49 protein-coding genes, 1 other RNA gene and 1 pseudogene (2 of these 51 cut by a window edge) are annotated in these 57671 nt (G+C 38.4%); 21 read left to right on the forward strand and 30 right to left on the reverse strand.

All coding sequences use genetic code 11. From position 1 onward, the window contains the following. A protein-coding gene (locus J7R07_RS00250) for an asparaginase (protein WP_208434957.1) crosses the window boundary here: on the reverse strand, positions 1–451 show its start. Its footprint begins 539 nt before the window's first position; 451 of the gene's 990 nt are visible here — the first part of the coding sequence; the start codon lies at positions 449–451; its stop codon lies beyond the left edge, outside the window. A 218-nt stretch (positions 452–669) separates the two neighbouring features. Here J7R07_RS00250 and hslV point away from each other — a divergent pair, with 218 nt between their 5' ends. Both hslV and hslU read left to right on the forward strand, forming a co-directional pair. Continuing rightward, complete coding sequence (hslV, locus tag J7R07_RS00255) at positions 670–1251, forward strand: ATP-dependent protease subunit HslV (protein ID WP_208434958.1); 582 nt, start codon at positions 670–672, stop codon at positions 1249–1251. Continuing rightward, entirely contained in the window at positions 1252–2562 is a 1311-nt protein-coding gene (hslU, locus tag J7R07_RS00260) for an ATP-dependent protease ATPase subunit HslU (RefSeq protein ID WP_208434959.1), read from the forward strand. Between the two features lie 18 nt (positions 2563–2580). Here hslU and J7R07_RS00265 read toward each other — a convergent pair whose 3' ends face one another. The 3 genes from J7R07_RS00265 to rpsO all read right to left on the reverse strand — a co-directional run bounded on the left by J7R07_RS00265 (position 2581) and on the right by rpsO (position 6379). Further along, entirely contained in the window at positions 2581–3579 is a 999-nt protein-coding gene (locus tag J7R07_RS00265) for a class I SAM-dependent methyltransferase (protein ID WP_208434960.1), read from the reverse strand. 72 nt (positions 3580–3651) lie between these two features. Further along, positions 3652–5853, reverse strand: a complete 2202-nt coding sequence (pnp, locus tag J7R07_RS00270; protein WP_208434961.1) for a polyribonucleotide nucleotidyltransferase — start codon at positions 5851–5853, stop codon at positions 3652–3654. A 256-nt stretch (positions 5854–6109) separates the two neighbouring features. Then, positions 6110–6379, reverse strand: a complete 270-nt coding sequence (gene rpsO / locus J7R07_RS00275; protein ID WP_208434962.1) for a 30S ribosomal protein S15 — start codon at positions 6377–6379, stop codon at positions 6110–6112. A gap of 322 nt (positions 6380–6701) precedes the next feature. Here rpsO and J7R07_RS00280 point away from each other — a divergent pair, with 322 nt between their 5' ends. Further along, the gene (locus J7R07_RS00280) at positions 6702–8330 is read left to right on the forward strand and encodes an MFS transporter (protein ID WP_208434963.1); all 1629 of its coding nucleotides are present in this window, start codon (positions 6702–6704) and stop codon (positions 8328–8330) included. A 468-nt stretch (positions 8331–8798) separates the two neighbouring features. On the opposite strand, the gene truB is transcribed toward J7R07_RS00280, so the two are convergent. The 24 genes and pseudogenes from truB to J7R07_RS00400 form a co-directional block, all read right to left on the reverse strand. Continuing rightward, positions 8799–9758, reverse strand: coding sequence for a tRNA pseudouridine(55) synthase TruB (gene truB / locus J7R07_RS00285; RefSeq protein WP_208434964.1), 960 nt, complete (start codon positions 9756–9758; stop codon positions 8799–8801). 4 nt (positions 9759–9762) lie between these two features. Next, entirely contained in the window at positions 9763–10176 is a 414-nt protein-coding gene (gene rbfA / locus J7R07_RS00290; protein WP_208434965.1) for a 30S ribosome-binding factor RbfA, read from the reverse strand. Positions 10177–10305: 129 nt separating this feature from the next. Further along, entirely contained in the window at positions 10306–12828 is a 2523-nt protein-coding gene (infB, locus tag J7R07_RS00295) for a translation initiation factor IF-2 (protein WP_208434966.1), read from the reverse strand. Next, the gene (locus J7R07_RS00300; protein WP_208434967.1) at positions 12825–13460 is read right to left on the reverse strand and encodes an RNA-binding protein; all 636 of its coding nucleotides are present in this window, start codon (positions 13458–13460) and stop codon (positions 12825–12827) included. The genes infB and J7R07_RS00300 overlap by 4 nt, the downstream gene beginning before the upstream one ends. Next, complete coding sequence (gene nusA / locus J7R07_RS00305) at positions 13461–15092, reverse strand: transcription termination factor NusA (RefSeq protein ID WP_208434968.1); 1632 nt, start codon at positions 15090–15092, stop codon at positions 13461–13463. A 67-nt stretch (positions 15093–15159) separates the two neighbouring features. Then, positions 15160–15765, reverse strand: coding sequence for a ribosome maturation factor RimP (gene rimP / locus J7R07_RS00310; protein ID WP_208434969.1), 606 nt, complete (start codon positions 15763–15765; stop codon positions 15160–15162). Positions 15766–15917: 152 nt separating this feature from the next. Further along, a complete protein-coding gene (locus tag J7R07_RS00315) occupies positions 15918–16619 on the reverse strand; it encodes a tRNA (guanine(46)-N(7))-methyltransferase TrmB (RefSeq protein WP_208434970.1) in 702 nt (233 codons plus the stop codon). Continuing rightward, the gene (metK, locus tag J7R07_RS00320; protein WP_208434971.1) at positions 16616–17884 is read right to left on the reverse strand and encodes a methionine adenosyltransferase; all 1269 of its coding nucleotides are present in this window, start codon (positions 17882–17884) and stop codon (positions 16616–16618) included. The genes J7R07_RS00315 and metK overlap by 4 nt, the downstream gene beginning before the upstream one ends. A 127-nt stretch (positions 17885–18011) precedes the next feature. Next, complete coding sequence (locus J7R07_RS00325; protein ID WP_208434972.1) at positions 18012–18425, reverse strand: helix-turn-helix domain-containing protein; 414 nt, start codon at positions 18423–18425, stop codon at positions 18012–18014. A 145-nt stretch (positions 18426–18570) separates the two neighbouring features. Next, positions 18571–20205, reverse strand: a complete 1635-nt coding sequence (gene lnt / locus J7R07_RS00330; RefSeq protein WP_208434973.1) for an apolipoprotein N-acyltransferase — start codon at positions 20203–20205, stop codon at positions 18571–18573. Next, positions 20168–21187: a hemolysin family protein gene (locus J7R07_RS00335; protein WP_208434974.1), complete on the reverse strand. Its 1020-nt coding sequence runs from the start codon at positions 21185–21187 to the stop codon at positions 20168–20170. The genes lnt and J7R07_RS00335 overlap by 38 nt, the downstream gene beginning before the upstream one ends. A 97-nt stretch (positions 21188–21284) precedes the next feature. Next, positions 21285–21761 (reverse strand): rRNA maturation RNase YbeY, encoded by a 477-nt coding sequence (gene ybeY / locus J7R07_RS00340; protein ID WP_208434975.1) that lies wholly within the window; start codon positions 21759–21761, stop codon positions 21285–21287. 12 nt (positions 21762–21773) lie between these two features. Beyond that, complete coding sequence (locus J7R07_RS00345) at positions 21774–22883, reverse strand: PhoH family protein (RefSeq protein WP_208434976.1); 1110 nt, start codon at positions 22881–22883, stop codon at positions 21774–21776. 163 nt (positions 22884–23046) lie between these two features. Then, the gene (gene miaB, locus J7R07_RS00350; RefSeq protein WP_208434977.1) at positions 23047–24423 is read right to left on the reverse strand and encodes a tRNA (N6-isopentenyl adenosine(37)-C2)-methylthiotransferase MiaB; all 1377 of its coding nucleotides are present in this window, start codon (positions 24421–24423) and stop codon (positions 23047–23049) included. Between the two features lie 31 nt (positions 24424–24454). Beyond that, the gene (gene rimI / locus J7R07_RS00355; protein ID WP_208434978.1) at positions 24455–24946 is read right to left on the reverse strand and encodes a ribosomal protein S18-alanine N-acetyltransferase; all 492 of its coding nucleotides are present in this window, start codon (positions 24944–24946) and stop codon (positions 24455–24457) included. Next, entirely contained in the window at positions 24939–25631 is a 693-nt protein-coding gene (gene tsaB / locus J7R07_RS00360) for a tRNA (adenosine(37)-N6)-threonylcarbamoyltransferase complex dimerization subunit type 1 TsaB (protein WP_208434979.1), read from the reverse strand. The genes rimI and tsaB overlap by 8 nt, the downstream gene beginning before the upstream one ends. Before the next feature lie 556 nt (positions 25632–26187). Continuing rightward, positions 26188–27231 carry a YeiH family protein gene (locus tag J7R07_RS00365; RefSeq protein ID WP_208434980.1) on the reverse strand — a complete coding sequence of 348 codons (1044 nt, stop codon included), beginning with the start codon at positions 27229–27231 and terminating at the stop codon, positions 26188–26190. Positions 27232–27292: 61 nt separating this feature from the next. Then, complete coding sequence (gene recR, locus J7R07_RS00370) at positions 27293–27898, reverse strand: recombination mediator RecR (protein WP_208434981.1); 606 nt, start codon at positions 27896–27898, stop codon at positions 27293–27295. A gap of 33 nt (positions 27899–27931) precedes the next feature. After that, entirely contained in the window at positions 27932–28249 is a 318-nt protein-coding gene (locus tag J7R07_RS00375; RefSeq protein WP_208434982.1) for a YbaB/EbfC family nucleoid-associated protein, read from the reverse strand. A 14-nt stretch (positions 28250–28263) separates the two neighbouring features. Then, complete coding sequence (locus tag J7R07_RS00380) at positions 28264–30201, reverse strand: DNA polymerase III subunit gamma/tau (protein ID WP_208434983.1); 1938 nt, start codon at positions 30199–30201, stop codon at positions 28264–28266. 229 nt (positions 30202–30430) lie between these two features. After that, positions 30431–30528: signal recognition particle sRNA small type (gene ffs / locus J7R07_RS00385), an RNA gene on the reverse strand. A 920-nt stretch (positions 30529–31448) separates the two neighbouring features. Beyond that, a pseudogene (locus J7R07_RS00390) lies at positions 31449–31859 on the reverse strand (hypothetical protein). Positions 31860–32408: 549 nt separating this feature from the next. Next, complete coding sequence (locus tag J7R07_RS00395) at positions 32409–33272, reverse strand: prephenate dehydratase (RefSeq protein ID WP_208434984.1); 864 nt, start codon at positions 33270–33272, stop codon at positions 32409–32411. Further along, on the reverse strand, positions 33269–34000 hold the full coding sequence (locus J7R07_RS00400; protein WP_208434985.1) for a 3-deoxy-manno-octulosonate cytidylyltransferase: 732 nt from the start codon (positions 33998–34000) through the stop codon (positions 33269–33271). The genes J7R07_RS00395 and J7R07_RS00400 overlap by 4 nt, the downstream gene beginning before the upstream one ends. A 104-nt stretch (positions 34001–34104) precedes the next feature. Between J7R07_RS00400 and J7R07_RS00405 the strand changes: the two genes are divergently transcribed. Next, positions 34105–34665, forward strand: coding sequence for a c-type cytochrome (locus J7R07_RS00405; RefSeq protein ID WP_208434986.1), 561 nt, complete (start codon positions 34105–34107; stop codon positions 34663–34665). Positions 34666–35068: 403 nt separating this feature from the next. On the opposite strand, the gene J7R07_RS00410 is transcribed toward J7R07_RS00405, so the two are convergent. Next, positions 35069–35857 carry a molybdopterin-synthase adenylyltransferase MoeB gene (locus tag J7R07_RS00410; RefSeq protein ID WP_208434987.1) on the reverse strand — a complete coding sequence of 263 codons (789 nt, stop codon included), beginning with the start codon at positions 35855–35857 and terminating at the stop codon, positions 35069–35071. Between the two features lie 91 nt (positions 35858–35948). Here J7R07_RS00410 and gshB point away from each other — a divergent pair, with 91 nt between their 5' ends. The 17 genes from gshB to J7R07_RS00495 all read left to right on the forward strand — a co-directional run bounded on the left by gshB (position 35949) and on the right by J7R07_RS00495 (position 57511). Next, entirely contained in the window at positions 35949–36887 is a 939-nt protein-coding gene (gshB, locus tag J7R07_RS00415; RefSeq protein ID WP_208434988.1) for a glutathione synthase, read from the forward strand. Between the two features lie 151 nt (positions 36888–37038). Beyond that, positions 37039–38085 carry a PstS family phosphate ABC transporter substrate-binding protein gene (locus J7R07_RS00420; protein WP_208434989.1) on the forward strand — a complete coding sequence of 349 codons (1047 nt, stop codon included), beginning with the start codon at positions 37039–37041 and terminating at the stop codon, positions 38083–38085. 61 nt (positions 38086–38146) lie between these two features. Beyond that, on the forward strand, positions 38147–39607 hold the full coding sequence (gene pstC, locus J7R07_RS00425) for a phosphate ABC transporter permease subunit PstC (protein ID WP_208434990.1): 1461 nt from the start codon (positions 38147–38149) through the stop codon (positions 39605–39607). Beyond that, entirely contained in the window at positions 39604–40896 is a 1293-nt protein-coding gene (gene pstA, locus J7R07_RS00430; RefSeq protein ID WP_208434991.1) for a phosphate ABC transporter permease PstA, read from the forward strand. The genes pstC and pstA overlap by 4 nt, the downstream gene beginning before the upstream one ends. 78 nt (positions 40897–40974) lie before the next feature. After that, on the forward strand, positions 40975–41733 hold the full coding sequence (gene pstB, locus J7R07_RS00435; protein ID WP_208434992.1) for a phosphate ABC transporter ATP-binding protein PstB: 759 nt from the start codon (positions 40975–40977) through the stop codon (positions 41731–41733). 21 nt (positions 41734–41754) lie between these two features. Beyond that, positions 41755–42477 carry a phosphate signaling complex protein PhoU gene (gene phoU, locus J7R07_RS00440; RefSeq protein WP_208434993.1) on the forward strand — a complete coding sequence of 241 codons (723 nt, stop codon included), beginning with the start codon at positions 41755–41757 and terminating at the stop codon, positions 42475–42477. Positions 42478–43028: 551 nt separating this feature from the next. Beyond that, positions 43029–43880, forward strand: coding sequence for a cell wall hydrolase (locus tag J7R07_RS00445; protein ID WP_208434994.1), 852 nt, complete (start codon positions 43029–43031; stop codon positions 43878–43880). Between the two features lie 30 nt (positions 43881–43910). Continuing rightward, positions 43911–45158 (forward strand): aminopeptidase, encoded by a 1248-nt coding sequence (locus J7R07_RS00450; RefSeq protein ID WP_208434995.1) that lies wholly within the window; start codon positions 43911–43913, stop codon positions 45156–45158. 55 nt (positions 45159–45213) lie between these two features. Then, entirely contained in the window at positions 45214–46089 is an 876-nt protein-coding gene (gene mutM, locus J7R07_RS00455; protein ID WP_208434996.1) for a bifunctional DNA-formamidopyrimidine glycosylase/DNA-(apurinic or apyrimidinic site) lyase, read from the forward strand. A gap of 75 nt (positions 46090–46164) precedes the next feature. Next, a complete protein-coding gene (locus J7R07_RS00460) occupies positions 46165–47559 on the forward strand; it encodes a dipeptidase (RefSeq protein WP_208434997.1) in 1395 nt (464 codons plus the stop codon). Beyond that, the gene (locus J7R07_RS00465) at positions 47552–48172 is read left to right on the forward strand and encodes a ribonuclease D (protein ID WP_208434998.1); all 621 of its coding nucleotides are present in this window, start codon (positions 47552–47554) and stop codon (positions 48170–48172) included. Before J7R07_RS00460 ends, J7R07_RS00465 begins: the two co-directional genes overlap by 8 nt. A gap of 1148 nt (positions 48173–49320) precedes the next feature. Further along, positions 49321–50154, forward strand: coding sequence for an outer membrane protein (locus J7R07_RS00470; protein ID WP_208434999.1), 834 nt, complete (start codon positions 49321–49323; stop codon positions 50152–50154). A 339-nt stretch (positions 50155–50493) separates the two neighbouring features. Then, on the forward strand, positions 50494–51393 hold the full coding sequence (locus J7R07_RS00475; RefSeq protein ID WP_208435000.1) for an outer membrane protein: 900 nt from the start codon (positions 50494–50496) through the stop codon (positions 51391–51393). Positions 51394–51552: 159 nt separating this feature from the next. Next, entirely contained in the window at positions 51553–52389 is an 837-nt protein-coding gene (locus J7R07_RS00480; RefSeq protein WP_208435001.1) for a porin, read from the forward strand. A 154-nt stretch (positions 52390–52543) separates the two neighbouring features. Further along, the gene (locus J7R07_RS00485; RefSeq protein WP_208435002.1) at positions 52544–53614 is read left to right on the forward strand and encodes an outer membrane protein; all 1071 of its coding nucleotides are present in this window, start codon (positions 52544–52546) and stop codon (positions 53612–53614) included. Positions 53615–53869: 255 nt separating this feature from the next. After that, positions 53870–56785, forward strand: a complete 2916-nt coding sequence (ileS, locus tag J7R07_RS00490; protein WP_208435003.1) for an isoleucine--tRNA ligase — start codon at positions 53870–53872, stop codon at positions 56783–56785. A gap of 198 nt (positions 56786–56983) precedes the next feature. Continuing rightward, positions 56984–57511: a hypothetical protein gene (locus tag J7R07_RS00495; RefSeq protein WP_208435004.1), complete on the forward strand. Its 528-nt coding sequence runs from the start codon at positions 56984–56986 to the stop codon at positions 57509–57511. A 118-nt stretch (positions 57512–57629) separates the two neighbouring features. Here J7R07_RS00495 and J7R07_RS00500 read toward each other — a convergent pair whose 3' ends face one another. Next, a protein-coding gene (locus J7R07_RS00500; RefSeq protein WP_208435005.1) for a nucleoside deaminase crosses the window boundary here: on the reverse strand, positions 57630–57671 show its 3' portion. It continues 405 nt past the right edge of the window; 42 of the gene's 447 nt are visible here — the last part of the coding sequence; its start codon lies off the right edge, out of view; the stop codon is at positions 57630–57632.

Raw genomic sequence — 57671 nt, forward strand, 5'->3', positions numbered from 1 at the left:
TATCATTAATGACGACGAGAACACCTCTGTTTCGACTTTGTGGATGAGCAGCGACGCGTGTTGCTGCTAAAATATTCGCTGGTCCATCAGCACCTGCTTCGCAAGGTATACGCATAGCACCAGTTATAATGAGCGGTTCCGCTTTATCCCAATAAAGGGAAAGAAAAAAAGCTGTTTCTTCCAGTGTATCAGTACCTTGGGTCAAAACAATGCCTTCTGCACCAGCTTTAATTTGTTGCGTTGCCCATTCTATTATTTCAAAAAGAATTTTAAAAGACAAAGAACCACTCGGTAATTGTGTGAGCGTTTGCGCGTGAATATTAGCAACTTTGTTTAAATCAGGAACACTTTTAATGAGGACATCTGAAGTTAATGTTGGTTGCATTTGGCCAAAATTGTCAGCGGCCATTGCAATTGTTCCTCCCAATGTTCCTATTGCTATTTTTTTCATAATTTTTCCTTTAAGAAACGCCAACTGTTTACTAAAACTCTTTAGCAACAATTTGCGTTGATAACAATGCATTCATTTTTTATTTCAACAAATTGAATTGTGCTGAATCATTGTGTTTTGCAATATATGTTCTTAAATAAAGATAATAATAATTGGATTTTACATTTAATGAAAAGAAATCATATTAAAAATAGAGGTCAATATTAAGGAGCTTCCTTATGGCGGAACATAAGCCAGACATAATATATGGTACAACTATTATTACTATACGAAAAGACGGAAAAGTTGTGATGGCCGGCGATGGCCAGGTTTCACTTGGACAGACGATTATGAAGGGCAATGCACGCAAGGTTCGTCGTCTTGGAAAGAGCGGAGCAGTTATTGCTGGTTTTGCAGGTGCTACAGCAGATGCTTTCACTTTATTAGAGAGGTTGGAAACTAAGCTTGAGCAATATCCTGATCAGCTCATGCGTGCATGTGTAGAGCTTGCAAAAGACTGGCGAACAGACCGCTATTTGCGTCGTCTTGAAGCAATGATGCTCGTCGCTGATAAGAAAATAACGTTAGCTTTAACAGGACTTGGTGATGTTTTAGAACCCGAAGATGGGGTTATGGCAATTGGTTCTGGAAGCAATTTTGCTCTTTCAGCTGCCCGGGCTCTCATGGATATGGATTTGGATGCTGAAACTATTGCTCGTAAAGCTATGAGTATTGCCGCTAAAATTTGTGTTTACACCAATGATCATTTTACAATTGAAACATTGGATGCAGAATTATCTTCTTTAGAGAAAGCTATTTGAATGTGTGTTGTATTTTCCCCTCGTGAAACTGTTTCTGAACTTGATCGTTTTATTATTGGCCAAAATGACGCCAAGCGTTCTGTTGCTATTGCACTGCGTAATCGGTGGCGTAGACAACAGCTTGATGGACCAATGCGTGAAGAGGTTATGCCAAAAAATATTTTGATGATAGGGCCAACAGGTGTCGGTAAAACGGGTATAGCGCGCCGATTAGCAAAACTTGCTGGAGCGCCTTTTGTTAAAGTAGAAGCGACTAAATTTACTGAAGTTGGTTATGTAGGACGTGATGTTGAGCAAATTATTCGTGACCTTGTTGAAATTGCTATTTCTCTTGTGCGTGAAAAAAAACGCGATGAAGTAAAAGTCAAAGCGCATATGAATGCTGAAGAGCGTGTTTTAGATGCTCTTGTTGGGAAGACAGCAAGCCCTGCTACCCGTGATAGTTTTCGCAAAAAGTTGCGTGAAGGTGAACTAGATGAGAAAGAGATTGAAGTTGAAGTCGCTGATAATAACAGCAATAGCACTTCGACCTTTGATATTCCTGGCATACCTGGTGCACAAATGGGCATTATGAATTTATCAGATATTTTTGGTAAAATGGGAAGTCGTACAAAGATCCGTAAAGCAATAGTAAAGGATGCTTTTAAGCTCCTCATTGATGATGAATCTGAAAAGCTTCTTGATCAAGATCAAATTATTCAAGAAGCACTTCGTGTTACTGAAAATGATGGCATTGTTTTTATCGATGAAATTGATAAAATTGCAACCAGGGATGGTGGTGCAGGTGCTGCTGTTTCGCGTGAAGGCGTTCAACGGGATCTTTTACCTTTAGTTGAAGGAACAACAATTGCCACAAAATATGGTCAAATTAAAACAGATCATATTCTTTTTATTGCGTCAGGTGCGTTTCATGTTTCCAAGCCATCGGATTTATTACCAGAACTTCAAGGGCGTCTGCCCATTCGTGTAGAGCTCAATGCTCTAACAAGGGAAGATTTACGACGTATTCTAACCGAACCTGAAGCGAGTCTTATTAAGCAATATATCGCTTTAATGGCAACGGAAGAAGTTCATTTAGAAATTACCGATGATGCGATTGATGCTTTAGCAGATATTGCTGTGGACTTAAATGCAAGAATTGAAAATATAGGGGCACGACGTTTGCAAACGGTAATGGAACGTGTTTTGGATGAGATTTCTTTTACAGCGCCAGATAAAGCTGGAACATCGTTTAAAGTTGATGCTGCTTATGTCAGACAATCGATAGGTGAACTTGCTGCTGATATCGATCTTTCACGTTTCATTCTTTAGGGTGATCGCTTGTTTTGTCTATCGACGTGCCTCGATAACTTTGAAGCCATGGGGTTTTTCATGTATTAATACTGTGCGGAAAATATTTTTTAACAATGTTTCATAAGGTAGGTGGCGGTTCGCAACAAGAAGCAAATTGCCGCCGGGCTTTAGGTATTTTGCAGCATTTATAATAAAATGTTGGCCTAAGGAAACATCTGTCGTTTGTTGCGTGTGAAACGGTGGGTTTGAAATGATTGTATCGTACAAATCCGTGATTGGCTCGTGCACAAGATCATGCCAATAAAAATGAATCGGGCAAGAAGTTGTTATATGTTCAAGGTGTTGTTTGGCTGCTCTCAAAGCATTGTAGTCGGCTTCATAGAGGTCAAGGGTCGTTAATTTTTCACTTTTTTCAAGCGCTACATAAGAAAGAAAACCCCAGCCAGCACCAAAATCAGCAGTTTTTCCAAAAATGGCTTTGTGCATATGCAGAGCCAGCACAGCAGATCCCGGATCAATACGACCATGAGAAAACATGCCAGAAGTGGTCTGAAATTTATTTTCAAAAGTAAGCGGTGGTGAACGCAATTGCGCAATCTTTTGTTTTTCTACTTGCTGTGGAACTTGAAGCCAGAATACCAATCCGTGATTTTTAGACAGTTTGTCGGTGATGGGAACGAGAGTTTTTACCCATTTCATCATTGAAGCAACACCGGCAGTTTTATTTCCACCGATCACAATCCATCCACCAGGTTTAACACATTCCAATAAATCAAGAAAACAATTTTGGTTAAAACCACGATATTTGCTTAAACATAAAAGTGCACCGTCATAAGTGAGAGTTTTGTCTATCTGAGGAGAGCAGTGAAATTGAGCATTAGAAAATTTTAAAAAATCTGGTCGCCAGGGTGTTATAACTTTTAAGTTTTGCATCCATTCTGGAGTAGGGATTTCCATTAAACCAAAACTTAACCAAGATTGGTTTGGATTGGGAAGAGGAAGGTTCTGGTTTGTAAAAGGTAAAAATAGTAACACATGTGGCTCGTTCAAAGAAAAAATGCCATTCTGATATGAGTATGGCATTTTAGTTTATGACAAGAGAAAAGATTACTCTTCTTTTTTCTTACGACGACGCTTGTTTTCGGATTTATTTTTTTCATCCATGCATTTTTCTTGTTCTTCTTGTATTGGCTTATCACCTGTAATCTCTTCTCCGGTCTGTTGGTCAACGATTTTCATGGATAACCGAACTTTACCACGCTCATCAAAGCCCATTAATTTAACCCACACTTTATCACCTTCTTTAACAACATCTGTTGTTTTTGTAACGCGTTCTGATGCGAGTTGAGAGATATGAACGAGTCCATCACGTGAGCCAAAGAAATTTACAAATGCACCAAATTCTGCAGTTTTTACAACTGTTCCTTGGTAGATAGCACCAACTTCAGGCTCATCAACAATGGAGTGAATCCAGCGTTTTGCGGCTTCAATAGTTTTAGCATCGGCAGAAGCAATTTTAATTGTTCCATCATCTTCAATATTGATTTTTGCTCCAGTTTGTTCAACGATTTCTCGAATAACTTTACCACCAGAGCCGATAACATCGCGAATTTTATCAACGGCGATGTTCATAATTTCGATTCGTGGAGAAAATTCACTAAGTTCAGCCCGTGCACTAGTTAAAGCTTTAGCCATCTCGTTAAGGATATGAATTCGTCCCCCCTTGGCTTGTTCAAGTGCGATTTTCATAATTTCTTCGGTAATACCATCAATTTTGATATCCATTTGTAAGGCAGTAATACCATTTTCTGTACCCGCTACTTTGAAATCCATATCTCCAAGATGGTCTTCATCTCCTAAAATATCAGAAAGTACAGCAAAGCGTTCCCCTTCTTTAATTAATCCCATAGCAATACCCGCAACAGGGCGTACCAAAGGAACGCCGGCATCCATAAGAGCAAGTGAAGTTCCGCAAACAGTTGCCATGGAAGACGATCCATTAGATTCAGTAATTTCTGAAACAGCGCGGATGGTATAAGGAAAAGATTCCTTAGTTGGCAACATAGGATGAATTGCACGCCACGCCAATTTGCCATGTCCAATTTCACGGCGACCAGGAGAACCAAGACGTCCTACTTCCCCTACTGAAAAAGGTGGGAAATTATAATGGAGGAGAAATGTTTCCTTATACATGCCTGTTAAGGAATCAATATACTGTTCATCTTCACCCGTTCCCAGTGTTGCAACAACCAATGCTTGTGTTTCTCCACGGGTAAAGAGTGCAGATCCATGTGTCCGAGATAAAAGACCAACTTCTGATTGGATAGGACGTACTGTTGAAAGATCACGTCCATCGATACGCTTTTGTGTATCAAGAATGTTCCAACGAACAATTTTTGCTTGCAACTGTTTGAAAGCGGTTGCAATCTGATCTGCACTAAATTTACAGTTTTCTTCTGTTTCTGGTATAAATTTATTGATGACTTCGGTTTTAAGTGCATCAATCGCGGCGTACCGTTCCTGTTTATCAGTAATCGTATAAGCCTTTCGTATATCCTGTTCAGCTATTTCCAGCATAGCTTTTTCGAGATCAGAGAGATTTGCAGGAATAAAATCACGTGGATCTTTTGCAGCAACTTCGGCAAGTTTGATGATAGCATCAATCACAGGTTGCAAGCCTTTGTGCCCAAACATAACAGCACCTAACATGATGTCTTCTGGTAATTCTTGTGCTTCTGATTCAACCATCAGTACAGCACTTTCTGTTCCAGCAACAACAAGATCCAGTTTTGATTCAGGCATTTCATCGATATGAGGATTGAGTATGTATTGTCCGTTACAGTAGCCGACACGAGCACCAGCAATAGGACCCATAAAAGGAACACCTGACAGAGTTAAGGCAGCAGAAGAAGCAATCATTGCAAGGATATCAGGGTTATTTTCAAGATCATGCTGTATAACGGAAACAATCACTTGTGTATCATTTTTATAACCATCAACGAAGAGAGGACGAATTGGACGATCAATCAAACGTGAAACCAATGTTTCATTTTCGGTTGGTCGATTTTCACGTTTTAAATAACCACCAGGTATTTTACCAACAGCATAGAGCTTTTCTTGATAATTAACGGTGAGTGGAAAAAAATCTTGGTCTGGTTTTGGACTTTTTGCTGATACAACGGTTGCTAAGACAATGGTTTCTCCGTAGGTAGCAATTACCGCACCATCAGCTTGACGCGCTATTTTCCCTGTTTCGATGGTGAGTAGCCGCCCGGCCCATTCAATTTCTATCTTGTGCGTTTTGAACATTTTTTATCCTTAATGACCAGTGTTCATATTTAGTGCTCACATTCTGAGTTTGCGTAGCATATTTTAAAACTATGGGCAGGACAACAAGACACTTCTGTTTTTTGCGATAAAAAAAGAATAAACCGCAATTCAAACGCGAAGCAACTCGTAATCCTACCCCTTGGTGGTTATTCATCGGCTCTTAAAGTTTTTAGCTAAAAGCAACAAGCTGAAAAAATGGGTATTTTTTGGAAACAGCAATGCGCCCATTTTTCTTTTAACGACGCAAGCCTAATTTCTTGATAAGTGTTTGATAACGATTTTGGTCAACTCCTTTAAGGTAATCAAGCAAACGACGGCGTTGAGACACCATCTTCAAAAGACCTCGACGAGAATGGTTATCCTTTTTATGAGATTTAAAATGGTTAGTTAAATTAGCAATACGTTCAGAAAGTACAGCAACCTGTACTTCTGGTGATCCTGTATCACCAACTTTATTTGCGTACTCTGCAACAAGAGCTTGTTTACGTTCAGCTGTAATCGACATCGTATTATCCTTTCAAAAAACGAAGAAACAAAAGTCACCCATAGCCGAGATGTCGTCCAGCAAGGGTCTGTGAGAAAGCAAGGAGAGTGAAAAACTCTCATCTACCATAGCACTTATATAGGAAAGGAGGTTAAAATACTAGTCCTTAAAAGCAAGCTTAAAGATCTTCCTTAAATAAAGGATTTTATTTTGAAATATTGATTTTAACAGGGTTTTATGAGGAGTTTTTAAGGAATTATGAATCCTTTTGAGACAAAGATTACTGCTTTAAAGAGTGTGTGTATGATAACAAAATCGATAAATACCGATTTGGAGGCAAAAGATGCAGAGTATTTCAACGTTCGAACTTTTTCGTAATTCGGTATTTCGGAATTTATGGTTGACAACGCTCATTTCTAATTTAGGGGGATTTATACAGGTTGTAGGCGTAGGGTGGTTAATGGCGTTGATTAGTTCTTCGCATTCTATGGTTGGACTTGTCCAAAGTGCTACAACATTACCACTTGTTATGTTTTCTTTGATGGCAGGGGCTTTAGCTGATAATTTTAATCGTCGCCAAATTATGTTGTGTGCGCAGATCATGATGATGGTTATATCCATGAGCTTGGCTATTTTGTCCTCTATGGGTTTTCTAACACCGTCACTTTTATTATGCTTTACGTTTTTGATTGGTTGTGGAACGGCTTTTTATAATCCTTCCTGGCAGGCAACAATCGGAGACATTGTGAGTAGGGACAATATTCCTGCTGCTGTTAGTTTGAACAGTGTAGGTTTTAATTTAATGCGTAGTGTAGGCCCTGCTATTGGGGGTGCTATCATTGCAACGTTAGATGCAGCTGCAGCTTTTTTGTTTAATGCGATAAGTTATATTCCTTTAATTGGTGCTTTATTTTTTTGGAAACCGAACTATGAAAATAACATTTTACCGCGGGAAAGGCTTTTAGGAGCTGTCTCAGATGGTTTGCGTTATGTTGCAATGTCGCCTAATCTTCTTAGTATTATGGTAAGGGCGTTTCTTTTTGGTATTGGAGCAATTTCGATTTTAGCACTTTTGCCAATTGTTGCGCATAAGGTTCTTGGGGGGAGTGCATTTCTTTATGGTACATTACTTGGTTGTTTTGGTTTAGGAGCCATGACAGCTGGTATTATTAATTCATTTGTACGGCATTATTTTCGTTTAGAAACAATTATTGCAAGTGCATTTCTTGGTTTTGCCTTTTCTTGCTTTTTTTTAGCAATGAGTCGTTCACTCATTGTAAGCCATATTGCTTTATTTCCTGCGGGCTTATGTTGGGTTTTAGCGTTATCGCTGTTTAATACATCTGTACAGCTTTCTACACCACGCTGGGTTGTTGCACGTGCTTTAGCACTTTATCAAACAGCATCTTATGGTGGGATGGCTATTGGAAGTGCACTTTGGGGCATTTTGGCTGATGGTTATTCTCCAACAGTTGCTTTGAATATTTGTGCTCTATTTTTAGTTTTTGGAGCCTTAGCGGGGGTAAGGTTTAAAATTCAGGAAATTCCTCAGATGGACTTAGATCCGCTTGACCATTTCAGAGAACCAGAGCTTTTACTCGATCTAAAAGCACAAAGTGGTCCGATCATGATAATGATTGATTATCAAATTCATGAAAGTGATCTTGAAGAGTTTCTAAAAGTAATGACGCGTCGTCGCCATATTCGCTTACGTGATGGTGCGCGTCAATGGGTTCTTTTGCGTGATCTTGAAAGACCTGAATATTGGACAGAAGCGTATCATATGCCAACATGGGTAGATTATTTGCGCCATAATCACCGTCGTACAAAAGCAGATGCAGAGGTAAATAAGCTTTTGCGTCACTTAAATCGTATGCAAAATGGTATAAGAGTCCACCGTATGATTGAGCGACAAACAATACCGCATGCCAGAGAGATGCATTTAAAACCCTCTGCAGACCAATTACCTTGAGGGTAAAAAGACCAAAACAGTTTTCTTATAAACTATTCAATATGTACAATGCTGTTTTATGGATAAGTTTATTGGCAGGCACAGAGCAGCAGAAGTTTAGATGTTTCGATAAGCGCTTATGCTCTTAATAAGTTGAGAAAAAATTTTCTACTAAGCAAAAAGTTGGAAGTTATAAGCATTACAATTTTTTTTAAGTTGAAACTTGTTTTTATTCTAGAAAATCTTCTTAACATAATCGTATATACATGTGTATCCGGTAATGATTAAAGAAATGATTGAGAACGACAAAGCAAGATTCTTGTGCTTTATGGTGCAAGTTAAGATTAGCTTATGAACGCAGCGCTGATGTAAGTTCTGATATGAACGACCGTAAAAAGATAACGCGAGAGCAATGAAAAGAATCTCTTTCTTTTTATTAAGATGAGAAAATCTTTTTTTCTAAACGATGATTGTGAAAAAGAACGAAAATTAAATTATAAATATCCGCTTTGGCTTGAATAAGATTTTTTCAAGAATACCTATAGCAAGCAGTTTGTCTTGGTAGATAACACAAACCTCATCTTCATCAAGAGGTCCATTGTGATTACACAAAGGTACGGAATTACCCATCATGACTCGCTTTGCTTGCGTTTCACTAAGGGTATAATGAGGGAGACAATCCAGCGCAGCACCTGTTTCAATTAAAAATGTATCAAGTGCTGAAAAATTTCTTTTGGGAGGAGTATCATTTTCATTTGTGATATTTTTATCCAGCCCTACCTTTTTGAGCGTGTCCCACGTGATGAGATCATCTTCACAAAAAGGAGATACTGCGAGACGTCTTAAATCAGCAATATGCCCATAACAACCAAGGTCACGTCCCATATCGCGCGCTAAAGAACGCACATAAGTTCCTTTTCCGCAAGTTATTTCAAAGACAGAGTGCTCTTTGGTAGGAGTTTCTATTAACTTGAAAGTTTCTATTTCCACTTCACGGGGTGGAATTTCAATGACTTCTCCTTCACGCGCTAGATCATAAGCCCGATTACCGGCAATTTTAATTGCCGAAAATTGTGGAGGTGTTTGGAAGATAACACCTGTATATTTTGGAAGAAGGGCACGTATTTCTTCTTGTGTTGGACGTTTGAGAGATGTTTTTGTTATTTCACCCTCTAGATCGTCTGTTAAGCGCTCTTCTCCCCAAACAATGTGAAAACGGTAGGTTTTCGAGCCTTGCATAACATAGGGAACAGTTTTGGTTGCTTCGCCCAATGCAATTGGCAGGAGACCAGAAGCAAGAGGATCAAGCGTCCCTGCATGTCCTGCTTTTTGTGCATGAAAAAGCCATTTAATTTGTGAGACCGCCTCTGTTGATCTCATTCCTTTTGGTTTATCAAATATTACCCAGCCAGAAACAGAACGGCCTTTTTTTTTACGTTGCCGCGCCATATTTTTAATCCTCAACTTCATCATTATGATGAAGATCACGTGCTACCTCAGGTGAACGGAGCAAGGCATCAATTTTTGAAAAATTATCAAAACTACTATCAAGCCGAAAACGCAGTTCAGGCATATATTTCATTTGTCGCAACGTATGACTAATTTCTCCACGGATAAAACGGCTATATTTATTGAGGATATCAACGACATCAACATCAACATGAGACGTGTTCTTAACAGTACTGAGAGGAGAAACAAAGCAAGTAGCAATTTTTAAATCTGGTGACATGCGTACTTCAGAGACAGAAATCACCATATTTTTCAAGACTTCATCGAGTAAAATACCATGCTGCAGTGTATGCGCTACTGCGTGACGTACCTGTTCTCCTACTCTTAGTTGCCGTTGTGATGGCCCTGCATTTTTCATCAAAGTTTCATCCTTATTACAATCCCTCTTCTTTTGATCATCTTGAAAGATAAAATAAAGAACAAAGGTATTGCACAGAAATCCAAAGACTCTTCTCATTTCCCAACAGAATAAAGCCATTAGATTAGTTTATAATGTGCGATTAATATGTTCTATACGGAAAGTTTCAATGATGTCTCCTGGACGTATGTCTTCATAGTTTTCGAATGCCATTCCACATTCTTGACCACTTTGTACTTCATTGATCTCATCCTTAAAGCGCTTGAGTGTTTTAAGTTTTCCTTCGTGAATAACAATATTATCGCGGATAAGGCGAACACCAGCTCCCCGTTCTATTTTACCTTCTATAACGCGACAACCAGCAACTTTTCCGGTTTTTGTAATGTTAAAGACTTCTAAAATTTCAGCATTACCGAGGAAAGTCTCACGCTGTTCTGGTGAGAGGAGTCCTGACATGGCAGCTTTGATATCGTTAACAAGATCATAGATAATATTATAATAACGAATTTCAATTCCTTGTGTTTTAGCACAATCACGCGCTTGTTTATTGGCACGGACATTAAAGCCAATGACGGCAGAGTTTGAAGCTTCAGCAAGAGAAATATCACTTTCAGTGATACCTCCAGCACCAGAATGCACAATACGTGCACGCACTTCTTCATTTCCTAGCTTTTCTAATGCTGAAGTGATTGCTTCAATTGATCCCTGTACATCTCCTTTAATGATAAGAGGAAATTCTTTAACACCAGTTGTTTGTAATTTGCTCATCATCTGTTCAAGAGAACCGCGAGAACCGGTTTGTCGGGCAACAGCTTTATCACGCGCTAATCGTTGACGGTATTCAGCAATTTCACGTGCTTTCGCTTCATGCGTGACAACAGCAAAACGATCACCTGCTTGTGGTGTTCCTTGCATACCTAAAATCTCAATAGGTGTGGAAGGAATTGCTTCTTTGATATGACGACCGTGGTCGTCAATCAAAGCGCGCACGCGTCCCCATTCATTGCCAGCAACAATAATATCAGAAGGATGCAGTGTACCTTTTTGAACAAGAACTGTTGCAACAGATCCACGTCCTCGATCCAGTTTTGCTTCAATAACAACACCTTCTGCCGTTCGCTGGGGATCAGCTTTTAGATCAAGAATTTCAGCTTGAAGGAGAATAGCTTCAAGAAGTTTATCGAGATTTTGACCGGTTTTAGCAGAGACTTCAACTTCCAAGGTTTCCCCACCCATGGTTTCAACAAACACTTCATGTTGTAAGAGCTCTGTACGCACTTTTTGCGCATTAGCAGATGGTTTATCAATTTTATTGATCGCAACAATAATTGGTACACCAGCAGCTTTGGCATGATTAATTGATTCAACCGTTTGTGGCATGACACTATCATCAGCGGCCACGACCAAAACGGCAATATCCGTAACACGAGCACCACGAGCACGCATAGCTGTGAAAGCAGCATGTCCAGGTGTGTCAATAAAGGTAATCTTTTGACCATTTTGCTCTACTTGATAAGCACCAATATGTTGTGTAATACCACCGGCTTCACCAGAAACGACATTCGCTTTTCGAATGGCATCAAGAAGAGAAGTTTTTCCATGGTCAACATGGCCCATAATCGTTACAACAGGTGGGCGTGTCTGCATTTTTTGAGGACTATCCGCTATATTAAAAATGCCTTCTTCTACGTCAGATTCTAAAACACGTTTAACAGTATGACCAAATTCAACGGCAATGAGTTCAGCAACATCTGCATCGATAATATCGCCGGGTTTCATCATTTGGCCTTGTTTCATCAGAAACTTAATCACATCAACGGAGCGTTCTGTCATACGCTGCGCGAGTTCTTGAATTGTAATGGTTTCAGGAAGAATAACTTCGCGAGAAATTTTTTCTCTTGGCTCTTGGTTTTGTGCACGTTTAAATTTCTCTTGCCTGCGGCGCATTGCAGCCATTGAGCGCCCGCGCGGAGTACCTTCCTCGTCCAAAGCACTATTGAGGGTTATTTTTCCACGACGCCGTTCATCAGCACCTTTTACAACTTTTGGTGCGCGCATTTCTGATTTTGCGAGGTTAGCGCGTCGGCTATGTCGATCATCGTCTTTATTTTCATCTATTTTGCGTTTTTCAATCACAGTTGTATTTTTAGGCGTGATAGGAATATCTATCGGTTCTATAATGGGGGGAGTAGAGCTCAGAAGTGGAGTCTCTACCGGTAGAATTTCCTCTTCTTGCTGTATTTCTATCTCTTGAATCGGCTGCCACAAAATTTCTTCACGTTCTTTTGCCTGCTTTTCTTCCTCTTCGGCTTGTTCACGCGTAATTTTTTCTTGGATATGTGCCTCTTCTAATGCACGAAGCCTTGCTTCCATTTCAGCCGAAGAAAGGTTGCTTTTAGCGACAGGCTTACTCTGATTTGCTTCTTCAAATCGTGGTTTAGAACGTTGGGGGGCCACATGCGGTTTGGTAATTGGCTGTTGTATTTCAACTTTTTCATCAGGTCGCGTAATTTTGCGTCGTTTGGTTTCGACAACCACAGCCTTTGTACGGCCATGGCTAAAATTTTGTTTGACCGTGCTTGTTTCCAGGATTGACCGCTTTAAGGTTAATGTCCTTTTGGCTGTTATTTTGTCGTTATCATTTTCACTCATTGTACTTCCTTCACGGCTTGAGCCGTCATCTCACCAGGCTTGCTGTGCTTGTCATCACGATAGGCGAGCAGTTTATGTATCGTTTTGAGGAATCCTTCAGCCGCCTTAGTGTCTAATAAGGCTGCGTGCATGACAGGATTAGCGCCAAAAGCCACCCGCATTTCATCACTTGTAAATAAAGATATGGTTTTTATGTTCCTATTTTTTTGTTGTTGTATTTTATGGATGGCTTGTGCAATTTTTCGCTTTCCATCTTCTGTCGTTTCTTTGGCATGAAGTACGAGGATAACTTGACCAGAGCGGATAGCAGCATCAACCTTTGTTGCCCCCGTAACAATAGCACCTGCTTTGCGTGCTATAGAAAGGCTTGAAAGGGCAGTTTTTAGCAAAAGTGCATCAACAATATGCGCAAGATTTGGTGCAACCTCAACATCTGTTTTAAAACTTTTTTGAAAAGCGTTCTGTTTAATTGCTGCTTCAATAGCAGAATGATAAGCAGAAATCCAAACACCACGGCCAGGCAAATTGGCTTTAAGATCAGGAACAATTTGATTATTGGGACCAATAACAAAACGGATCAGCGTTTTTGCTGAAGCATTTTTTCTTGTCACAATGCAGGTCCGTTCATTCATTTAAAGGGTATCCACATTCAGATTATCTATTTTTTCACCTTTTGCAGAGTTTTCATTTTCTACAGAATTTTCTGTAACAAGATCAGCTTGATTTATCCAGCCGGCTTGCACACGTGCTGCTAAAACCATCGCTTCTGCATCAGCGCGTGTGATCTCAAATGGAGTTAGAACACCAGGAAAATTCTGTGTTTGTCCTTCTTTACGCTCCCTCCATCCTGCCAAATCATCGACTGCATAACCTGCAAAGTCTTCCATTGTTTTTACACCATCTTCACCAACAGCAACCAACATAGCACTTGTCATGCCAGGAAGTGTTCGCAATTCATCAGAAACACCAAGTTTCTTACGTTTTTCATCAAGTTCTTTTTCTTTATGTTCGAGATATTCGCGTGCACGACTTTGGATCTCAGTAGCAGTTTCATGATCAAAACCATCAATAGAAGCAATTTCTTCGAGATCAATATAGGCAATTTCCTCAATAGAAGAAAAGCCTTCTGATGCCATAACTTGCCCGATCATTTCATCAACATCTAAGGATTCCATAAATAGTTTACTGCGTTCAGTAAATTCTTTCTGACGGTTTTCAGATTCTTCCTGTTCCGTTAAGATATCAATATTCCATCCTGTTAATTGTGAGGCTAAACGGACATTTTGTCCACGCCGACCAATAGCAAGGCTGAGTTGATCATCAGGCACAATAACTTCAATACGTTCTGCATCCTCATCGAGTACAACTTTAGAAACTTCAGCGGGTTGCAGTGCATTGACGATAAATGTCGCAGCATCAGGGGACCAAGGAATAATATCAATTTTTTCGCCTTGTAATTCCGCGACAACAGCCTGCACGCGGCTTCCTCGCATTCCAACACACGCCCCAACAGGATCAATGGAACCATCGCGCGAGACAACAGCAATTTTAGCACGTGAGCCTGGATCACGGGCGACGGATTTAATTTCTATAATGCCATCGTAAATTTCTGGTACTTCCATAGTAAAAAGTTTTACCATAAATTGAGGATGTGTACGTGAAAGGAAAATTTGTGGACCACGCGATTCACGGTGTACATCATTGACAAAGGCACGAATACGATCTCCATAGCGGAAGGATTCACGTGGAATTAATTCATCACGACGCACGATAGCTTCACCACGTCCTAAATCAACAATAACATTACCATATTCTACACGTTTTACTGTGCCAGAAATAATTTCACCGATTTTATTTTTAAATTCTTCATATTGTTGGTCACGTTCTGCATCACGTACCTTTTGTACAATAACCTGTTTAGCAGATTGCGCTGCGATACGTCCAAAGTCCATAGGTGGTAAAAGATCAGCAAAAAAATCACCAATTTTTGCGTCTACTTGATATTTGAGTGCATCAGACAAAGCAATTTCGCTTGTATAATCTTCAACGACGTCAACAATTTTAAGCAGGCGTTGCAATTTAATTTCACCTGTTTTCGAATTGATTTCAGCACGGATATTAGTTTCTTGACCATAACGAGAACGCGCCGCTTTCTGAATAGCATCAGCCATCGCAGAAATAACAATTTCACGGTCAATTGACTTTTCACGTGCAACAGCATCTGCAATTTGCAGAATTTCAAGCCTGTTAGCGCTTGTAGCCATCAATTTTCTCCTTCTTTGTGCCACACAACGAGCATTTCCAGCGATATTAATTCTTGTAATTTGACGTCTATTTTGAGACGTTAAAGTTATCTTCGGGAATGAATTGTTGACTTAAATCTTTAGTTTTTTTCAATGCGTCGCGAATAAGCTCATCGGTCAGTACCAAATGCGCATTTATGATATCACAAAAGGAAATAGAGGTATACATCGCTTCTCCAGAAGCAGCTTTATCAGTGTTTAAAGTAAATCCATCCTGTGTGATATTGGTAAGTGTTCCACGAAATTTTCTGCGCCCATCAATTGTTATTCTGGTTTCAATTTTTGCAATATGTCCTTGCCAATGAAAAAAGTCAGATTTTCTTACCAGTGGACGGTCAATTCCAGGGGATGAAATTTCTAAATGATATTTGCGTTCAATAATATTTTGCACATCAAGAAGGGGAGAAATAGTTCGACTAACAGTTTCGCAATCTTCTACGGTCATAGAGCCATCAGCGCGTTCAACCATAATCTGAAGCGTTAAACCATTTAAACCAAGAAGTTTTACGCGCACTAAACGAAAACCTAAAGGTTTGAGCAATGGTATAATAAGAACAGCAATGCGTGCTTCAATACCATCTTCTTCAAACAGACGTACTTCATCAAGATCGCTTATTTTTTCAGTTTCGTTCATATATTCTATCCAAATCATTTTCATAAGTTTTATGACATCAAAAAGGAGCGAGCCCAAACAGCCCACTCCTCATCATAAGACTAAGAATTTATTTATTGATACTCTCAAATTCAAAAATTTTCAAGTTGTTTATAAGAAGAGCGTTGTATCACTTATTTCTTGATAAAGGTAAGATAGGTAGGTGTTCGTCCTTCGCGTAGAGCTTTTGCTTCATAGCGGGTACTTACCCATAGCGAATAAGGTTTTTTCCAATCCTTGGAGCTTTCTGCTTCCCATTCAAAGCTATTATGCTGTGTACAATGGTAGAGCGTCCAGTTTACATAATTGTCTATATCGCTGGTAAAGCGGAATTTTTTCCCTGTTTTAAGAATGCGCGCAAAACGGTTAAGATTTTTTATGTTGATAAAGCGTCGTTTCCAATGTTTCTTTTTAGGCCATGGATCAGGGTAAAAAAGGTCTATTCCATCAAGTGATGCACTTGGGAGCCAATCAAGGAGGTGTGTTGCATCATCATCGTAAAGGCGAAGTTGATTTTGATACTGTTTATGTTGTTCAAGAGACATCAGCATTTTTGCCATGCCATTAATAAAGGGTTCGATACCAATAAAACCAGTTTTTGGAAAATATTCCATTTCATAAAGCAGATGTTCACCCCCACCAAAACCAATTTCAAGCCGAACTTCTCTTATTTTACTGGGAAATAAGGTTGTTAAATCTGAGGGGGCGGGGGTATTTAAATCAATGTTAAAAGTTGGAAGAAGCATTTTTATACGCGCGAGCTGATTGTTTCGCAGTCGTTTTCCTTGTCGGCGACCAAAAAAAGCTTCACATCTACGTGTATTATAGTCAATCATGGCACTTTAATCATTGTTTGAAGTGTTTTAATAAGGTCAGTTTTTTCCCATGAGAACGAACCATCACGCTTTGGTGTGCGTCCAAAATGACCATAGGCAGCTGTTTTTGTATAAATAGGTTTATTGAGACCAAGGTGTTTTCGAATACCAGTTGGCGAAAGGTCCATTATTTTGCGTATAGCTACTTCAAGAATTTTTTCATCCACTTTTCCTGTTCCATGGAGATTAAGATAAATGGATAAGGGTTGTGCAATGCCAATTGCATAGGAGAGTTGAATAGTGCATCTTTCCGCTAAACCAGCTGCAACAATATTTTTAGCGAGATAGCGTGCAGCATAAGCTGCAGAACGATCAACTTTTGTCGTATCTTTGCCTGAAAAAGCACCTCCACCATGAGGAGCTGCACCTCCATAAGTATCAACAATAATTTTGCGTCCAGTCAGTCCGGCATCGCTTTGAGGGCCACCAATGACAAATTTTCCTGTGGGATTAATATACCAACTGCATTGAGCAGAAATGGGAATATCATGTAGCGCTTGACGAATATAAGGTTCAACTACTGTTCGTACTTTATTAGAGTCCCAACTTTCATCTAAATGTTGTGTTGAAAGAACAATGGACGTTACCTCTATAGGCTTTCCATTTTTATATCGTATTGTTATTTGGCTTTTGGCATCTGGTCCCAATTTTCCAGCTTCTCCTTCTCCTTTATGGCGCGCCACCGCAAGAAGTTTAAGAATTTTATGCGCATAATAAATTGGTGCAGGCATGAAATCTGGTGTTTCGCGGCAAGCATATCCGAACATGATGCCCTGATCACCCGCTCCTTCTTCACCATGTCGATCCTTAGCGTTATCAACCCCCCGTGCAATATCCGTTGATTGAGGGCGTAAAAGAACATCAATTTTGACAGTTTTCCAGTGGAAGCCTACTTGTTCATAACCAATTGCACGAATAGCACGTCGTGCTACTGCACGAAAACGCGTAGGATTAATAAGTGGAGCACCAGTTTCATCGTAAATAAAATCTCTATTTTTATCTCTTTTTAAGAGCGTATCGGGAACACGTACCTCACCAGCAATAACAACACGATTTACACTGACGAGAGTTTCACAAGCGATTCTTACGAGCCATGGATCCATACCGGTTTTTTGAGCTTCTTTATAAATCATATCAACGATTTCATCAGAAATACGATCACAAATTTTGTCAGGATGACCCTCCGATACCGACTCACTAGTAAAAAGATAATCTTTATGCGGCATAGGAACTCCTTCAAAAAAACACGAATACTTATTAATTGTCTATTAAAGCTATCCCTCTTTGCCAATCCTGCAGCAAATCGTCAATGCTGATTTATAAGATGAGTGAAAGAAAAAATGTAATTTTTATTTATAGCTTGGTTGTCATATCTTCTTCAGAAAGTGCTTTTGCTAAGTCAATGATTTTTCGACGTACTTTAGCATCAGATATATTCGTAAAAGCACGCATCAGCTGGATCCCCTCATTACTAGAGCAAAAATCCATAAAATCACTGTCGCTTTCAGCAAAACCTTCTATTTGCTGTGTATTAATGCCTTTGTCAAAAAAATAAGAAACAGGAACATCCATAATCTCTGCAATTGCTTGAAGACGACTCGCACCAATACGATTTGTACCTTTTTCATATTTTTGAATTTGTTGGAAAGTGATACCTAGCTTTTCACCCAATTTTTCTTGGGTAAGTCCTAAAATGTTACGACGTAAACGAATACGGGTTCCAACATAGATATCTATAGGATCAGGTTTTTTTCTAGTCTCGGTCATAATGCAACTCTTTATTTCCAGCACTCTACTCTTAAACCAACATCAGATTGATATGAGGGTTGGTTTATCATATAATTCAAATAATATGTAACACCTTTTCCCAATATTACTGGTACACAACGTAATACCACATATGGGCGCCTGATTATTTAAGCTGTTTTGTAGAACCAAAACTAACACGGCACAATAGCATAAGAATGAGCAAGATAAAAGTAGAGAAAATTCTGTATCCATTGCTTCCTATAGGGGTAATGGGTGATGGAATCGGTGAATCAATAATGCCAACAGTATTCGGTTGGAGAGCTACAATGATTCGTCCATAAGAATCAATAATAGCCGATATCCCATTATTGGCTGCTCGTATAAGGGGAATTCCCAATTCAACGGCACGGAGCTGTGCCTGTTGAAGATGTTGGTATGGGCCTGGTGTTACGCCAAACCATGCATCATTGGTAACATTAATAATTGCTTGAGGAGAGGGGCCTTTAAAAGTCATTTCATTGGGAAATATTGCTTCATAACAAATTAGTGGAAGATAAGAGAACCCGTTTGGCATCATAACAGTTTTGCGCACACTGGCAGCACTATATCCACCAATATTATCTGCAAGGGTATGCAATCCAATTTTTTCTAATAGATTTTGATAGGGAAGATATTCACCAAAAGGAACCAGGTGAAGTTTATCAGAAGTAGTTAAAATGTTACCTTTATTATTAATAACTGCAATTGTATTAAAATATTGTATTTGCGCGTTGAGGGGATCATTATCAGCACGTATAGCACCAATGATGGCCCATTGTCTGGGTTTTAGAAGAGAAGCAATGTGCATTGTGGTTGTAGAGTTATCAGAGAGAAGGTAAGGAACGGAGGCTTCGGGCCATACTATAAAATCTGGTTCTGGATTATGATCGGCTGTTGGTGTTGCGCTCAAGTGCATATGAGCTGCAAATATAGTTTCTCGTGTCGTATTACTTAATTTTATGTTTTGCTGGATAGAAGGCTGAACAATGCGTACCCAGTAACTATTTTTTTTTACATCTGTTGTGTTGGCTACAACATTGAGACGGTAAAATCCAAAACCACTGTGGATTAATATAAGTGATACGCAAAGAAAAAGTGCGGCTTTCTTTTTTTCATCTGTTAATAAAACAGTAGGTAAACTGTAAACTAAAACAGCAAGAATATTCATTCCATAAAGTCCCACGATTGCATCGGATTGCATGAACAGCGGGATTGGCATAGCCGTATAACCAAGAGCATTCCAAGGAAAACCTGTGAATAAAAATGCACGCAACCACTCTGCCAATCCCAGCGAAAAAGCTAATACAAAGAAGCGTGCTATTCCTTTTGTCCATAATAAACCGACAATGAAACCAGCTAAAAACCAATAAAGAGAAAGGCAAAGAGGAAGACCAAAAATAGCAAATGGCACTGCCCAACCAAAAGAAACAGGGTCTGTTAATAAAGCATTACACATCCACCAAAGGCTGCAGATAAAATAACTAAAGCCAAAGATTCCACAACTTAGAGCGTAGGTAAGAAAGCGTTTTTTATTGTTTTGGATGATGTGGATTGAGTCAAGGAGAATAATAAAAATGGGAAAAGTTAAAAAACAGAGAGGTGTTAAATAAAAGGGTGGCAGTGCAAAAGATGTTAATGCACCACACAGAAACACCCACATCTGCCGTTTCCAACCAGTCACAGAAGATAAAAAAAGTACGAGATTATTTAAAAATGCTTTATTATTTTTCAAAGGAGGCATTTTTTTTAAAACTCTCATTTTCAGGGATACGGAAAATGCGTAAGCGCTTAATCCGGCGTTTATCAGCTTCTAAAATGCGAAATCGGTAACCAGGTACAGCTTCAACGACTTCACCTTTTGCAGGAATGCGGTCAAGAATGGAAACAATCAGACCACCAATAGTATCGACTTCATCACCATGTTCCCCTACAATAAAATCAGGACCAAGAGCTTTTTCCACATCCTCTAGTTCGGTTCTTGCGTCAACAAGCCATTTATTGTTAGGCTCGCGCACGATAGCATTGTCGACATTATCATGTTCGTCTTCAATATCACCAACGACTAATTCGACAATATCTTCCATTGAAACGAGACCGTCTGTACCTCCATGCTCATCAATAACCAAAGCCATCTGTGTTCGTGTGGTTTGCATACGTGTTAATAATTGACTTGCCAACATGGAACTTGGAACGAAAAGAACTGTTCGAAGCAGATCTAATTCACCGATTGGGGTGTGTAAATGGGCATGATTTAACTGAATCGAATCAGATTTTTGTCCGGTTTGGACTGAATTGATAATAAAGCGAGTCACATAATTAAGGATATCGCGGATATGAATCATTCCTCGCGGATCATCTAAAGTTTCAGCATAAACGGGTATGCGAGAATGGCCAATTTTTGCAAAACATTGAAGAGCCTCTCCAAGTGAAGTGTTTATTTCTAATGCCTTGATTTCAGAACGTGGAATCATAACATCATCAATGCGTGCTTCACGCAAGCGTAAGATATTATGCAGCATAGTACGTTCTTCAGGTGAGAAAAGAGCTGTATCTTTTTCATTGTCAGCGGTAAGTGCAACGGTAAGATCATCGCGCAGTGATGTAGAATTACGTCCACGTAAAAATGAAAACAAATGATTCATCAGGGAGTATTTTTCCGTATGATTCGCTTGGTAAGAAGGGGAAGCGTCGATATTAGAAGATGTTTGATTATTATTGGGTGCATTTATTTTATTTGCCATGATCTTGAAATTTTCAAACTTTCTTTTTTAATGGAGGCATAAGAAATTCTAAATTGCATGATGGTGATATTAATTTAAAAATTAATCCTTATCATTTTTACGGCAACTCAGTATAGGGATCTTTTATGGAAAGCTTTTGAAGGATTTCTCTTTCAAGTTTTTCCATCTGGTGAGCTTCTCCATCTGTTTCATGATTATAGCCAAGAAGGTGAAGAACACCATGAACAATCATATGTGTCAAATGATCTTGAAATAATTTTCCCTCTCTCTTTGCTTCAAATAGAACAGTTTCTCGTGCAATAACAATATCACCGAGCATGAGTTCAGGGTCCTGTCCGATTTTAAGTGGAAAAGCAGGAAAGGACAATACATTGGTGGGCTTATTTTTACCACGCCATTGCGCATTGATCTGTGCCATATGTTCATCATCGGTAAAAAGTAGGCTGATTTCGCTTACAATATTTTCTAATGAAAGATGGTGCATTGTTGTTGTTAATACTTTTTCAGTGATATTATAAAGCGTTTTCTCATCATCCCACCCAGAGCTCCCAATAGTTATATCAATAGTAATCATGACAGATTGAACTCATTTTTTTGATACAGTGTTTGAAGATGGGATATCTTTAATCTGTATGCCAAAATCTTGATCATAAGCGTGGACGATAGCGGTAACAAGAGGGTGGCGCACAACATCTTTTTCATCAAAACGAATGATTGCAATATTTTCTACATGGGAGAGAATACGTATTGCTTCGCTTAAACCTGATTTTTGTCCAGTAGGTAAATCGATTTGGCTTACATCACCGGTGACGATCATGCGTGTTCCTTCCCCAAGACGGGTGAGGAACATTTTCATTTGCATGGGGGTAGTATTTTGTGCTTCATCCAGAATAACAGCCGCATGGGCAAGTGTCCGCCCACGCATGAAAGCAAGAGGAGCAATTTCTATGACACCAGAAGCGAAAATGCGCTCTACTTTTTCAACGGGGATCATATCATAAAGGGCATCATAAAGTGGGCGTAAATACGGGTCGACTTTTTCTTTAAGATCACCTGGAAGAAAGCCAAGATGTTCTCCAGCTTCAACGGCAGGACGTGAGAGGATAATTCGCTCAATGATGCCACGTTCTAAAAGCATTGTAGCATGAGCAACAGCAAGATATGTTTTTCCTGTTCCTGCTGGTCCTACACCAAAAACAAGTTCATTATGATCCATTGCTCGTATATAAGCATCTTGTGTTGGGGTTCGGGCATGGATTGTTTTTTTATAAGTACTTAATCGTGCAGGGGTACGTTTTTTTACAGGTTGGGTTGTTGTTGGAGATTCTTGCTGTTCCTGTAGCAAATCTGTCATAGCAATCGCTCCTTCTGTGTCTGATAAAGTGAGCTCTTGATGTGTTTTGGCGCGTTCATAAAGCTGTTGTAATACATACTGTGCGCGTTTTATAGCAACAACATTTCCTTGAATTAAAACTTCATTACCACGTAGATGAATGCTAAGACCGAGTTTTCGTTCAATATAAGTAAGGTTTTCATCAAGTTTACCAAACACCGTTTTTGCGTATTTATTATTTTCAAAAATTAAAACAACACCGTTAGTATCCGATGCGTTTGCTTTTCCCAAGATACCAGTATTTTCAGGATAAGCATTTATTTTCTCTTTAACGCGCTTTATTTTTTCGGTTGAAGATTTCAACCTATTCTCCCATACTTAGATTAAGTGTTGCATACTTTCTTTGATAAACTTTATAAAAAGCAATATATTTTTTATAAAGTGTAGGCTTTAGATGTAATCATTTTCTTCAAAAATAAAAGGGTCTTCTCAAATCTTTGTTATAAACAAGGCATGAATAATATATTTATACATTTGCCATTTCACCAACAAAACTGTTTGAACTTACATTCTTAATATGAATTGCTAACACGGTGCCCGTAGAGGCTTCTGTGTCTACGACAACAGGTAAAAGCCAAGGTGAACGACCTACCATTTGTCCCGAGTGACGTCCAGCCTTTTCGATAAGAACATCTGTTGTTTGACCAATCTTAGAACGCAAAAACGCGTTTTGCTGCTCAAGAAGAAGAACTTGTAAATGTTGGAGCCGGGCATCTTTTATAGTTTCATCAACATGATTCTTCATTGTTGCACTAACGGTTCCAGGGCGAGGTGAATACTTGAAAGAGTAGGCTGAACTATATTGCACTTGTTTGACAAGTTTAATAGTTTCTTCAAAGTCTTCATCTGTTTCTCCTGGAAATCCTACAATAAAGTCGCCTGAAAAAGCAATATCAGGTCGTGCGTTGCGAATTTTTTCGATAAGCTGAAGATAGTGGATGCTTTTGTGCTGGCGGTTCATTGCTTTTAAAATGCGATCTGATCCTGATTGAACAGGCAGATGTAGGTAGGGCATTAAGATATCAAGATCCCGGTGTGCGGCAATAAGGCTCTCATCCATGTCTCGCGGGTGGCTTGTTGTGTAACGTAGACGCTTTAAACCATCCAATTTGGCAAGATGATAGAGAAGATCGCCAAGACGCCAAGCTTTACCATTTGCACTTTCTCCATGCCAACCATTTACATTTTGTCCAAGCAGTGTAATTTCTTTGACGCCAGCTTCAATGAGTTGACGTGCTTCTTCGGTAATTTGCTCAACAGATCGCGATATTTCGGCACCACGTGTGTAAGGAACGACACAAAAAGTACAAAATTTATCACAACCTTCTTGCACTGTTAAAAACGCACTAACACCTCTTTTTCTGACAGCACGTTTATTATGTGGCGGTAAATGAGCAAATTTATCTTCAACAGCATAGTCTGTTTCGATAATTTTTTTTCCCTGCTTAGCCTTTTCTAATAAATCTGGTAAGCGGTGATACATTTGCGGACCAATGACGAGATCCACTGTTGGAGCACGGCGTAAGATTTCACTTCCCTCAGCTTGTGCAACACAACCAGTCACACCGACCATTAAGGGTTTGTCAGGTGCACGTTCTTGACGCATGATCCGCAAGCGACCAAGATCAGAATAAAGTTTTTCTGCTGCTTTTTCACGAATATGGCAGGTATTAACAAGAATAAGGTCGGCGTCATCTGGTGTTTGTGTTGTAACATAACCTTGTGAACTGAGACTATCACTCATTCGTTGGCTATCATAAACATTCATTTGACACCCATAGGTTTTGATAAAAACCTTTTTAGGAGTAACAGGAGGCTTATTTTTAGGATTTACTTTATTCATAGTACATGTCTAAATGTTTTTAACATAAATCTCAATCTGTTTGCTTAAAAGTTTTTTGCATAATAATTGCGTCTCCTCGTCTATTTTTTGCTTGGTAGTAGGCAAGGCGTTTAGAAATTTTTTGAAATGCAAAACGTTGATAAAGATTCAAAGCAGAAAGATTTGCTTCTTCTACCTCGAGGAAGAGTTTTACAGCGCGTTCATGATGCAGATGACGAAGTGTACTGTCAAGAAGTAAGGTACCAATTCCTTGTCGACGGAAATGAGGATGAACAGCAATTGTGATAATCTCTGCTTCATCAAGAACGAGGCGGCAGAGACAAAAGCCTAAAATTTGCTCAGGTCGACCAATAAGAGAGGCTTTGTATCCGAAGATAGAGTGATCTATTAAGAAATGATCAAAAGCTTGCTTTCCCCAAGCAGGAATAAAACAATGCTGATGAATTTTTTGGAGGGAAACACTATCATCAGCTTGTAATGGTGCAATCCAAAAATGCTTTTTTTTCAGTGAAAATCTAGACATACTTTTTTCGTGGTAGAGCAAAACCGGTTTGTTGTTTTGCGTCAGCATTGCGTAAATAGAGTGGACGAGGCGGATCTTGTGGTTTTTTGTTTGCAGCAACATAGGCATAGCTTACAATATCAGCGGCTTCATAGAGGGTTTGCTCTCGTATGATTTTTTTATTTACTTTATTATCTTTCATGTGCAGTGCAATAGTATCAGCTGCTGAACCAATTAATGTTGTTTGTTGCGGTAAATCTTCGATGACATTTTCAATTGTTTTTAATCCCGGTTCTCCTAAAGGTGTGAGATCTGCATTGAAGTTCTGATGATAGAACATGTCTCTTCCAGCTTCGATGACAACGGTGATTGTTGATACAGCATTTTTATTGGTGATTGTCTGTGCAGCTAATGCTTCAAGGGCACTTACTCCAACAGCTGGTATTTCGAGCGCTAATGCTAAAGCGCGCGCTGTTGAAACCCCCACACGTACACCGGTGAATGATCCTGGTCCAATGTTGACAGCGATACGATCAACTTGGTTAAGGGTAATATTAGTTTGCTCAATTATTTGTACAATGGACCCAATAAGTTTTTCAGCATGCCCTGTGCGCATGCACTCATTGATACGTGCAACAACGGATTTATGACGAGTGAGTGCAACGGCGCAATAAATTGAGGCAGTATCTATAGCAAGGACAAGCATAAAAATATTTTAGTTGAATAATACAATAAACAAAAAGACTGCTGTGTTTTTTGTTTTTTCTATTTCGTTATTACATTTACAATATTTTAAGAAGGCTCTTCGTGTCAATAAGCAACAATATCTTTTTTATTGAATGTGATGGATATTGATTTGATTCTTATTCTACTCTGTTATCATAATGTAGTTCGTAAAAGCAATTTGAAGGGGAGAAAACTTAAAGTCACATTTGTTATTTTTTAATAAGAGCATATTCTGTAATGCAAAAACTTTCTTTTAATTAGAGCAGATAAAATAAAAAAACAACATTGTTTTTTAAGAATGGTATGTTTTTGTAATCATATTATTCAGGTGCGAGCAATCGTATATTGAAAAATAGGATAATGAGCAGTTTAATAGCTTGTTACGAGCATCAAAATTTATTCGATTTTTGTATACAATGATAAGAAGATTTTTGGAATTTTACCTGATTGTATGAACGAGCTGCTTCAATATCGGCAAGTCTTTGTGTTGAATCTATACTGCGTTGAAAAAACAAAAATATTGGAGAACGTATATTTCAAAATGTTATATGGCTTAAATCATTTAATTGGATCATGATCAAGCTACAAATACCAAGGATCATTATGGAAAAGATTGAAGCCAAAATGACGCACCATCCTGCTTTTTTTAATGCGCTGATATCAACGCTTAAACCTAATGCTGCCATTGAAATGACAGTAAATAACTGAGCAATAAATTTGATGGGAGTAAGAGTTGTCTCAGGAATAAGGCTACTTGAGCGGGCAAGCATCATAATAATAAAACCAATGATAAACCATGGGATGAGGGTGTGTATACGAAAGCGTGTTTGTGAAGATTGACGATAAATGATTGAGAGGATAAAAATAATAGGGCCTAACATTAAAACCCGTACCAATTTGATAATTGTTGCAATTTGAACACTCGTAAAAGAAACAGATGCTGTTGCTGCTAAAACTTGCGGTACAGCATAGACGACCATGCCAGCAAATGCACCATATTGGCCAAATGATAAATTTAAAAGTGGATGTAAAAAGGGTAGAAGCAGGATTATAAGGACCCCTAAAAGAGCGGTAAAAGCAATTGATATGGCGACATCTTCATTTTTCGCATTGATAACAGGTGCGGTTGCAACAATAGCGGAATTGCCACAAATGGCATTACCACAAGCGACCAGCACTGCTAAGTTTGTAGAAAGCCCCAAAAGTCGTCCAAGAAAAAAGCTCATAAGAAGCGTTATGAATATAACGAATACAATGCTAGCAAGCAAACTCCAACCGGCTGAAAAAACCGCCTGTATGCTAATGCTTGCTCCCAAAAGAACAATAGCAATTTCAAGAAGTGTTTTCGCACAAAAAGTGATACCTTTTTGAAAATATGTTGGCAGAGTAAAACAACTACGGAGAATGGATCCTAAGAGGATTGCTAAAACAAGGCTTTCAAGCCAGGTTTCTGCAAAAAGCTGTTTTTCTATGATTTCTAAACCATAGGCTGAAGCGGATATGAAAAGGCATACTAGAATGCCCGGAGCAGAATCTTTTAGACCAAAGATATGCAGAAAAGAGAATTTTTTCGTGAGCATTTTAATATTTCCCCTATAAAAAATAATAGTATCTCAAAAGAGATAACATCTAAAAAAAGTTCTAAAGATTGGTTCTTGCTTGTAAGGCTGCTGCTAAGGTGCCCTCATCAAGATAATCGAGTTCACCTCCTACAGGCACTCCATGAGCAAGGCGGGTAACTTTAACTGAAAAATTGGAAAGTTGATCAGTGATGTAGTGCGCTGTTGTTTGTCCTTCGACAGTAGCATTGACAGCGAGAATAACCTCTGTAATTGCGTTTTGTATAACGCGCTGTATTAAGGGGGCGATGTTGAGTTCGTCAGGACCTATGCCATCTAAGGGAGAAAGCCGCCCGCCTAATACATGATAACGTGCTGCCAAAGTTTTTGCACGTTCAAGCGCCCACAGATCAGCAATATCCTCAACAACAATAATTGTTGTATTATCGCGACGTGGATCTGTACAAATCGAACAAGGATCAATTGTATCTACATTTCCACAAACGGAACAAACGCAGACTTTGTCTACAGCTACTTGTATTGCTGCCCCTAAAGGCTCCAACAATGTCTCCTTTTTTTTTATAAGGTGAAGTGCAGCACGACGCGCTGAGCGCGGACCAAGACCAGGTATCCGTGCTAAAAGCTGAATAAGACGTTCAATTTCAGGTCCTGCAACGCATTTAGACATATTCTTATCACATGGGATTAAATAAAATCTGGTTCATGAAAGTGGAAGTTTAAAACTTGATGGCAGGGATATTCCTGCTGCTATACCTTTAGTTTTTTCTTCTATAGCGACTTCAAGTTTTGCTCTGGCGTCATTATAGGCTGCCATAATCAAGTCTTCAAGCATTTCGGCTTCTTCAGGTGTGAGCAATGAAGGATCAATTTGCATTGCTGTCATAATATTTCGGCCATTTAAGGTGATGTTGACAAGACCACCACCTGCAGTACCAATTGCTTGAAGTTTTGCTATTTCCTCTTGAATTTGCTGCATTTTTTCTTGCATTTCTCGGGCTTTTTTCATCATATTACGCATAGGGGTAGGTATCCTTATTCATCATTAATATCACTTTCATTTTTACAAATATCAGAATTTTTAAAGCTATTAGGAGGTAAATCAAGATCGTTCTCTTGTTTATTCAGGCGGATATCGACAATTTTTGCTTCTGGGAAATGGTTGAGTATTTTCGCGATATCAGGATCTGCTTGTGCATGAGCAAAAAGAGTCCTTTGGGCAGCAACACTCTCTTCTTGTAAGGTTGTTCCTCCTCCTTCATTGACAAAGGTTATAGCCCAACGTTTTTTAGTCCATTGAAAAAGCATTTTTTCTATATCACGAGCAAGTGAACGCGGAGCATCTTCAGAAAGTCTCAAGGTAATATGTCCCGGTTTAAAAGAAATAGGATGAACAAATTCTTTAACAAGAAGTTTGAAAGGAATCTCATTATACTGTTCAGCTAATTTAACAATATCATGCAAGGAATTGATAACGACGGTTTGCGGTTCAGCAATTTCTTCTGCTATTTTCGTGGAGGAATGTGGTAAATTTGGAGTGTTTTCAGAAAACTCAACAGGCTTTGAAGTTTCAAGAGTTTCTATTATTTCAGGGGTGTTATGACTTTCGAAAGTTTGAATTTTTACTGAATCTTCTGATTTTAAGGCATATTCTAATTGGTTGTCCAAGGGAGCTTTTAAGTCTGTTTGACTGGTTGGTGTGTTTGAAATATTCAAGGAAGAATGGGTATATACAGCGTTTTCTTTTGTCGTATTATTTTTTATGGATTCTGGATGAGAAGAAGTTGGAATGATTGTGAGAGATGTTTTTTCTTGAGTAAGATTTTTTAAAGCTTCATCAAGAGTTGGCAGATCGGCCGTGTGAGCAAGACGAATGAGTAACATTTCGGCAGCTTGAAGTGGATGTGAGGCTTGATTAACTTCTTGTAAGCCTTTGAGTAACATTTGCCAGTTTCGAGATAACACAGGGATGGAAAGCTTTTTTGAAAAATCCAAGCTTCTTAAACGTTCATCTTCAGTAAGTGAGAGATCTTCAGCTACTTCTGGAGTAAAACGCAGACGTGTAACTAGATGATTGAAATCGGCCAACTCTGTCAATATAGTGAGAGGATCAGCGCCTGCATTATATTGGCTGCGTAATTCATGCAATGCATTTACAACGTTGCCTTTCATGATGAATTCAAAGAGATCGATAATACGCGCTTTATCAGCTAATCCTAACATCACGCGCACTGCAACAGCACTGACATTACCATGGCTATGAGTAATCGCTTGATCAAAGATGGACAATGCATCACGTACAGAGCCTTCCGCAGCGCGGGCAATCATGGAAAGCGCTTGATCTTCCACTTCCACGTTTTCACGTTTTGCGATTTGACGTAAATGCGAAATCAAAACTGCTGATTCAATACGCCGTAAATCAAAGCGCTGGCAACGTGAAAGAATAGTGATAGGAACTTTGCGAATTTCAGTCGTTGCAAAAATAAATTTTACATGGGCTGGTGGTTCCTCAAGCGTTTTCAATAGTCCATTAAATGCTTGCGTTGAGAGCATATGCACTTCATCAATAATATAAACTTTATAACGTGCGGAAACAGGACGGTAACGTATTTGTTCAATAATTTCACGAATATCATCAATACCGGTATGCGAGGCCGCATCCATTTCTATAACATCGATATGGCGTCCTTCAATAATTTGTGTGCAATGTTCACCAAGCGTATTCAATACAGTCGTTGGTTGGTCAACATTCTTTGTTTTGTAATTGAGTGCACGCGCTAAAATACGCGCTGTTGTGGTTTTACCCACTCCACGAATTCCTGTTAGCATCCACGCTTGTGCAATACGACCTGTTTCAAAGGCATTCGTGAGAGTACGTACCATTGCCTCTTGACCAATCAGGTCAGAGAAATTTTGAGGTCGATATTTGCGCGCAAGAACACGATAGGTCGTTTCTATCGGCATATTTTCCATCAATGATTCCAACTTTGAAACTCTTTATACGTACATTTTGGTAACATGAAAGTACAGATTAATACTGAAGTCTAATATAAAAGTATTTTCTTTCAATCAATTTATTTTTGAAAAAATAAGACAAACTTGCCTAAAGACAGCCAACCCTCTTTACTCTCTACATGAATACTGCTCTAAAAGCGAAGGATTATTTACTAAAAAACGGCAAAAATACGATATCTTCAGTAAAACAGGAGGCTGGTACGATGACCCGTACCAGAACTCGTTGGGGCTGCTTCTTTCCAGACCTGACCCGGTTGGCGAGCAGTGCGTCCACCACCAACCTCCCGCATTCATATTGTCGATTTAAAATAAAAAATCAAGCTAAGAAACAAAAAAATATAGCACGGATAACGAAGAATTTTTCTCTTGCACTTCATTCTTGTACTGTAGACGACAAGAGAGGAAGGAGATTGACCAATTTTCATTGAAGGTGCCACCAGATTGATTTGGTATGAATAAAATAGTTGTTTTATTCGACATGAAGGAGGTGCACATTGACTAAGGTTTATTGAGAGATTTTTGGATAGGCACATTTATCTTTCTTTGAATCTTTTCAATGAATTATGAAAATTTTACGTCAGAAAAAAAGTATATGAAGTATACAAGTAATTCAATTTGCTGAACTTGGTAATTTTAAGAGAAAGTAATATTGTACAATAGTACACGCAGTCTGTATGATGGTGCTTTAAATGGTTGATGAATTCTTAAACAGCGAGCGAAAAAGTAAAATGAGTTTCTCTTATACTCAGTTTAAATGACTATAGATTAAAATGCAGTGCACTTAGGCGTTTCAGCATGGCTAAAAGAACAAAATAGGATTTCTCCTATATGTTACGAGATCTGTTATTTGACATCGTTGCTCTATGGAGTGGCAAGATGTAAGAACGTGTACAGGTTCAAGGCAGGATTTTTATCTCTTTGCTTATATATGATATAATTTGTGGGAATTTTTAGATCATCTCACTGCACAGATGGATACGAGCATCTTATTAAAAAAGTTGCTTTGATAATGAAAATACAAACAGTTTAATTGTCTACAGAAATTTCTCATATTTAGTTTTTGAACAATTTGATTTTTCCATACAAGTATAAGAGCTCAAAGCAAAAAAAAATCAGGCATTAATAATTCATCATATCCGATTTTGAAAAGAGCTTTATCTCAGCAATTGCACAATTCTATGCAAACTTAAATGCTGTCGGAAATATTATGAATCGTAATCTCCTGTATCACAATCTATACCGATGAGTTTTTCTTAGTAATATTTTTAAAAATATAATTCCCTGATGAAGGGAATCTTATATCGAGAGATTTTATACCTTTAAGTGTAAAGATCTTCCATTTTTTATCATGTGTTATTTTTTTCTCATCGTCAGCAACAATTTTTAATTTGTCTAAGTCAGAGGGGGAAAGAGTATGATAAGGTAAAGGATATCTTCTTGGGTTTAAATACTTTGCAAGAATATTCAACACCTTGATGTATTGTATCAAATGTACCAATTGTAACATTTTCACCCGGCGCAAAATTTCACCTTTTCTCACCAAATCCAGAAAATGCAACACTTAAAGTAAGTGAGAATACTAGTGGCTAATAATCCTTGGTGAAGATTTTTTTCATTACTTTTCCCTTTTTATCCTAAAATACGGATAAGCATAAATTAGTTTCCGTAAATATGAAAGATCAAATTTAATTTAAAAAACAGGGGACAACTGTATTTTGCAGCTTTAAAAATTCATTTTAAATATTTCTTGAATTCAAGATGATTAAAGCATTACTGTTTGATGTATTCTGAGAGTAGTTTAAATTATTTTATACTATAAATCGGAATATTTATAATCATCCCTTCACAGTAAATTACCATAAAAGATTATATATTTTTAACTTGTATGAGAGAAATGAGTATAGCCAAAGAAAATTATGTTTTGGTACTTGTGTTGTTGTTTATCTTTTCTGAATGCAGATCCTTTGATTATGGAATTTCTGGAAGAATATTATAAGGATAATTTAAGTATTCCATTTACAGGTGTTCTTGCTCATTTTTTCTTCAGTATCATTATAAAGCTATGTTAGCAAAAAAAGAAGCTGGCTTTTCCAAAGCGCTCTACATCATAGGATTTTCAAGATATCCTTTGATATCTACAAAAAATGATATAATTGAAGTGTCCTTCATACATGTGGTGTTCGATCATTTTTAGCAGGATAAATACCGATAATGCGCAATTCAGCAGAAAAGAAAGATAATTCTTCCAAAGCAAGTTTCATCATGGAATCTTCAGGATGTCCCTCGATATCGACAAAAAATTGTGTTGCATTAAAATTTCCACCAATTTGGTAGCTTTCTAATTTTGTCATGTTTATGCCGTTTGTAGCAAATCCTCCCAGAGCTTTGTAAAGAGCAGCTGGTACATTGCGTACGCGAAAAAGAAGGCTTGTGATAATTTTTTCGCCGTTTTTGGGTTTTGGCACATGTTGTTTAGAACGCGAAAGAATGACAAAACGGGTAATATTATGAGGACTATCTTCAACATTTTTTTCAAGAATATCAAGCCCATAGAGTTCAGCTGCGATCAGAGGAGCTAAGGCTGCTTGTGAACGCTTTGCATTTTTTTTAATAAATTTTGCAGCTCCAGCTGTATCAGCAGAAGTGACAGGTATCCAGCCATTTTTACGTATGATTTTACGGCATTGTGCCAGAGCGTGCGTATGGCTATGGACGGTTTTAATTTCATTATACCTAACACCGGGTAGAACCATGAGTTGAAAATGGATAGGCAAAAAATATTCACCAATAATATAAAGGGAAGATTGCGGTAAAAGATGATGAATATCTGCAACACGGCCCGCAAGAGTGTTTTCAATAGGAATCATGGCAAGATCAGCTTGCCCGCTTTCTACTAAGTTGAGAGCATCTTCAAAAGTAGTAGAGGGTACAGCATCCATATTGGGAAACATATTAGAACAGGCAATATGAGAATTTGCACCATATTCTCCTTGGAAAGAGATTTTATTGGTTTTTTTAAGTGTTTTCATACTAAAATTTTACGTACTCTTTCAAGATCACGTTGCGTATCAACGCTTAAGGGAATAGTGTCGATTATTTCTACATCAATACGCATATTATGTTCTAATGCGCGTAATTGTTCAAGCTTTTCACGTTGTTCGAGTGGAGAAGGTTTAAGTGCCACGAATTTCTCAAGTGCTTCGCGTCGATAGGCATATATTCCAATATGATGGAAAAAGAGACCATCCCCATAAGGTGCTGTTGCACGGGTAAAATAAAGAGCCCGAAGGCGATTTTGAGAAAGCGGTGTACCAATAATTTTGACAACATTAGGATCTATTTTCTCGCTTTCCTCAGTGATTTTAGCACCCAATGTTGCAATATCAGTGAAGCTATTTTCCAAAGGGCGTAAAGCACTGATGATTTCATGAGGCATTATTGTTGGTAGGTCACCTTGTACATTCAAAATAGCATTGTAGCGTTGTTTAGGATCAATACGCATTAAAGCTTCATGAATGCGATCAGATCCAGATTGATGATGATCAGATGTCATAATACATTCATGTCCGTAAGCTGTAACGGCTTTGGCAACATCATTATGATCTGTCGCAACGAGAGTACGTCCTATTGCAGCTTTTTTTGCTTGTTCAGCAACATGAACAATCATCGGTTTTCCAGAAATCTCAGCGAGCACTTTTTGAGGTAGGCGGGTTGAGCCCATACGGGCAGGAATAAGAATAATCGGTTCAAGTATCATTACAAAGTTCCAAATACCGTGTGTAGTGCATTTATAATGTTGTATATTATAAGGAAAAAGCTTAAACTGGAAATGTTAATGAAAAGATGAACGTTTAAGTTTTTATGAATCGCTCGACAATCGTCTATTTTATTTTTGCTTGTCTCTTTGTGCTGATTATTTTGGTAGGAATTTCCACACTCAGCGATATAATCTATGATCATTCTCCATCGGTTCAATATTCTCATACAGTTACAAAAAATGATATGTTCAAGGAAAAACGGAAGATATCTGATAATTCTTTGTCACTAAAAGATCGTCTTCAAAAAGGCAATCTTGAAAATGGACGCAAAATTTTTCACCAATGTGCTATATGCCATACCTCTGGACGCAACAAATCCAATCGTGTTGGTCCACCACTTTGGGACATAATGAATCGTCCTTTGGCGGCGGCACCAGGTTTTTCTTACTCACGGGTTTTGCGGGCAAATTCTGATAAAAAGTGGGATTTTGTTACTTTAGATCGTTATTTACAATCACCACGACAAGCGTTTCCAGGAACCATTATGTCTTTCCGCGGGATAAAAAATGATCAAGATCGTGCTGATCTGTTACTTTATTTACGCAGTTTATCGGATGATCCTATTCCGTTGTTAACGGATAATAAAAAAGAACAGTCGGATTAAAATATGCCAGGAAGGCTTATTAGGGGAGAAGAGGTATGTTTTGTTTTTATTTATAATTTTATTTTCAAAGTTTTATCAAAGAAGTTGTTGTGGACGTATCGTTTAAATTGCTTTAAATATGGCTATGCTGAAAGATAGCCATAAAGAATGGTAGATTATATTTTCAGAGTTTTTTTGAACACGCTTTATCGTATTTTATGAATAAAATCTTTTCTTGATATAGGTGTGTAGACACAGATCATCCGTCTTTTGCATCATTTACAAAAAATATCATTTGGATTATTTATTTAACAGTCATGATTGAAAAGTTATTAAAACATTTGCACATGAAGTACTTGTTATGCGCAAGGAAGAATACTTGACCATAGTTCTATTGATTGTGTTTTTTTTATCCTCAAAGTTTTTACAGGCAAAAATTGATGTCTGCTGCATTCGTACTGGAATCTGACCGTTTATAGGTAATGATATTAAATTGTGCTGCCAATCCATTATAAAGAAGAAGTTTCCCCACCAACGGTTCACCAATATTTGTAATCAGTTTAATGGCTTCCATTGCTTGTAGTGTTCCGATGACTCCGGGTAAAATACCGATGATTCCAGCTTCAGCACATGTTGGGAGAATGCCAGGGGCTGGTGGATTGGGGAAGAGGTCACGATAGTGAGGGTTATTATCTTTATAGGGCATGAGCACCGTCAATGAACCGTTAAAGCGTCCTACAGCGCCACTTATGAGAGGTTTTTTGCATTGTGCAGCGTGGTCAGCAAGCAGGTAACGTGTGGCAAAATTATCACTGCCATCAATAATGATATGGTAGACATTAAGGAGTTTATCCACATTACTTTTATCCAAACGTATATTATGCTCTTCAACTGTAATATGGGGATTTATTGCTTCTATGGAAGTTTTGGCGCTCTCTGTTTTGAATTGATGAATCGTGTTGGTTCTATGAATAACTTGGCGTTGTAAATTAGAAAGTGCAACGATATCGTCATCAACAATTCCAAGGGTACCAACACCTGCGGCAGCCAAATAGGTGAGAACAGGAGAACCAAGGCCACCTGCGCCAACAACAAGAACGCGTGCGGTTTTGAGCTTTTGTTGCCCCACTCCACCAATTTCAGGTAGAATAATGTGGCGTGCATAGCGTTGGATTTCTTCATGAGTTAATTTTGTATCTGCTTCTTGTTTCATGGGTTTTCTCTTGTCATAATCCTTTTATTGTTTACTAAGTTTATGGTGAATAGACTAGTCTGCTTTTAATTAATATAGGGAGGTTTTATTTATGAAGATTGCCATTCAAATGGATCATATTTCAACAGTTCGGATTCAGGGAGATACAACATTTGCACTTGCTTTAGCAGCGCAAGAACGTGGACACTCTCTTTTTCATTATACACCAGATCGTTTAACTATGCGCGATGGTTGTGTAATTGCGCGATTAGAACCATTGACTGTTCATGATGAAGAGAGGAACCATTATGTGTTAGGGAAGCCTTTCCGAGCAGAATTGAGAGATATGGATGTTGTTCTTTTACGTCAAGATCCGCCCTTTGATCTCAACTACATTACCACAACGCATTTGTTAGAACGTGTTCATCCCAAGACACGTGTTGTGAATGATCCAACATGGGTGCGCAATAGTCCAGAAAAAATTTTTGTGACTGAATTTCCTGATTTGATGCCAGAGACGTTAATTACGAAAGATATTGAAGAAATAATGGCTTTTAGAGCTACATTGGGCGATATTATTGTAAAGCCTCTTTATGGCAATGGGGGAACAGGTGTTTTTCATTTGAAACAGGATGATCACAATTTAGCATCGCTTTTGGAAATGTTCGCAAAAATTTATAGTGAACCTTTTATTGTTCAGCGTTATTTAGATGCAGTGCGAAAAGGGGATAAACGGATTATTTTGCTTGATGGTATTCCTGTTGGTGCAATTAATCGGATTGCCGCCGAAACAGATGTTCGCTCTAATCTGCACGTTGGAGGTCGTGCGGAAAATATTGATTTAACAAAACGTGATTATGAGATTTGCGAACGCATTGGTCCACTTTTAAAAGAACGCGGTCTTCTTCTTGTGGGAATTGATGTGATTGGAGATTATATGACAGAAATTAATGTAACGTCTCCTACGGGTATTCGTGAAATCAAACGCTTTGGTGGTGCAGATGTTGCTCATCTTTTCTGGGATGTTGTTGAGTTCAAATGTGCTCATTAAATTTATTCAGACAAACAACTAAGACATAATTTTGTTAGAAAAATTATCAATGACACTTTTACTATTTATCATGCTGTAAATGTGAATTACAATCCAGATGATTGTATGATACGAATTAGAAATCTTGCCTCAAGTTCTAAGGAGTTTATGGATGGGTAGATTCTTATCAGTTGTAGTGGGACTGTTTTTTGCAATACTGTTATCCGTTAATATTAGCAACGCACGCAATCGAATACAGATCGCAGGTTCAGCTACGGTTTTACCTTATCAAAAAATTGTTGCTGAGGTATTTGGAGAAACTTATCCCCACTTTAAAGTTCCAGTTATCGAATCAGGTGGAACAGGAGCCGGTATTAAAGAATTTTGCCATGGTATTGGGGAGAATACGATTGATATTGTTAATGCTTCGCGGGCAATGAAGCCTACTGAATTGCAGTCTTGCTTTGATGCTGGTGTAAAAGATGTTGAAGAAATACGTATCGGGTATGATGGTATTGTTTTTGCAACAGATATAAATGGTCCTAGTTGGAAGTTGCAACCAGTAGATATTTATAAGGCACTTGCTGCTCAGATTATTATAGACGGAAAATTGCATCCCAACAACGTTTCAAAATGGAGTGCAATCAACAGTGCTTTTCCTGATTGGACGATAGCAGCTTATATTCCCGGAGAGAAGCATGGAACGCGTGAAGTTTTTGAAGAAAAATTGTTAGTGGCGGGTTGTAAGGATAGTGGAGCCATTGAGGCGATGAAGATTTTAGGAATGGATGATAAGGCAATACACGCTGCTTGTATTGCTGTGCGGAGAGATGGTAAAGCCATTGATATTGATGGTGATTATTCTGAAACATTTGCACGTTTAACCTCTAATAAAACAGGGATTGGTATTTTTGGTTTGTCTTTTTATCAAAATAATGCTGATAAGTTAAAGGCTGCGGATATTAACGGTTCTACACCAACTGTTGAAACAATTTCTAGTGGTGAATATCCAGTTTCTCGTTCACTTTTTTTCTATGTTAAGAAAGCGCATTTAGATACTATTCCAGGTTTGCGGGAATATATTAATTTTTTTCTTTCTGATCAAATGATTGGTCCAGATAGCCCACTGGCTGAATATGGTTTGGTTGTTGCTTCTGAAAAGGAGCGCCAAGCGCAGCGTTCTGCTTTTTCTGCTGGTAAAGTGATGACTTTGAAATAACTTGCTAGATTTGCAGTGTAGGAGTTTTCTGTGTTACTTTTTTGTAAAAATTGAAAAACAAATGCGCATTTCCGTTATTATTTTTCTGTTATTGATTTTTGGTTTTGTTGGTTTTTGTATTTCTTATATGCGGGCTCGCTCTCTTGAGTACGCACAATACAAAATGCATTCTCGTGGGTCTTATTATGGCTGGTGGACGTTTTTGTTGACTGTTATTCCAGCCGTTATTTTTTTAATTTTTTGGGAGAGTGGAAGTGCAATTTATTTAGAATATAGCGCTGCTCAAGAAGTTGAGGTGTATAGTGCGCATGTTGCAGAGCGCATAAATCATGACTTTGTTTTAGGGACTATTCGAAGTTTGGTCAAAATGATTCATCGTTTTAAAGAGAATCTTGTTAGTGCTTCGTATGAAGAAGTGCGAGCGCAGTTATTCGCAAAAGGATTTGTTTTGCCTCATGAAGCATCAAATGATGTGTTAAGGATAGCGCAGTCATGGGTTCATTCTTCTGAGAAATTACAATTTATTGGTCATAGTTTCCTTTTTATTATTGCATTTTGTGGTTTCATCTGTGGCATTGTGCAAGTTTCTCCGCATCAGCGTGCACGCAATAAGGTTGAATATTTCATTGTTAGTGGTTTGGTTTGCGCATCTATCGTTGCGGTTTTGACGACAGCAGCCATTGCATTTTCAATGTTTTTTCAAACGATAAGTTTTTTTCAGTCTGTTTCCTTTTCAAACTTCTTTTTTGGAACAGTTTGGAATCCACGTTTTTCAGCGAGTGGTTCAGGAGGTGAAGTTGGGCAATTTGGTTTAATCCCGCTCCTTGCTGGCACGCTTTATATTGCATTTGTTGCAATGCTTTTTGCTGTTCCTATTGGATTATTTTCGGCTATTTATATGGCCGAATATGCTTCTACGCGCTTACGATCGATTGTGAAGCCATTGTTAGAAGTGCTTGCTGGTATTCCAACCATTGTTTACGGTTTTTTTGCTTTGAAGGTTGTAGGGCCATTTTTACGTGATCTCTCTGTTTCTCTTTCTGGTGGTGTTGGATTTATTATGGCCCAAAGTGTTTTAACAGCTGGAGTTGTGATGGGAATTATGTTGATTCCTTTTGTTTCCTCTTTATCAGATGATGTTATAACAGCTGTTCCGCGTATTTTACGCGAAGGATCTTATGGTTTGGGAGCAACGCAATCTGAGACGATTAAGAAAGTGGTTATACCGGCAGCGCTTCCAGGGATTATGGGAGCGATTTTATTGACAGCATCACGTGCAATTGGAGAAACAATGATTGTGGTTCTGGCAGCGGGTGTTGCAGCGAACTTAACACTTAATCCATTTGAAGCAATGACCACGATGACAGTGAAGATTGTTAATCAATTGACAGGTGACTTTGAGTTTAATTCTCCCCAAACGCTCGTTGCTTTTGCTTTAGGGATGACACTTTTTGTTATGACCCTTTTGATGAATATTCTTGCTCTTTATATCGTGCGGAAATATCAGGAACAATATGAATGAATAAAGATCATCTTTTTCTTCGTCGCAATATTGGCCTCAAACGCCGATATTGGGCTGAACGTCGTTTCCGAGGGTACGGTTTGATTTCTATTTTTATTGGTTTATTTTTTTTATTTGCGCTTTTATGGTCTATCATTAGTCAGGGTTATACAGCTTTTTTTCAAAGTGAAATGACATTATCGATTTATTTGGATGAGCAGGTCATTGATCCAAATGGTCAGCGAGAAACGAATCCACAGATACTCATAACTGCTAATTATCCACTTCTTGTACGGAATGCTTTGGCAAAAAAGCTTGATATAAATCAAAATGATCGGGCATCATTACGGGATATTAACCGTATGTTTTCAAATGGTGTACGCGTTCAACTGCGTGAAATGGTAACAAAGAATCCAAAGCTGATTGGAACAACGCAAAAAATCAAAGTTTTAGCAGCGGCGGATATTGATTCTGCTTATAAGGGGCAGATTGATTTATCTGTAGCAGAACAAAGCCGCAAAGTCTCCAATCGCCAAGTAGAATGGATGAAACGTTTGGTGCATGATGGTACGCTTTACAAAACATTTAATTTTGGTTTTTTTACATTTGGTGCTTCAAGTCGTGCTGAAACTGCGGGATTAGGGGTTGCAATAATCGGCTCTCTTTACATGATAGCCATAGTTTTAGTGATTTCACTTCCAATAGGGATAGCCACAGCTCTTTATTTGGAAGAATATGCACGCAAAAATAAATTTACAGATTTTATTGAGGTTAATATCAATAACCTTGCAGCTGTGCCTTCAATTGTTTTTGGTCTTTTGGGGCTTGCTGTTTTTGTTAATTTTTTCGGGTTACCACGGTCAGCCTCTTTTGTTGGTGGGCTTGTCTTGGCTCTTATGACACTTCCCACAATTATCATTGCAACCCGTTCTGCTTTGCGGGCTGTTCCTCTCTCTATTCGCGCAGCCGCTTTAGGATTGGGAGCGTCGAAAACACAAATGGTTTTTCATCATGTGGTTCCTTTAGCTGCGCCTGGTATTTTGACGGGCACGATTATTGGTGTAGCTCAGGCACTGGGTGAAACCGCACCTTTGCTTTTGATTGGCATGGTTGCTTTTGTTGTGAATATTCCTGCGACACCCATGGAACCGGCAACGGCTTTGCCTGTTCAAATTTTCATGTGGGCGGGTGAAGCAGAGCGCGCTTTTGTTGAAAAGACATCAGGTGCTATTATTGTATTAATGATTTTTCTTGCGGTCATGAATATTTCTGCTGTTTTTTTACGTCGAAGATTTGAACGGCGTCAGTGATTTCGATAGAATAGTAACTTCGATCAAGCAGCAACTCTGATAAGGTTTATGTTTTTTAAAGTAAGGTGAGTTTTTGTAATGAAAATTAAAATGCGTGGTCAGGATGTAAAGGTTTTTTATGGGGAAAAAGAAGCACTTCATGGTATTACTCTTGATATTCCTGAACATCAAGTGACTGCTTTAATAGGTCCTTCAGGTTGTGGAAAATCGACTTTTTTGCGTTGTTTTAATCGTATGAATGATATGATTGAAGGTACTAAAATAACAGGTCTTATTACTTTAGATGGTGAGAATATTTATGACTCACGGATTGATGTTGTAGAATTGCGCGCTCGTGTTGGAATGGTTTTTCAAAAGCCTAGTCCTTTTCCAAAGTCTATATTTGAGAATGTTGCCTATGGGCCACGCATTCACGGTTTAGTTAAGTCGCGTGCCGAATTGCATAATGTGGTTGAAAAGAGTTTAAGGCAGGCAGGGTTATTTGAAGAAGTAAAAGACCGTCTTCATGAGGCCGGCACAAGTTTATCAGGAGGACAGCAACAGCGTTTGTGTATTGCGCGTGCCATTGCAGTTAGTCCTGAAGTTATTTTGATGGATGAGCCTTGTTCAGCTCTTGATCCTATTGCGACAGCACGTATTGAAGAACTGATCGACGCATTGCGACAAAATTATACAATTGTTATTGTGACACACTCCATGCAGCAGGCAGCACGTGTTTCTCAGTATACGGCTATGTTTCATTTGGGGCATTTGGTAGAAGTTGGTGCGACTGAAATGATCTTCACTTCACCAAAAGAACAACGTACGCAAGATTATATTACGGGACGTTTTGGATAAGTGAATTGAGGAGTATAATATATGTCTATGAACCACACTGTCCGTTCTTATGATGCAGAACTAAAGTATTTGAAAGCAAGAATTACAGAAATGGGTAGCCATGCAGAAAAAATGATTGAGCGTTCTGTTGCATCGATTGTGTATAGTGATCTTCAGCTTGCAACGACAGTTATTGCCGATGATTTGTTTTTAGATGAAGCAGAGCGTGACATTGATGAAAAAGCGATTACCATTATTTGCAAGCGCCAACCGATGGCTGTTGATTTGCGTGAAATTATTGGCGCCATTCGTATTTCTTCTGATCTTGAGCGGATTGGAGATATGGCCAAAAATGTTGCGAAGCGGGCGGTAGCACTTTCAGAAATACGCCAACCTGCTACTTTTTATCATGGGCTTGAAACGATTACAGCTTTGGCACTCAATCAGTTAAAAGAAGTATTGGATGCTTACACGAGCCGTTTATTAGAGCATGTTGATGCAGTACGTGAGCGGGATGGTAAAATTGATGCGCTGTATACTTCTCTTTTTCGTGAGCTTTTGACATATATGATGGAAGATATGCGCAATATTACGGTTTGTACACACTTACTTTTTTGTTTAAAAAATATTGAACGAATTGGTGATCATGTCACTAATATTGCGGAAATGCTGCATTATATCATCACGGGTTACCACATGTCTTCCGAGCGTCCTCGTGATGATCTTACCTATAAAGTTGGTGTGGGGGAGAAGAAAATAGATTAAAATTTTTCTCTCGATATATAAAATGAGTTTGTTATTAAAAAAAATATCATTGGGCATTGTCTCATAGTGTAGGTTGAGGAGGGGCGTAGTATACGCATTATGAGTACATACAAAGAAGTAATTTAGAACTTTCTAAGCTAATGTTGCGAATTTTTAATGCCTCATTTGATATATTTGATTCAAAAAGAGTATCATCCGTTTGGTTTGGGGTAGAGGAAAAAAATCTTTCTGATCGTTTTTTCTAGTGTAGATAGTCTTAGTATCATGGCTTTTTTGTATGTAAAATTGTTTGAGATTTTTCAGAGGCATAATATTTTATCGGCTATTAAAGCGTGAGGTTTGATATCGTGTGCCTACACGTTTCCACAATAACGACAAAATCGATCAATTAATAATTTTTTATTTTTTATTTCGCATAAATATCTTTTAATTACTACTTGTATTAAAATTTTACTAAGTGGTGATAATTAATCGTGTACTTTCTTTGAAGATACATTTAAAACACATTCAAGTTTTGAATACTTTAAAGATGTGGGAATGTGTTGTATAAGATGAAAAAAAACTTTTGCACTGTTTTTGTGGCTTGTTTTCTAGCACCATTTGTTATTGTAGGGTGTGCTTCAAATCATTTTGATGTTGGTAAAGTGCGTGATAATAAGAAAACAAAAACAGAAATGTATCCATTGACTGAGCGCCAATGCCTCATGCGGGCAATGTATTTTGAATCAAATCGTACAAGCTTTGAAGGGATGATTGCTGTTGGAACGGTTGTTATGAATCGTGTTAATTCAAGCGCTTATCCAAAAACGATTTGTGGTGTTGTTGGTCAATACAAACAATTTGCTCCTGGTGTTTTAACGCGTCCTATGACGGAGCCTGCTTCTGTTGCTCTTGCGAGAGAGGCCGCTGATGCTGTTTTACGTGGTAAACGGGATAAGAAACTTAAAAACGCTAAGTTTTTTCATACCGCAGGTTTAACTTTTCCTTATAAAAACATGTATTATGTTCATGTTGCGGGAGGGAATGCCTTTTATGAAAAACGCTCGCGTGATGGATCGCTTCAGGTTCCTACGAATGATCGTCCTTATAATGTTGCTTATGCTTTTGCCCAAGAACGTTCTGGCAATGCACAAAGTGACATGGATGCAAGCTTAGCAAGTGAGGGAATAAAAGTAGAGGAAAAACAAAAAGCATCTTCTTCGATAGAAGTAGCACAGGCGTATAAAGTGCATAATCCATCTTTTATTATAGTGCAGCTGGATAAAGTGCCCATTCCTACATCAGCACCTCATCGTGTAGATAAGGAAGCGGAAGACAAAGCGATTGTAGCTTATGCTATGCCTTCTTCAGATCAGTTAAATGCAATTGTTGCAGTGTTAGAAAAACGGTACAGAAGCCGGTAATTTTTTCACAATCAAAGAAGGATACTGGTAATGTATTTTGATATTAACGAGGCAATTTCGCCTGAAAGGCTCAATCGTCTTGCAGAAGTTACGGTAAAAGTCGGGTTGAATTTACAAGAGGGACAAGATCTTGTTTTAACTGCTCCAGTTTCAGCATTACCTTTTGTTCGACGTATTGCCTATCATGCTTATAAAGTGGGTGCCGGTGTGATTACACCACTTTTTAGTGACGACATGTTATTGCTTACACGTTTTGAAAATGCGCATACCGCTAGTTTTGATTGTGCCCCTTCTTGGTTGTATGAAGGAATGGCGAAAGCTTTTGAAAATGGAGCTGCGCGTTTGGCTATTGTTGGTGATAATCCTTTACTACTTTCTAACCAGGATTTTTATAAGGCTACACGTTTAAATAAGGCCACTTCAATAGCTTACCAGCCAGCTCACAAAAAACTAACAAATTTTGTCATGAACTGGTCGATTGTTGCTTATCCAACGACAGGATGGGCTGAGGCGGTGTTCCCCTCTTTGCCGCTTCATAAAGCAATTAAAAAATTAGCTGATACAATTTTTTCTGCTTCACGCGTTACAGAAGAGGATCCAGTGCATGCGTGGACTGTTCATAATGCAAATTTGAAGAAACGGTCATCTTGGCTTAATAAGCAACGTTTTTCTGCTTTGCACTTCACAGGACCAGGGACTGATTTAATGGTTGGTTTAGCAGATGATCATGAATGGCATGGTGGTGCAACAGTTGCTAAAAATGGTGTTGTCTGCAATCCTAATATTCCAACAGAAGAAGTATTTACTACACCTCATGCGCATAAGGTTGAGGGTTTTGTGCGTTCAACGAAGCCCCTTTCTTATCAAGGAACACTGATTGATAATATTGAGGTACGTTTTGAAGCGGGACGTATTGTTGATGCACGTGCTTCAGCGGGGCAGGAAATTTTGCAACAGGTTCTGCAAAGTGATGAGGGTGCGAGTCGATTAGGTGAAGTTGCTCTTGTTCCACATTCTTCACCGATTTCTAAGAGCGATTTTCTTTTTTATAATACATTATTTGATGAAAATGCTGCATGTCATATCGCTTTAGGTCAGTGTTATTCCAAGTGCTTTTTAGAGGGAGCATCATTAACAGCAGAAGAGATTGCAGTGCGTGGTGGTAATAAAAGTGTGATTCATATTGACTGGATGATTGGATCAGGTGAAATCGACATAGATGGTGTTATGCAGGATGGTATGAGAGTTCCTGTATTTCGTAAGGGGGAATGGGCTTAATATCGTTGTTTTTTAGTGCACTTGTTGGAGAGTGCATAATGATTTAAGAAGAGTGATGCCTGAGCTTCCTGAAGTAGAAACCGTCCGTCGTGGACTGGGACCGATTGTAACTGGTGCAAAGATACTATCTGTTACACTTAATCGTCAAGATTTGCGATTTCCTTTCCCTGAGGCGTTTTCTAAACGGCTTACAGGCAGAACAATTGTAGAACTTGGCCGGCGTGCAAAGTATTTATTGTTTCATCTTTCACAGAATGAAACGATTTTGAGTCATTTAGGAATGTCAGGGTCATGGCGCATAAAGGGTAATCTGTTAAGAGAAACATCTTCTCTTACAGAAAAATTTGTTAAGCATGATCACTTTTTCATGGATATTCAGGCAAAAGACGGTAAAGCTTATCGACTTATTTATAATGATGTTCGTCGTTTTGGATTTATACTTTTAGTGGATACAAATAGGCTTTATGAGCACTCACTTTTAAAAAAGTTAGGGATCGAGCCTATGAGTCATGCATTTTCTCGTCGTTATTTACAAGAGGCTTTTGTTAATAAAAAAATATCTCTTAAGGGAGCTTTGCTTGATCAGTCTATTGTTGCGGGTCTTGGGAATATTTATGTTTGCGAAGCGCTTTGGCGTAGCCATTTATCTCCACAACGTTGTGCATTTACATTAGCATTGAAAACTGAACGTGCGCGCGAGTCCGCAGAATCTTTAGTACAAAATATACGCAATGTGATTGCTGAAGCTATTTTATCTGGTGGGTCTTCTTTACGTGATTATATACATGTAGATGGCTCCCTTGGTTATTTTCAACATGCTTTTTCAGTTTATGGACGAGAAGGCAAGGGATGTTTGCGATGTGGAACGCCTATTATACGTATTTTGCAGTTGGGACGTTCAAGTTTTTACTGTTCACAGTGTCAAAAGTAAATAAGGTTTCTTGCAAAATCTTACAAGAGGCTTAAAGTTGTATCTACAATTACGCAAGGCTTGGGAGTTTTTCTTATGCTAAATAAAGTATTAACACATCTTGACGAGAATATAGAAAAGAGCCTTGAACGCCTTTTTTCTCTTTTACGTTTTCAATCAATCTCTACAGACTCAGCTTATAAGGATGCATGTTGTCAGGCAGCTGATTGGCTAGTAGAGGATTTAAAAAGCATTGGTTTTGAGGCTTCACGCCGTGATACACCGGGTCATCCAATGGTTGTTGGGCATCATCCAGGACCTTCAGATGATTGTTTGCATGTTTTGTTTTACGGACATTATGATGTTCAACCTGTTGATCCACTGAGTTTATGGGAAAATGATCCCTTTACACCTTCTTTAAAAGAAAGAGGAGGAGAAAAAGTTATTTGTGCTCGTGGGGCTTCAGATGACAAAGGCCAACTCATGACGTTTATTGAAGCATGTCGTGCCTATAAGCAAGAAACAGGACAGCTTCCTGTGAAAGTTACTATTTTATATGAAGGTGAAGAAGAAAGCGGTTCTCCTTCCCTTATTCCTTTTTTAAAAGCAAATAAAGATGAACTGAAGGCTGATTGCGTATTGGTTTGTGATACAGCAATGTGGGATGCGAATACGCCATCGATTACTATTGGACTTCGGGGTATTTTGGGAGAAGAGATTATGATTACTGCAGCTAATCGTGATTTGCATTCTGGTGCTTTTGGGGGAACTGCAGCTAATCCCATTCATATTTTGGTGACAATTTTAGCAGGGCTTCGTGATGAAGATGGTCGGGTGACACTTCCTGGTTTTTATGATGGAGTAGAAGAAACACCTCCTCATATTTTGCAATCATGGAATGCACTTAATTGCACTGCTGAAAATTTTCTTGGTCCTATAGGCCTTTCCATTCCTTCTGGCGAAAAAGGTCGGAGTATTTTAGAACAAATATGGGCGCGTCCTACAGCAGAGGTTAATGGTATTAGTGGTGGGTATGAAGGAGAGGGGATGAAAACGGTTATTGCTTCTAAAGCGAGTGCAAAAGTGTCATTTCGTTTAGTGCATAAGCAAGATCCAGAGAAAATACGTCAAGCTTTTCGTGATTATGTGCGCAACGCGATTCCTGCTGACTGTACAGTTGAATTTAAGGAGCATGGTGCTTCTCCCGCAATTCAGCTTGCCTACGATTCCCCTTTTATAGAAGGGGTGAAAGATGCTTTATCGCAAGAGTGGGGTAACCCAGCTTTATTAACTGCTATGGGCGGCTCAATTCCAGTTGTTGGGGATTTTCAGTCAATTCTTAATATGGAAACTATTTTGGTTGGTTTTGCACTCTATGATGATCGTATGCATTCACCTAATGAAAAATATAATCTCAAATCGTTTCATAAAGGGCAGCGATCTTGGGCGCGTATTCTTACCGCTTTAGCAAATAGGAGGGTAAATGGCTGAGATTCGCGTTCATCAAGGTGATTTACCAAACTTAGATAATTATCAAATTGATGCCGTTGCGATTGATACCGAAACTTTGGGATTACAACCGCATCGTGATCGTTTATGTGTCGTTCAGCTTTCTTCTGGAGATGGTACTGCTGACGTTATACAGATTGCAAAAGGACAAACGAGTGCACCTAATTTGGTTAAATTGCTTGAAGATAAGGCAATCACCAAAATATTTCATTTCGGGCGTTTTGATCTTTCTATTTTAGCACATACATTTGGCGTTATGCCAGATGTGGTTTTTTGTACAAAAATTGCTTCAAAACTCACCCGCACCTATACGGATCGTCATGGATTAAAGGAAATTTGTGGTGAGTTACTGAATGTAAATATTTCTAAGCAGCAACAATCTTCAGATTGGGCTGCTAAAACGTTGTCACGTGCACAAGTTGAATATGCTGCATCAGATGTTTTATATTTACATCGTTTAAAAGATATCTTTGAAGAACGCTTACGGCGTGAAGAGCGAGAAAATGTTGCAAAGGCATGTTTTGAATTTTTACCTATGAGAGCAAGACTTGATCTTTTGGGATGGGCAGAGGTTGATATTTTCGCGCATAACTGAGTTTAAAAATGAACCTTTAGAATTGAGATCAGAAGGATTATAATGTAAAAGAACAAAATGCCCAATATATTATGAGCATTTTGTTCTTTTATCATTTTTTTAATGAAAGTGTTTTGTGAATCAATGCTTAGCTTAGTGAGTGTTTAAATTTAAATATTACATAATAAAGATATATTCGTGGGGATTTAACATATGAATACTATCACGGCCGCATTGAGCAAAAAAAATTAAAAAAAGGCTACTAAAAAAATGCGTGGGTAAACACTCGTGTAATTGATCGTACATATAATAATACATTATATGTACCATTATTTATTAAAAAAATAAGTGATTTCTGTATTGTCATAGCCTAAAATTTTATATTATTTTCTATAGAAATTTAAAGTAAAAAAGTAAAGTCGCTAAGTATAATCTATTATGATGCTTATAATGGAAAAATATTTATTAATTTAAGATATTTTATTCCAGTATTTCCTGTTTTCACTTCAGTTTCTGTAGCTCAAGAAGCTAATTTTATGGTTATTCCATAATTGAGTCAAAGGAACGACTTCTGCTGTTTCTTCTAAAAGTTCTTTGCTGAATGGACAGGTGAGCAGTTTATTATTTAAAGTTTTTCAAAAGGAGTTTGCTTATATTGGTAATAGCAAATGCAAAGCAATTGTTGATTTGGTATGTATCATATTCTTCTAAAAAAGAAGATTAGCATCTAAGGGAGACTCACGGAGAGCAAAACTACGAGATCTACTGAGTTTTTAATAAGCAAATTTTATGATGAGAGAGAAAATACAACAGGTCAAGCTATTGTATATGGTAATGTCAGGGTCGAAGCAACATACAATGCCTGTATAGTTTTTTAGGAGGGAGGCATTTCATTTTACAAGACCGACAGTGTCTATTTTTCAGGGGGTATGTTGTTTTTATACTTTGGGAAATATGCCTAACACATTAGTAAATTTCATTGTGAGGATAGTAATTTCTACGTTGGTATAGCTTAAAAGTTCACGTTTATTACCTATCAAATGGTTGAAGAGAACATCTGTTACAGGCTTTTTGTTTTTTTTATAAGTGTATCATTTTTACTACAGATATCTGTAGGGGGGGCTCTATATGAAATTACGTGTTCAAATATTCAGCTATGGAGAGAAAATATGAATATGAAATGGTTAATAACAGCTTCTGCTTTCGCTTTTGTTTCAGCTTCAGCAGCGCATGCAGCAGATGTTATTGTTCCCCCTAATCCTACACCTGTTGCACCAGTTATTGTTGCTCCAACTTTTTCCTGGACAGGTTTCTACTTTGGTGGTCAAATTGGTGGCTTTTCGAGTAAAACAAAAATAGATAGTCTGCGTGAAAGAAAAAACATTTCCATACATGATGACTCTGTACCTAAATTGTCCGGTTTTATGGGCGGTCTTTATGCAGGTTCGAATGTTGATCTCGGCAATGGCCTTATTCTAGGTGTTGATACCGATATTATTTGGACCGATAAAAATGATACGAAGATGGTGCCAGTATATGAGATTACTCCAGATAACGTAAATTATGTTAATCAGTTACTAAAAGAAGTGGGTATTAAGGTTGATAATAGGGGAATCAAGGTTGGTGATAAATTTTCTAACAATTTAACTTTTAAAGAAAAATGGTCAGGTGCTACGCGGATACGAATTGGTTTTGCAGCTGAACGTATTATGCCTTATGTTGCTGGTGGTATTGCCTATACACAACTCCAAGATATTGCGTCGATATCAATAACAGAAAAAGATACAGGAAAAACCATAGCTTCTAATAACCTATCTGATGAAACAAAGACGTTTGTTGGTTACACCTTTGGTGCTGGTGTTGATTTCGCAATGACCAATAATGTTATTGTCCGTGCCGAATATCGTTACTCAGATTTTGGTAAAAAGAAATTTTCAAACGATAAATATGAAACTTCTTACAAAACTAATGATTTCCGTGTTGGTGTAGCTTACAAGTTTTAATGTATTGTAAGCTAAGTTACTAAAAGACTTATTTTGAAATGTCTTTGATGTTTTTCTGTGGCTATATTATCACATAAGACAATATTATTTGCATATGTGTAATGTTGCTACAGAGTCATTTTTATCAAAAGAAATACGCAAACGATAAAGGATAATTTATATGGTATTTCAATAAGTTATATATGCATATAATTTACAGATTTTCATATAAAACAGAATTATTAAGAGGTCTCGTCTCTGAAGGGGATCTCTGTTTTGTATGAGCTGTGTTATTTTTACTACAGATTTTTTTTTCATAGGTATATAGCATTGCACCATAATGAATTAGGAGCAAAATTTATGAATATAAAATCTTTAGTAATGACTTCTGTTGTCGCTTTGGTTTCAGCTTCTGCAGCACAGGCTGCAGATGTTGTAGTTCCACATGAAATAACGCCAGTTATCACTGCCCCTGCATTTTCTTGGACAGGTTTCTATATGGGTGCTCAAATTGGCGGTTTTTCAAGTAAAATTGGTCTGAAAGATAAGGATAAAGATACTTCAATTTATAAAGATTTATCGCCTAAACTTTCAGGTTTGATTGGCGGTATTTATGCAGGGTCTAACTTTGATCTTGGAAATGGTATTATTTTGGGTGTTGAAACAGATATAATCTGGTCTGGTAAAAAGGATATAAAAACAGCCGTTGAACAAGCTCAAAATACTAACAATACTAACAATACTAACAATACTAACAATACTAACAATACTAACAATACTAACAATACTAATAATACTAATAATACTAATAATACTAATAATACTGACAATACTGACAATACTGACAATACTGACAATACTGACAATACTAACAATACTAATATTCCTAAGAATTTTGCAAAGGGTGTAGAAGGCGTTTTGTTTAAACAAAAGTGGGCTGGTGCTACACGCGTGCGTCTAGGTTTAGCTGCTTCTGATCGTGTTATGCCTTATGTTGCTGGGGGTATTGCTTATACGCAGCTAGAAGCGGCTTATGTATCAATTAAGCCAGATGGTTCTTATAACGCTTCCAATAATGAAACAGCACCAATGGTGGGTTTCACCATTGGTGGTGGTATTGATTTCGCAATGACTGACAATGTTTTGTTGCGTGCGGAATACCGTTACTCAGATTATGGTAAAAAGAAATTCTTTGGAGAAAAGAAAGACTATAATTTCAAAACCAATGATTTCCGTGTTGGTGTAGCTTATAAATTCTGATTTTGTAAAAAATAAAATTATTCAGGTTAAAATTGAATTGTTTAAGAGGTCCTGTCAAAAACGGGACCTCTGTTTTTATCGCCTTTCTATTTTTTACTACAGATTTTCTTTGTGTAAGTGCTGAGTATTGCATTAGTAAATAACTTAGGAGCAGAATTTATGAATATAAAATCTTTAATGACGACTTCTGTTATTGTTTTTATTTCAGCTTCGGCAGTACAGGCTGCTGATGTTATCGTTTCTCATGAAGTTGTACCGGTTGTTACCACCCCTGCATTTTCTTGGACAGGTTTCTATATAGGTGCTCAGATTGGTGGTTTTTCAAGTAAGGTTGAACGAGGTGATCAGGATACAAAAGAAAGAGTGTTCAGCAAAAATGAGACACCTAAACCTTCAGGTTTCGTGGGAGGTATTTATGCGGGTTCCAATATAGATCTTGGCTATGGTCTTGTTTTAGGGGTTGAAACAGATGTAATTTGGGCTGATCGAAGAGACACACGAATCTCTACTTCGGAAGTGCTTGATATTGATGGTGCTGTAGAACTTAATCAGCATTTTCAAGATGCTGGTGTTAAGTTGGAGGGAGCAGAAAAATTTGTAACTGGTGATACGGGAATATACGGAATTACTTTAAAAGAAAAATGGTCCGGTGCCACACGCGTGCGTATCGGTTTTGTGGCCGCTGATCGTATTATGCCGTATATTGCTGGTGGTGTTGTCTATGCGCAGATGCAGGGTATTGATTGGTTTTCGGGAACAAAAAAATCGGTAAATAATAAACTAGGTAAAACGGTTTCTGGTAATATCTTTGATAAAACAAAGATGTTTGTTGGTTATACCCTTGATTATGGTATTGACTTTGCAATTACTGATAATGTTTTATTCCGTGCGGAATACCGTTATTCAAATTTTGGTAAAAAGAAATTTGGGAAGGGTGGAAACGAAGTTAGCTATAAGACGAATGACTTGCGTATTGGTATAGCTTATAGGTTCTAATTATTATAAAAATAAAATTATATAAATTATAGACTGCTAAGAGGTTTCGTTTTTAACGGGACCTCTATTTTTTTGTGAATGTGATATTTTTACTACAGATATTTCAAAATAGATACACTATATACAATACGTTTTGGATATTTGGAGATATTTTATGAATACGAAACGTTTAATAACGGCATCTGTTTTTGCTTTAATTTCATCCTCCGCAGTACAGGCAGCTGATGTGATGGTTCCTTATCAACCAACACCGGTTTCTTCACCAGCTCCTACCTCAGTTTTGGTAGCTCCTGCTTTTACGTGGGCCGGTATTTATATGGGCGGTCAAGTTAGTGGTTTTTCCAGTAAAGCTGATATAGATATTGTTGGTAAAGATAAGGGTGTATCATTGGTCAAGGATTTATCACCTAGACTTTCAGGTTTTGAAGGTGGTGGGCTTTATGCGGGTTCTAATATTGATCTTGGTGATAACTTCATCTTTGGTATTGATACGGATTTAATGTGGTCTGGACAGAAACAGACAAAGTCTATTATCGGAAATATGCCTGATCATGCTGCAGTAGACAGTGTGGTAGCAAGGTCTGGCGGATCAGTAAAGCCATCTTCAGAAAAGCCAGTGGCAGGAAATGCTGCCGGTGGGGTGAATGTGGACCGCGGTCATCATAGTGCTGCTCATTCACCTGTTGTTGGTTATCCACATGGTGCTAATCTATACGGCGCTGGCTTTAACCCTTACAATGCACAGATGATGGGTGGACATGGTGCACGGGCTGTGGGTAATAACAATGCAAATCTATATGGTTTAGAGCAGATAAAGAGGGATCTCGCTGAAATTAGTCGTGAGCAGGGGGAAGTAGACACTTTGAGCCATACTTTAAAGCAAGATTGGACTGGTGCTGCGCGGGTGCGTGTCGGTTTTTCTGCTGATCGTTTTATGCCTTATGTTGCTGGTGGTATAGCTTATGCACGACTTAGAGATACTATTTCCGTATCATTTAAAAAACATAGTGAAGAAGTTTCAAAATCTAATAACTTAACCGATGAAACGAAAACTATGATTGGTTATACCCTTGGTGGTGGTATTGATGTATCGGTGTTGGACAGTATTATTCTGCGTGCAGAGTATCGTTATTCCGATTTTGGTAAAAAGAAATTTGCAAAAGAAAAACTTGAACTTAACTATAAAACCAATGATTTCCGCGTTGGTGTAGCTTATAAATTTTAATCTGTTGTAAAAATAAGTTACTAAGAGGCTCTGCTCTAAGGGTGGGGCCTTTATTTTTTTAAAAACGATCATTTTTGGGTTTCCTTTCTTGGTAGTTTCGTGATAAAGCCCATAAAATGTGAGGATATATCTTCTTGATCGCTGCTTAATACGAATGATGAGCTCGGCTTTCCCTATAGATTAAAAAACAGAGTTGCAGGGTTCAGGGAAGTTATGCAAAAATGAAATCGTAAAAGTGGACAGGAATATTTCACAATGACTGTGAAAAGTGAAACAATAGATTATTCGAAAACTCTTTATTTACCGCAAACAAATTTTCCTATGCGTGCAGGATTGCCGCAAAAAGAACTTGAATTGATGGCAAGATGGGAAGATATAGGGCTTTATACGCAATTACGCCAACAAGCAAAAGACCGCCCACTTTACATTCTTCATGATGGTCCACCTTATGCAAATGGACATATTCATATCGGCCATGCTTTGAATAAAGTTCTAAAGGATGTGATTGTTCGTTCATTCCAAATGCGCGGTTTTAATGCAAATTATGTTCCTGGTTGGGATTGCCATGGGCTTCCGATTGAATGGAAGATTGAAGAAAAATATCGTGCACAAGGGAAAAATAAGGACGATATACCCCTTAACGAATTTCGTCAAGAATGCCGTGAATTTGCACAGCATTGGATAACAGTTCAGAGTAAAGAATTTAAACGCCTTGGCGTTATTGGAGATTTTAACACGCCCTACACCACGATGGCTTTTCGCGCAGAAGCACGCATTGCCAGTGAATTGATGAAATTTGCTATGTCAGATCAGATTTATCGTGGTTCAAAGCCTGTAATGTGGTCTGTTGTAGAGCGTACAGCTTTGGCAGAGGCTGAGATTGAGTATCACGATCATGAATCAGAAGTCATATGGGTTAAGTTTCCCGTCTTTGAAACAGATTCTAGCGATTTGTATGGTGCTTATGTTGTGATTTGGACAACGACTCCGTGGACAATTCCGGGGAATCGTGCAGTGAGTTATTCCTCACAGATTTCTTATGGTGTGTACGAAGTTGAAAGCGCGGAAAATGATTTTGGTCCTCAAGTTGGAGAGAAGCTTCTTTTTGCTGATGCATTGGCTATGAGTTGTGCAGAAAAAGCCAAACTTATTTTGAAACGTTTACGTATTCTTTCTGCTGAGGAGCTTAAAACGCTTGTTCTTTCTCATCCACTTAAAGGTTTGGCTGGAGGTTATCATTATAAGATTGCGATGCTTGATGGTTCTCACGTAACAGAGAGTGCTGGGACGGGTTTTGTTCATACTGCACCAAGCCACGGGCGTGAAGACTTTGAAATTTGGAATGCTTATAGACCTCTATTGGAACAGAAAGATATTGATTCGTCTATACCGTTTCCTGTTGATGATGCCGGTTTTTATACGAAGGATGTTCCTGGTTTTGGACCGGACCGTGAGGGGGGGCCAGCACGCATCATTGATGATAATGGAAAAATGGGTGATGCCAATAAAGAGGTTATTAATGCTTTGATTCAAGCAGATCGATTGTTTGCACGTGGTCGTTTAAAACATTCCTATCCTCACAGTTGGCGTTCGAAAAAACCGGTTATTTTCCGCAATACACCACAATGGTTTATTGCAATGGATAAAGATCTCGGTGATGGTTCAACTTTACGCAGTCGTGCTTTGGATGCTGTTTCGATGACGCGTTTTGTGCCTTCTTCTGGTCAAAATCGTTTAGCGTCTATGATATCAGATCGTCCTGATTGGGTTCTTTCTCGTCAACGCGCTTGGGGGGTCCCGATTTGTATTTTTGCCAATGAAGATGGTGTTGTTTTGAAAGATGAGCGTGTGAATGAGCGTATTTTGCAGGCTTTTGAGGCAGAAGGGGCGGATGCATGGTTTGCCGAGGGAGCACGTGAACGTTTTTTAGGTGACCGTGCACATGAGCCTTGGGTGCAGGTTCATGATATTCTTGATGTTTGGTTTGATTCTGGAGCAAGCCATAGTTTTGTCTTAGAAGATCGTGCTGATTTAAAATGGCCTGCTGATGTTTATTTTGAAGGATCTGATCAACATCGCGGATGGTTCCAATCTTCTCTTTTGGAAAGCTGTGGTACACGCGCGCGTTCTCCTTATAAGACAGTGGTTACACATGGTTTTACTTTGGATGAAAATGGCAAGAAAATGTCTAAGTCTTTAGGCAACACAGTTGTTCCGCAAGAGATCATTAAAACATCTGGTGCTGATATTTTTCGTCTCTGGGTTATGACAACGGATTATTGGGAAGATCAACGTTTAGGCAAAAAAATTCTTCAAACAAATGTGGATTCTTATCGCAAATTACGAAATGCAATTCGTTGGATGCTTGGAACTTTAGCACATGATGAAGGAGAGGAAATATCTTATTGTGCACTACCAGATCTTGAAAAATTTATATTGCATCGGCTTTTTGAACTCGATCAATTGATTAATCGAGCCTATGACGCATTTGATTTTAAAAGGATTATGCGTGCATTGCTAGATTTTTCAATCATCGAGTTATCAGCATTTTATTTTGATATTCGCAAAGATTCCCTTTACTGCGATGCACCTTCGTCAGAAAAACGCAAAGCTTCTTTGCAGGTTGTCCGTGAGATTTTTAAGAGAATGGTAACATGGCTTGCTCCAATGTTACCTTTTACGATGGAAGAAGCCTGGTTAGAACGCTACCCCGAAAGCCAATCAGTACATTTAGAACAGTTTAGTCCTGTGAGCGAGGAATGGCATAATGAATCTTTGGCTGAACGTTGGAAAAAAGTTCGGCAAGTCCGTAAAGTTGTGACAGGTGCTTTAGAGCTTGAACGAGCGGACAAGCTTATTGGGTCATCTTTGGAAGCAGCACCTATTGTTTTTATTTCTAATCCAACTTTACGAGAGGCATTAGAAAATTTAGATATGGCGGAGATTTGTATCACCAGTGCCCTAACAATTAATCAGGGTATACCACCTAAAGATGCTTTTACTCTGAGTGATGTGGAAGGCGTTGGTGTGTATCCGGGGAAGGCATTGGGGAGAAAATGCGCTAGGTCATGGCGTTATACACAAGACATTGGAAGTGATCCGGCTTATCCAGATGTATCTGCTCGGGATGCAGCTGCTTTGCGGGAATTACAGATACTTGGCAAGATTTGAAATTTTAGATAAACGGAAGAAATACAGGGATAGAGAGAGCGTTTTTGTAGTTTGGATTCCGTTATTGATGTGTTTAGTCTTTTATGATAGTGATAAAGCCTGTTGTTTTTCCGTAGGGGGGTGAGTTTGTGTATAGACCGGGCCTCAATAAATACGGGAAGGCCGATGGGCCATATACTTGGGAAAATGGAATAAGCAGTGAAAAAAAATGAAGTCAAAATATTGCGGTCAAGCATTTTGGGTGCGTGCTTTGTTTTAACAGGGTGTAGTTTATCCGCTCCTAGCTATGGGACAGACAAGCCGGTTTCATTACAGTTTTTTGAAGATATTGCTAACATTACCTCTCTAACATCAAAAAATAACAATAGTCAGCTTGTTATGAAACCTCATCCAAAACTTGTGATTCCAAAGTTTAGCTCACGTATGGTTTTACCATTACCACAGCAGGATAATTCGTCCAATGAAGTAGAAGCATCAAAGCAGCATCCTAGGGATGGCAGAGTGGTTGTTTTCCCAAAGAAAATATCATCAGCTAATGAGTATGCAAATACTGCTGGTTCAAAAAGTGTTTCACGGTTGAAAGCGAAGCAACGACAAGAATATTTACGTCGTCAGAGAGCACAAGTGGGAAGTGCACAATATCGTCGCTATCTCACAGAGCCCCCTTTAAGTTATCGTCAACCAGCAAAGATTGCACCCATTAGCAAAAAAGATTCGGGGCGTTAAAAGAGCTTCAAAGAATAAAGTGCTTCGAAAATTCCCTCTGATAAAAAGAAGAGTCATTATTTTGAGGGGGGGGTAGTATTTTTAAAAGATAGGCGTATTAGATAAGAAGAGGGATTTTTTAACACCGTTTTTGTGTAAAAAAGTCTTTAAGCAGTTGAAC

The organism is Bartonella phoceensis, assembly GCF_902825145.1.
Taxonomy (GTDB): Bacteria; Pseudomonadota; Alphaproteobacteria; order Rhizobiales; family Rhizobiaceae; genus Bartonella; species Bartonella phoceensis.

Bases quoted from the DNA above. Each gene is read 5' to 3' on its own strand.
- mutM (WP_208434996.1), top strand. From the start codon at position 45,214: ATGCCTGAGCTTCCTGAAGTAGAAACCGTCCGTCGTGGACTGGGACCG.
- pstC (WP_208434990.1), top strand. From the start codon at position 38,147: ATGCGCATTTCCGTTATTATTTTTCTGTTATTGATTTTTGGTTTTGTT.
- J7R07_RS00460 (WP_208434997.1), top strand. From the start codon at position 46,165: ATGCTAAATAAAGTATTAACACATCTTGACGAGAATATAGAAAAGAGC.
- J7R07_RS00325 (WP_208434972.1), bottom strand. From the start codon at position 18,425: ATGACCGAGACTAGAAAAAAACCTGATCCTATAGATATCTATGTTGGA.
- J7R07_RS00300 (WP_208434967.1), bottom strand. From the start codon at position 13,460: ATGAATGAACGGACCTGCATTGTGACAAGAAAAAATGCTTCAGCAAAA.
- tsaB (WP_208434979.1), bottom strand. From the start codon at position 25,631: ATGCTTGTCCTTGCTATAGATACTGCCTCAATTTATTGCGCCGTTGCA.
- J7R07_RS00380 (WP_208434983.1), bottom strand. From the start codon at position 30,201: ATGGAAAATATGCCGATAGAAACGACCTATCGTGTTCTTGCGCGCAAA.
- metK (WP_208434971.1), bottom strand. From the start codon at position 17,884: ATGCCGCATAAAGATTATCTTTTTACTAGTGAGTCGGTATCGGAGGGT.
- hslU (WP_208434959.1), top strand. From the start codon at position 1,252: ATGTGTGTTGTATTTTCCCCTCGTGAAACTGTTTCTGAACTTGATCGT.
- J7R07_RS00315 (WP_208434970.1), bottom strand. From the start codon at position 16,619: ATGATTGACTATAATACACGTAGATGTGAAGCTTTTTTTGGTCGCCGA.
- pstB (WP_208434992.1), top strand. From the start codon at position 40,975: ATGAAAATTAAAATGCGTGGTCAGGATGTAAAGGTTTTTTATGGGGAA.
- J7R07_RS00480 (WP_208435001.1), top strand. From the start codon at position 51,553: ATGAATATAAAATCTTTAATGACGACTTCTGTTATTGTTTTTATTTCA.
- hslV (WP_208434958.1), top strand. From the start codon at position 670: ATGGCGGAACATAAGCCAGACATAATATATGGTACAACTATTATTACT.
- J7R07_RS00335 (WP_208434974.1), bottom strand. From the start codon at position 21,187: ATGGCAAATAAAATAAATGCACCCAATAATAATCAAACATCTTCTAAT.
- J7R07_RS00375 (WP_208434982.1), bottom strand. From the start codon at position 28,249: ATGCGTAATATGATGAAAAAAGCCCGAGAAATGCAAGAAAAAATGCAG.
- gshB (WP_208434988.1), top strand. From the start codon at position 35,949: ATGAAGATTGCCATTCAAATGGATCATATTTCAACAGTTCGGATTCAG.
- J7R07_RS00365 (WP_208434980.1), bottom strand. From the start codon at position 27,231: ATGCTCACGAAAAAATTCTCTTTTCTGCATATCTTTGGTCTAAAAGAT.
- lnt (WP_208434973.1), bottom strand. From the start codon at position 20,205: ATGAGAGTTTTAAAAAAAATGCCTCCTTTGAAAAATAATAAAGCATTT.
- recR (WP_208434981.1), bottom strand. From the start codon at position 27,898: ATGTCTAAATGCGTTGCAGGACCTGAAATTGAACGTCTTATTCAGCTT.
- rimI (WP_208434978.1), bottom strand. From the start codon at position 24,946: ATGTCTAGATTTTCACTGAAAAAAAAGCATTTTTGGATTGCACCATTA.
- J7R07_RS00450 (WP_208434995.1), top strand. From the start codon at position 43,911: ATGTATTTTGATATTAACGAGGCAATTTCGCCTGAAAGGCTCAATCGT.
- J7R07_RS00280 (WP_208434963.1), top strand. From the start codon at position 6,702: ATGCAGAGTATTTCAACGTTCGAACTTTTTCGTAATTCGGTATTTCGG.
- ybeY (WP_208434975.1), bottom strand. From the start codon at position 21,761: ATGATTACTATTGATATAACTATTGGGAGCTCTGGGTGGGATGATGAG.
- J7R07_RS00405 (WP_208434986.1), top strand. From the start codon at position 34,105: ATGAATCGCTCGACAATCGTCTATTTTATTTTTGCTTGTCTCTTTGTG.
- J7R07_RS00485 (WP_208435002.1), top strand. From the start codon at position 52,544: ATGAATACGAAACGTTTAATAACGGCATCTGTTTTTGCTTTAATTTCA.
- J7R07_RS00400 (WP_208434985.1), bottom strand. From the start codon at position 34,000: ATGATACTTGAACCGATTATTCTTATTCCTGCCCGTATGGGCTCAACC.
- rbfA (WP_208434965.1), bottom strand. From the start codon at position 10,176: ATGAAAAATGCAGGGCCATCACAACGGCAACTAAGAGTAGGAGAACAG.
- rimP (WP_208434969.1), bottom strand. From the start codon at position 15,765: ATGAACGAAACTGAAAAAATAAGCGATCTTGATGAAGTACGTCTGTTT.
- J7R07_RS00395 (WP_208434984.1), bottom strand. From the start codon at position 33,272: ATGAAAACACTTAAAAAAACCAATAAAATCTCTTTCCAAGGAGAATAT.
- phoU (WP_208434993.1), top strand. From the start codon at position 41,755: ATGTCTATGAACCACACTGTCCGTTCTTATGATGCAGAACTAAAGTAT.
- truB (WP_208434964.1), bottom strand. From the start codon at position 9,758: ATGGCGCGGCAACGTAAAAAAAAAGGCCGTTCTGTTTCTGGCTGGGTA.
- nusA (WP_208434968.1), bottom strand. From the start codon at position 15,092: ATGGCTACAAGCGCTAACAGGCTTGAAATTCTGCAAATTGCAGATGCT.
- miaB (WP_208434977.1), bottom strand. From the start codon at position 24,423: ATGAATAAAGTAAATCCTAAAAATAAGCCTCCTGTTACTCCTAAAAAG.
- rpsO (WP_208434962.1), bottom strand. From the start codon at position 6,379: ATGTCGATTACAGCTGAACGTAAACAAGCTCTTGTTGCAGAGTACGCA.
- J7R07_RS00420 (WP_208434989.1), top strand. From the start codon at position 37,039: ATGGGTAGATTCTTATCAGTTGTAGTGGGACTGTTTTTTGCAATACTG.
- pstA (WP_208434991.1), top strand. From the start codon at position 39,604: ATGAATAAAGATCATCTTTTTCTTCGTCGCAATATTGGCCTCAAACGC.
- J7R07_RS00445 (WP_208434994.1), top strand. From the start codon at position 43,029: ATGAAAAAAAACTTTTGCACTGTTTTTGTGGCTTGTTTTCTAGCACCA.
- pnp (WP_208434961.1), bottom strand. From the start codon at position 5,853: ATGTTCAAAACGCACAAGATAGAAATTGAATGGGCCGGGCGGCTACTC.
- J7R07_RS00465 (WP_208434998.1), top strand. From the start codon at position 47,552: ATGGCTGAGATTCGCGTTCATCAAGGTGATTTACCAAACTTAGATAAT.
- J7R07_RS00410 (WP_208434987.1), bottom strand. From the start codon at position 35,857: ATGAAACAAGAAGCAGATACAAAATTAACTCATGAAGAAATCCAACGC.
- ileS (WP_208435003.1), top strand. From the start codon at position 53,870: ATGACTGTGAAAAGTGAAACAATAGATTATTCGAAAACTCTTTATTTA.
- J7R07_RS00475 (WP_208435000.1), top strand. From the start codon at position 50,494: ATGAATATAAAATCTTTAGTAATGACTTCTGTTGTCGCTTTGGTTTCA.
- J7R07_RS00470 (WP_208434999.1), top strand. From the start codon at position 49,321: ATGAATATGAAATGGTTAATAACAGCTTCTGCTTTCGCTTTTGTTTCA.
- infB (WP_208434966.1), bottom strand. From the start codon at position 12,828: ATGAGTGAAAATGATAACGACAAAATAACAGCCAAAAGGACATTAACC.